Source organism: Mesorhizobium sp. EU05-FHT14A09, assembly GCF_058790995.1.
The window spans coordinates 956,934-1,010,453 of record NZ_JBYTDF010000001.1; the positions used below are offsets into that span (position 1 = coordinate 956,934).

Sequence of the window (53,520 nt, forward strand, 5' to 3'; positions counted from 1 at the left end):
CTTGGCGAACTGCCCCATGATCTCGGGGCGTTCGGGATTGCCGAAATTGAGGTTGTCGGTGGCCGCGAGCGGCAACGAGCCCGTCGCGGTCAGATTGCGCCAGCATTCCGCCACCGCCTGTTTGCCTCCCTCATAGGGATCGGCCTCACAATAGCGTGGTGTCACGTCGGACGAGAAGGCGAGCGCCTTGGTGGCGTGGCCGTCGACACGCACAACGCCGGCATCGCCGCCCGGGATCTGCAGCGAGTTGCCCTGGATCAGCGTATCGTACTGCTCCCACACCCAGCGGCGCGAGGAGAGGTCGGGACCGCCGAGCATCTTGAGCAGTGCATCGGCCACATCGGCTTGCGGAATATCATTGGCCGCCAGCGGTGCGCGCTTGGCCGGCTCCACCCATGGGCGGTCGTATTCGGGAGCCTGGTCGCCCAATTCCTTGATCGGCAGGTTCGCGACTTCCTCGCCCTGATGCAGGACGCGGAAGCGCAGGTCGTCGGTGGTCTTGCCAACGATGGCGAAGTCGAGCCCCCATTTGCGGAAGATCGCCTCGGCTTCCTGTTCCTTTTCAGGACGCAGCACCATAAGCATGCGCTCCTGGCTCTCGGAGAGCATCATTTCATAAGCACTCATGCGCTCTTCGCGCACAGGCACCTTGTCGAGTTCGAGCTCGATGCCGAGATCTCCCTTTGCGCCCATCTCGACGGCCGAGCAGGTGAGGCCGGCGGCACCCATGTCCTGAATGGCGATGACGGCGCCAGATGCCATCAGTTCCAGGCAGGCTTCCAGCAGGCACTTTTCGGTGAAGGGGTCGCCGACTTGCACGGTCGGGCGCTTCTCGTCGATCTTGTCGTCGAATTCGGCGGAGGCCATGGTCGCACCGCCGACGCCGTCGCGGCCGGTCTTCGCGCCGAGATAGACGACTGGAAGGCCGACGCCCTTGGCCTGCGACAGGAAGATGCCGTCGGCCTTGGCGAGACCGGCTGCGAAGGCGTTGACCAGGATATTGCCGTTGTAGCGGGCGTCGAAATTGACCTCGCCGCCGACTGTCGGAACGCCGAAGGAATTGCCGTAGCCACCGACCCCGGCAACCACGCCGGCCACCAGGTGGCGGGTCTTGGGGTGGTCAGGCGCGCCGAAGCGCAGTGCATTCATCGCCGCAACCGGTCGTGCGCCCATGGTGAAGACATCGCGCAGGATACCGCCGACACCGGTGGCCGCGCCCTGATAGGGCTCGATGAAGGAGGGGTGGTTGTGGCTCTCCATCTTGAAGACCACGACATCGCCGTCGCCGATATCGACCACGCCGGCATTCTCGCCGGGGCCTTGAATGACCCGAGGGCCTTTCGTCGGCAAGGTGCGCAGCCATTTCTTGGAGGATTTGTACGAGCAGTGCTCGTTCCACATCGCCGAGAAGATACCGAGCTCGGTAAAGGTCGGTTCACGCCCGACCAGCTCGAGAATGCGCTGATATTCGTCAGGCTTCAGCCCGTGAGAGGCAATCAGTTCCGGCGTGATCTTCACGGTGTTGGAGATGGTCATGGTGCAGCGGGCAACTCCGAGAGCGTGTTGGGGCCCCTATAGCCGAACAGTCGGCGCTGCGACACTGCCGATTTCAGAAAAATGGCCGCATGTCACAGTCAGTTTGCCGCCAATTACGCCTTGGCGGCCTGTGCAAGGCGTTTTGCCAGCACCATCGTCCCCGGCCGCGCGGCGCCGCCAGGGCCGGGCAGGGCGCGGACACCGGATGCGTCCAGCTCTTCGCCGCATGCGGAACAGGTGATTTTCGGGGTGAGCGCGCAACCGCATGTCTTGTGCCGGAACTGGATCGGCTGACCTTCCTGCGGTTGCGCCCAGCGATCACCCCATACCGTCAAGGCAAGGATGATCGGGACAAGCTCTTCTCCGGCCTGTGTGAGCTGATAGTCGAACCGCACGGGCCTTCCCTGATAGGCGGAGCGTTTCAGGGCGCCGCTCTCGACCAGATGCCGAAGCCGAAGCGTTAGCAGATTGCGTGAAATGCCGAGATTGAGAGCGATATCATCGAAGCGCGTCAGGCCGAGATAGACGTCTCGAATGATGAGGGGGGACCACCAGTCGCCGATGATCTCCAGGGATCGCGCCAGGGAACAGCGCATTTCGCCAAAGCTGACTTTCTTCATGAGCGGAGCCTAGTGAGTTGCTTGATTGAACTCAAGGCAGTAAGTTCAATCATTGAACTATGGTAATCTCAACAAAGGTGCGCAACGGACTTGCGCCAGAAACTATGTAAAAACAAAGAGATAGGTGTTTTTCTTTTCCGCTGAAAGGAAAGGATCTTGGAGGGCAGCATGTACCACGCGATTGTCCGGGCACGGATACGCTCCTTGTTCGACAGTGTGAACAAGGGTGATGCCGGTCCTGTGCTGGCAGGCTTTGCAACGCGTTTCGAACACAGTTTCCTTGGTGAGGGACATGCGCTTTCCGGTGTGCGCACGTCCTTGTCCAAGACGAAGGAGTGGTACGAACGCCTCTACCGGTTGCTGCCGGATCTGCATTTCGACCTGGATCGGATCGACGTCAGCGGGCCGCCCTGGAATACGCTGGCCATCGTGACCTGGCGGGAAACCAACAGCGGCACGGATGGGGTGCGCACCCACAATCGCGGCATTCACGCCGTGCATCTGGCCTGGGGCAAGATGACGTCCCTGCAGATCTGCCCCGATACGGCAGGGCTGGTAGCGACGCTGGATCGCCTGGCTGCCGCCGGCAACAAAGAAGCACGGGCTGCGCCGATCACGGATTAAGCCTGTGCTTCAGCCGAAGGAATCGTAACCGGCGCGGCCTTCTTCCAGCAGCCGGCGGATGATTTCCACGCCGCGCGCGACGTCGGCGCGCGGGCCTGGCGCCGAAATACCAAAACGCACGGCATGGAAGACCTGTTCCGATCGGCCTGCCTTGAACTCGTCCTCGTCGTCCAGCAATACACCGTTTTCGAACGATGCATTCTTGAACGTGCCGGAAAGCCATGGGTCCGGCAAAGTGAGCCAGACGAAAGGCACATTGTCCCGAGCCTGGAAGGCAAAGCCGGCGAGCTTCTCACGCACGATGGCGATGCGGGCGTTGATTTCGGCAATGCTGTTACGGCGAATTTCATGCGCCTTGCCTGAAAGCACCAGTCTCGAACCAACTTCAGCGAGCAGGAAGGGCATGCCGCCGGTCAGCATCTTGTGTGCCACCTGAATGCGGTGTCGATAGGCGGGTGGGCACGACAGCCAACCGCCACGAACCCCTGCGGATACCGATTTGGACAGACCGCTGGCAACGATTGTGCGCTCCGGTGCGAATTCAGCCAGCAGCGGTGTCTTGTCGTCGGTCAGGCCGCCATAGAGATCGTCTTCGACCAGCAGCACATTGTATTCGCGCGCGATCAGCGCGATGTCGCGGCGGCGGCCGGCATCGATCGTTGCCAGCGTGGGGTTCTGCACGGTCGGCATCAGGAACATCATCCTGGGGTGCTTCTGGGCGCAGACGCGCTCGAAATCCTCCGGATCAATGCCCTCGGCATCGGAGCCGACCAGCGCAATGCGCCGCCCGACCAGTCCTGCGCTACGCGACACCTGCGAATAGGTGAGGTGTTCGAAGGCTATATAGTCGCCAGGTGCGGTCAGCGCAGCGATTGAGGCCATGACTGCCGCATGCGTACCGAGCGTCGGTACGATGCTGTCAGGGGCAGGGCGAAAGCCGTTGCGGGCAAGCCAGAGGCTGCCGGCATCCATCCAGCGCTGTGGGAAATCACGCGTGTAGCTGGCGATCTCATAGGCATGGTCGCGTGTGATCTGCGTCAGGAGATCGGTGATCACGCCGCCCTGGCCGGTGTCGGGTGCGGCCGTGCTGTCGAGGCGCAACTTGCCTGCCGGCGCTATGGCAAGGCGGGTTCCTTCCGGATGAGCAGGCAGCGGAATGGCATCGTCTGGCTGGGTACTGTCGGAATGCCGCTTGAGCACATAAGTGCCGCGGCCGACTTCGCCGCTGACCAGCCCGCGCTCGCGCAGCAATTGATAGGCGCGGCCGATCGTGCCGACCGTTGCGCCGATGTCATAGGCGAGGTCGCGCTGCGGCGGCAGTTTCGTGCCAGCGCCGAGAACACCGCGGTCGATATCGGCCTCGATGCGGTCGGCCAGCCGCTGATAGAGCGGGCCGGTGCCGGAAGAAAGGTCGGGGAGCCAATTTGTCATGGTGACAATTTAGTATATTGTATCAATGAAAGAGTCAATACATATGCATTGCACCGCGATTGTAGCGGTAATTGTGACAATGGTGCTGCTATGGCAAGTGCAATAGAGACAATTTATCGGAGACAATCGTCTTCGGTCATCAAGGTCGAGCAGCCGTCGGGCTTCTCGGGTTTTTGCCGTCGCTTGACGGTGATTGTGACCTCATCGCCGACCTGGCTGGGGAGGGCGCTGGAGCGCCGTCGCAGCCGCCTGGTCCTTTTGGAGATGACCGACGAGCAATTGAAAGACATCGGGGTCACCCGTTCCGACGCCTATCGCGAAGGAATGCGTTCCTTCTTCGATTGAGCCGCCGGTTCCGGTTGAAGGCGAATATGATGGAACGAAAGAAACGATATCCGGCGCCGATATTTACGGTGCGATCGCCCTTGGCCAGGTGGGTCGACAGGCTCGCGCGCAACTGGAAGGCATTGCCGCGACATCAGCTTACCCGTCGAGGTCTGATGGAACTCGGCGATGTGGAGCTTGCCGAACTCGGCATGCCGCGGCGTACAACGGCGAAATGAAAGCAGCCTGATCGGGCAAAGTTCTGCCCGATCCTTCGGAAGAGCGGCGCTCTGGTATCAGGCCTTGGCGCCGCAGTCGCTGTTGCCGGTCTGCCAGCGCGCGATGTCGGAGCCGATGCGGCCGGAGAGCGGGTCGCTCATCAGCGGGCCGAACACTTCGACACGGCTGGAAGCGCCGCGCGCTTGCACCACCAAAAGCGGCTTGCCGCCGTAGTGCTTGGCCGGCACCAGCAGGAAGCGTGGAGTGCCGCCGAAATTGTTGAGCTCATTGGCCATCTGGTAGGATTTGAACGCAGGGTCCTTGGATGCGATCCAGCATTTGTGCGCGGCGATCGCCACCTGTTCCATGGCGCGCAGCGACGCGCTCTTGCCGCCGCCGCTCGGTGCGGAATTGTAGGACTTCGACTGGCAGGCGACCAGCGCGAGGCCCGCCAGGGCGACGAAACCGAAACGGACGGCCATCTTTGCTGCATTCATCGTTTCGGCTTCCCCAAGTCGAGATGAGATCTGGTCGGTGTCGGAAGAGCGACGTGGCTCAGGCCGCGATGCCAAGCGCGCCTTCGAAAAGGGCACGGCCATCAACGCCGCCATGCGCCGCTTCGATCAGGTTTTCCGGATGCGGCATCAGGCCGAGCACATTGCCCTTCTCATTGATGATGCCGGCAATGTCGTTGATCGAACCGTTCGGGTTGGTGTCTCCGGCGTAGCGGAATACCACCCGACCTTCGCCCTCGATGCGGGCGAGCGTATCGGCATCGGCGAAATAATTGCCGTCATGATGCGCGACCGGGCAGCGGATGATCTGATTGGGTTGATAGCCGCGGGTGAAGGCCGTGTTGGCATTCGCGACCTGCAGCTTGACCTCACGGCAGACGAATTTCAGCGAGGCATTGCGCATCAGCGCCCCGGGCAGAAGGCCCGCCTCGACCAGAATCTGGAAGCCGTTGCATACGCCCACCACCATCACGCCCTTGGCAGCTTTTTCGGCCACCGCCCGCATCACTGGCGATCGCGCGGCGATCGCGCCGCAACGCAAATAGTCACCGAAGGAGAAGCCGCCGGGAATGGCGATCAGGTCGACATCCGGGATTTCCGTGTCGGTCTGCCAGACGGTTGCAGGCGCGGTGCCGGAAATCTTGGTCAGCGCTGCGATCATGTCGCGGTCGCGATTAAGGCCGGGGAGGAGGACGACGGCGGTTTTCACGTCAGGCAATCTCCACTGCGTAGTTCTCGATCACCGTATTGGCCAGCAGCTTGTCGCACATCGCCTTGAGGGCGGTCTCTGCCTTGGCCTTGTCGGTGCCGTCGATTTCGATGTCGAACACCTTGCCCTGACGAACCTGACCGACGCCGTCGAAGCCAAGGCCGCCGAGCGCATGCTCGATCGCCTTGCCCTGCGGGTCGAGCACGCCATTCTTCAGAGTTACGGTGACGCGGGCCTTGATCACGCTATACAATCCTCATTGTGGTCGTTGGGTGGTTCCGCGGAACGGCTCCAGGAACCAGATGCGCCGACTTCCGATAGAGAAGCCGGCGCGGCGTGTCGTCTCAGTGCTTGGTGTCCTTCGGGCCGGTGGCGACCAGAACCGGTCCTGTCGGGCGCTGCGGCTCGTTCTCGTTCATGATGCCAAGACGGCGCGCCACTTCCTGATAGGCTTCGACCAACCCGCCCATGTCCCGGCGGAAGCGGTCCTTGTCGAGCTTGTCCTGGGTGGCGACATCCCACAGGCGGCAGGAGTCGGGCGAAATCTCGTCGGCCACGACGATGCGCATCATGTCGCCTTCGAACAGGCGGCCGCATTCGATCTTGAAATCGACGAGCTGGATGCCGACGCCGAGGAACAGGCCGGAGAGGAAGTCGTTGACGCGGATGGCCAGCGCCATGATGTCGTCGATTTCCTGCGGGCTTGCCCAGCCGAAGGCCGTGATGTGCTCTTCCGACACCATCGGATCGTCCAGCGCGTCGGCCTTGTAGTAGAACTCGATGATCGAGCGCGGCAGCACGGTGCCCTCCTCGATGCCGAGCCGCTTGGACAGCGAACCGGCGGCAACATTGCGCACCACCACTTCCAGCGGAATGATCTCGACTTCCTTGATCAGCTGCTCGCGCATGTTGAGCCGGCGGATGAAGTGGGTCGGGATACCCATGCGGTTGAGGTGGTTGAAGATGTGCTCGGAAATGCGGTTGTTGAGCACGCCCTTGCCGTCGACCACCTCGTGCTTCTTCTTGTTGAACGCGGTCGCGTCATCCTTGAAGAACTGGATCAGCGTTCCGGGCTCAGGCCCTTCATAAAGGATCTTGGCCTTGCCTTCATAAATGCGGCGGCGTGACTTCATCGGATTTTTTCTCTGGTTTGAAGGGCAGGTGGCAACGACCGGTCCCTTTCTTTCGCGGCACATTGGCGCGTCTATGGTCTCAATGGCGGTCTCTACCGCAATCATGGACATCGCTCAATCGGCAAATCGGTTGAATCACTGCTTTCCGGGCCGAAATGCCGCAACGCAACAAGCGAGTGCGAGGCAAGATCGCATATTGACCGCGCGCCAGCCATTTGGTTTGAGAAAACTGGATACGCATATATCGACCACCAACCGAATCGGTTCCACCGGAGGATTTGCGATGAGCAGCATGAAGGACCGCGAAGAGGGCTTCGAGCGCAAGTTCGTCTTCGACGAGGAACTGCGTTTCAAGGCAAACGCCCGCCGCAACAAGGCACTTGGCCTGTGGGCGGCCGAAAAGCTCGGCAAAACGGGCGCCGACGCCGAGGCTTATGCCAAGGAAGTCGTGGTTTCGGATATCGAGGAAGCCGGCGACCACGACGTCTTCCGCAAGGTCCGAAAGGATTTCGATGCCGCCGGCATCGACCAGTCCGATCACCAGATCCGCCGTACCATGGACGAACTGATGGCCCAGGCCATCGAGCAGATCAAGAACACCTGATCGTCCGGCGCCGGCATGGCTGGACCAATGGACCGCCCGGTTTCGCCGGGCGGTTTTTCTTTGCCTTTTCCGTCATTTCCGGCTGAAACTGGATTCAACTCGAGCGTTTCCGTTTTCACTGAAACGCTTCTACTTTATGTGTTAAGTAATTCCGGACGAAAGTCACTGTGCACTTTTGCTTGAATTGATCTGGAGAGGAATTACCGATGTCCCTGAAAGCCCGTCTGGAAGCCGATGAAACGCTGTGCACCGCCTGGTCGGGCGTGCCGGATGCGTTGACCGTCGAGATTGTCGCCAGGCAGGGTTTCGACGCGGTGACGCTCGACATGCAGCATGGCGGTCACAACGAGGACAGTGTCCTGCGCTCGATCGCGCCGATCCAGTCCGTCGGCAAGCCAGCACTGGTGCGCATTCCGGTCGGCCGTTTCGACATGGCCAGCCGCGCACTGGACTTCGGTGCCGAAGCCGTGATCGCGCCGATGGTCAACTCAGTGGCCGACGCCAAGGCTTTCGCGGCGGCGATGAAATACCCGCCGCTCGGCGAACGCTCCTGGGGTCCGACCTATGCCTTACCGCGCTACGGCAAGGGCACGCAGGCCGACTGGCTGAAGGAGAGCAACCAGCGCACACTGGCTTTTGCCATGGTCGAGACACGCGCAGCGCTCGCGGCACTGGACGGCATTCTCGAAACCCCCGGCATCGATGGGATTTTTGTTGGCCCGTCGGATTTCTCGATCGCCTGGAGCAATGGCGCCGTCGTGGACTCGACGCTTGAAGACATGATGGAAACGATTGCGCTGATCGCCGAGCGCAGCCGCAAGGCGGGTAAGCACGCGGCGATTTACGTCCTGGATGCCAGCCTCAGCGGCCGTCTGGTCAAGATGGGCTATCGCTTGCTGGCCATGGGCTCTGAACAGGCGCTGGTCGGCCTTGGCGCCAAGACGATGCTGGCAAGCGTGAAAGCGTCGATTGGTTAGAAGGCAAGTAGCGAATAGGGGGAGTCTCTATTCGCTGCTCACTCACAATCTCGACAGGAAATGCGCGAAGGTCATCGAACCTTCCGGCCACGGCCCGTGGCCGGATTCCGAATTGAGATGGCCGGTTTCGCCGGCGTCGATGAACAACGAGCCCCAGGCTCCGGCAAGGTCCTCCGCGACCTCGAAATCACAGAACGGGTCGTTGCGGCTGGCAATCACCATTGACGGAAACGGCAGCGGATCGCGCGGGTAGGGGCCGAAGGTCATCAGGTGCTTGGGCTTGATCTTCGGATTGGCGACATCCGGCGGAGCCACGAAGAAACCGCCGGCGATCGGCTTCTTGCACAGCGGCAGCGCCTGGATGGCGGTCGGTACGCCGAGTGAGTGCGCAACCAGAACGACCGGCTTGGTTGCTTCGTTGACGGCGTCGGCGACGCGTGCCGTCCAGTCCTCGCGCACGGGTTTTGACCATTCGGCCTGCTCGACGCGGCGTGCGGTCGACAGTTTTGTCTCCCAGCGGCTCTGCCAGTGATCAGGCCCCGAATTGGTGTAGCCTGGTACGATGAGGATGTCGGCGTCCTTGACTTTCATGTCGGGGATGTAGCGTTCAGACCTTTCTGGCGCAACCTTGATCCCGAGGCTCAGAGTTCCATCAACACGACGCCGATCGGGTCGCCGCCAACGCCGTGCGAGAAGAAACCATGTTTTATTGGACGGAAACCATGCCGAGCGTAGAAACCCTCGGCATTGAGTGTGGCTTCAACCCTGATCGGACCTTCGTGATTGAGCCGCGCCTTGGCGATGCCGATTTCAAGCAGCTTGCTGCCGAGGCCGAAGCCAGCCGCAGCGGCGAGGAGAAAGAGCCGCGTTACTTCGCCGGGCTCGGCGTCGACGAAACCCACGATCTTGCCGTCATCTTCGGCCACCACCATGCTTCCGCCGACGATCAGCCTCTCGTAGGTCTGCGCAGTGCGGTCGCCCATCCAGCCGGCGATTTGACTTTCGGAATAGTGGCTTTTTGCAAGCTCTCGAACCGAGGCCTGCGTCACATCGAAAACTGCTTGCCCGTCGCCGGCGCGCGCAGGTCTCACATTGATGGCGGTCATGGAATGATGAACCAATTCAAGTTGTTGGCAAAACAATAAAGGATCTGGACAGACCAGTCAGCCGCGATCGCGTGCTGGTGCAATGGAATATCCGGATGGTTCGATGAACCAGCCGGTTTCGGCTAAACTGTGAACACCATGTTCGATTTTTGCTGTCTTGTGTGAACAGTCGGAATGCCTCATCTGGTGGGAGACAATCACCGCCGCCTTTTTCGGAGATAGGGTTTTGCGACTGACGCGGCGTACAATGATGGGCGCAACCGGCGTGCTGGCTCTGTCAGCCATTACCGGTGCGGCCCGCTCGGAGACCAAGATGAGCACCTTGCCTTTCGCCGCCACCACCCCGGTCAGCGTCGCCCGCGTCGGTTTGAAAGCCCGCGATGCCGACAAGCTGGCCGCCTATTACAGCGCTGTCGTTGGCCTGCAGGAACTCGCGCGCGACGGCGAGACGATCACGATGGGTGTTGCCAATCGCCCGTTGCTGGTGCTTGAGCGCGATCCGGCGGCCAAGCCGGACGATCCGCGCAGTGCCGGCCTGTTCCACACCGCATTCCTCCTGCCCAGCCGCGCTGACCTCGGTCGCTGGATCAATCACGCCATCGAAAACAAGATCGCGGTCGAAGGGGCTTCGGACCATCTGGTCTCGGAGGCTGCTTATCTCACCGATCCTGAGGGCAACGGCATCGAGATCTATGCCGATCGTCCGCACGACACTTGGAAGTGGAACGGCCCGACCGTCGAAATGGCGACGATCCGCATGGATATCCCCGGCGTGATCGGCTCCGTCCCAGCCGGCGACGCCGGCTGGAAAGGCGCTCCGGAAAACACGGTGGTTGGCCACGTCCATCTGCGGGTTGGCGACCCCAACCAGGCTGAGGCCTGGTGGAACACCGAATTCGGCTTCGACACGGTCACCAAATACGGTTCGCAGGCGGTGTTCCTGTCGTCCGGTGGCTATCACCATCATATCGGCGCCAACACCTGGCAGAGCGCGGGCGCCGGTAAACGCGACGCCGAACGTTCGGGGCTGTCATGGGTCGAGATGCGTTCCTCGGAAGCCAAGGCGCCATCGACCTATGTCGATCCCTGGGGTACGGTGATCCGTGCAGTGCCCGGAATTCCTGCATAAAGAGTTCCTGTACGAAATGCTGATCCGGCCCGAAACGCCAGCTGATCACGACGCGATCCATGAGCTTACCTGGGTCGCGTTCAAGCCCATGGCCTTCAGCAACGACACCGAGGCGGATATTATCCGGGCGCTGCGTGCGGATGGTGATCTCACGATTTCGCTGGTGGCTGAAGAGGTCGGCGAGATCATTGGCCATGTGGCGTTTTCGCCAGTTACGATCGACGGCGTCGATGACGGCTGGTTTGGGCTTGGTCCGATCGCGGTCAAGCCGGGCATGCAACGTCGGGGTGTCGGCAAGGCGCTGATTGCCGCCGGACTGAAGCTGCTGGATGAACGTGGCGCCAATGGATGCGCGCTGATCGGCAATCCCGACGTCTACAGCCGCGCCGGCTTCGTCAGTGACGGGCGGTTGACCTATCAGGACATCGATACGAAGTATGTCCAGCGGTTCGTCCTGCGCGGACATGCGCCGTCTGGCGCTCTCGGATTCGCACGCGCCTTCGCAGGATGAGGCCGATGTTGCGGCCGGCTGCCGCTAGAACATCTCCGGCGAAAAATCGCCTTCAATGCTCTATCTCTTTGTTTGTACGCAATTCCGGACGCAAAACCGGCGCGCACTTTTGCTGGAATTGCTTTAGCCAGCCTCACCCACAGGACGAAATGGCCCCATGCTCAAGGTTGTCGCTCACGATTTTATCGAGCCCGAGGCGATCGAAACCGTCCGGCCGCTCTATGCAGAGCTCGTCGAGAAGACGCGACGGGAACCGCTTTGCATCTCCTACGAGCTGTTCGTCGATCAGAAGGACCCCGGCCATTTCGTCTTCGTCGAGGCGTGGCCGGACCGCGCGGCGCTGCGGGCGCATGTCGAAACAGAACATTTTCAGCGCCTTGTGCCACTGATCAATGCCCACAAGACGCGCGACGGAACGGTCGTGCTCCTGGATCCGTTCACTGCCTGATTGCGTCAGCTGCCGATGGCGTCGGCGGCAAAGCCGGTCGCCAGCCCGTGCGCCCAATTGGCGAAGCCGCAGGTTTGCGCGCGGCGAGCTGCTTCCGTCCAGTCATAATCGATGGCGCGCAGTTCAAACGACCATCTGCCGTTCCGGTGTGTCGCGATCGCATAGCGTGCGTGCGGGCTGCCGGTGGCAGTCAGGCCGGGAAATGCCTGCACGCCGACACTGCCTGGATTGAGAACGGTCTGGCTCTCAGAGGCCTGAACAACGCGCGGCGTGTGCGAATGGCCGCACAGAACAAGCCCTGCGGCGACGTTGCCGAGCTTGTGGCGGATGGCGCCTTCGGTGGACGGGAAGAAATGGTTGCCGCCATCTTCCTCCAAAAGGAAGATCTCATCGCTCGACGGGCTGCCGTGGCAAAGGAAAATGTCCGCTCCCACGCTCATCGTGGCCGGCAATGCAGCGATCCACTCCCGGGATTTCCCGGACAGATATCGATGGGCAAAAGCATCCGACTCGCCAAGGTCCGCGGCCGGCGTCTCGACGAGCTCGCGGTCATGATTGCCGCGAACCGTCGGCCATCCTTCGGCGGCCAGGTATTGCGCGGTTTCTTCCGGCCAGAGCGGACCGGACAGGCAGTCACCAAGATTGACGATCAGGTCAGGCGCCGCCGCCCTGATCTCGCGGTGCACCGTCTCCAGCGCCCGCACATTGCCATGGATATCGGAAACGACCGCCAGCCGCATGAGGGTTAGCCGAACACGCGCTTGAAGATCGTATCGACATGCTTGGTGTGGTAGCCGAGGTCGAATTTCTCGCGGATCTCGGCTTCCGACAGCGCCGCCGTCACTTCCTTGTCGGCAAGGAGCTCTTCAAGGAAATCAGCATCTTGTTCCCAGACCTTCATGGCGTTGCGCTGGACAAGTCGATAGGCGTCCTCGCGGGAGACGCCGGCTTGCGTCAGGGCCAGCAGTACGCGCTGCGAGTGGACCAGGCCGCGGAACTTGTTGAGGTTCTTGTCCATGTTCTCGGGGTAGACAAGCAGCTTGTCGATAACGCCGGTAAGGCGTGCCAGCGCAAAGTCCAGCGTCACGGTGGCGTCCGGCCCGATCATGCGTTCGACCGAAGAGTGCGAGATGTCGCGTTCGTGCCAGAGCGCCACATTTTCCATGGCTGGCAATGCCATGCCGCGGACCAGCCGGGCGAGGCCTGTGAGGTTCTCGGTCAGCACCGGGTTGCGCTTGTGAGGCATTGCCGACGAACCTTTCTGGCCGGGCGAGAAATATTCCTCGGCTTCCAGCACTTCGGTGCGCTGCAGGTGGCGGATTTCGGTGGCCAGACGCTCCACCGACGAGGCGATGACCCCGAGTGTGGCGAAGAACATGGCGTGACGGTCGCGTGGGATGACCTGCGTCGACACCGGTTCGGGCTTCAGGCCGAGCTTCTTGGCGACGTGTTCTTCCACATAGGGGTCGATATTGGCGAAGGTGCCGATGGCGCCAGAAATCGCACAGGTAGCGATATCCTCGCGTGCATGGACGAGACGCTCACGGCAGCGGCTGAATTCGGCATAGGCCTGCGCGAGCTTGACGCCGAACGTCGTCGGTTCGGCATGAATGCCATGGCTGCGGCCGATGGTGACGGTATCCTTGTGTTCGAAGGCGCGCCGCTTCAGCGCCGCCAGCAAGGCGTCGAGATCGGCCAGCAAAATATCGCTGGCGCGGGTGAGCTGTACCGCAAGGCAAGTGTCGAGCACGTCGGACGAAGTCATGCCCTGGTGAATGAAGCGCGAATCCGGGCCGACGAACTCGGCAAGGTGGGTCAGGAAGGCGATCACGTCATGCTTGGTGACGCGTTCGATCTCATCGATCTTGTCGACGTCGAATTTGGCGGCGCCGCCTTTTTCCCAGATGGTCCTGGCTGCTTCCTTCGGAATGACGCCGAGTTCGGCGAGGGCGTCGCAAGCGTAGGCCTCGATCTCGAACCAGATGCGGAAACGCGTTTCCGGTGACCAGATGGCGACCATTTCCGGCCGGGAGTAGCGTGGGATCATCGGTCCGTCCTGATGTCTCGGGAAAACTTACGCCGCGTCCTAACAGAGCAGGAGAAAATGCTCAACGCGGCTGACGGACAAACCACAGCGCAGCGGCAAACAGCGCGACGAAGCCGAGCGGAAAATAGAAGCGGATGCCGAGGATGGCGAACTGATAAAGCGCGCCGGCGCTGGTGAAGGCGAACTGGAAGAACCAGCGCATACTGAAGGGCGTACCGTGCCACTCGGCATAATAGCTGCGGTATTGCAGCGCGTAGAGGCCGCCGGTCACGCCAAGCGTCGCGGCGAGCAGGCATACAAAAATGGCTGCAAAAGCAACTTCACCGGAACGGTCAAGGGCTATGAGGCGTGCGCCGTAGAGACCAAGGGGAAAGGCGATGGCTCCTCCCGCGGCAAACAACGTCACCACCGCCAGGATGCCGTCCGGCAGCTGCCAGGCGCCATTCCATAGCCTGGCATAGGCGCTTGCTCCCATCAGAAGGCCCCAGACAAGGCTGCCGACAACGGCAAGGCGCCCTGTGGGAAGAGCCAGACGCAGGCGCCTCACAGTTGCGCCAGGCGTTGACGTCGATTGGGCCGCAGCGGTCACAGCCGTCCGGTCACGGCAATCCAGCGGTAATCCGGTCCTTCAAAACCATAGCCGCGTGTCCAGATCAGCACGGCATAGGCCGAGAGGCCGTCGCCGCCGTAAGTCTGCACCGCCCCGATGCCATAGCCACTCGGGCAGCCGCGGCTTTTGGGGATGGATTTGTCGTCATGCAGAAGTTTCGTCATGCCGTTAGGGCTTGCGTCGATGCGCGACAGACGAAAGCCCTTGGTTTCGCCCTGGCTGGCGCAGACATCGTCGCCATTCAGTGCGAACTCGTTCAGCCGAAATTCGAGCGGCTCGTCGATCGCGGGAAAGACCGGGCGCGGGTTTACGACCATGCGCTGCGGATCCGCGGAGAGCTCCGTCACCGGATTGCTTCCGGCCGTGAAACCGGGATTGGCTTCGAGCTCAGCCTGCTTCACGAAGGCTTCGCCCTGTTCACGCGCTTTGCTGCGGGCAGCCTGCAGTGTCGCGCTCTCGTCGTCGAGCCGCACGCGGACCGGTGTGCCTTTGACGAAGGCGTCGGTTGCGGTGTCGATGTAGTAGCGGTTGGCGTAGGGGAACCCGGAACCATCCTGAACGCCGTACTCTTCGAATGCGAAGATGGCCCCGCCCTTGCTGAAACCGAGAATTTGCAGCTGCGCGACGTCGCCGGCCATAGCGGCGACCGGGTTTGCCAGGACAAGGGCGAGCGCGAATGCCGAAGTCATCAGATTGGTCATGTGTTCTCCCGATTGGTTTGATGATACATCCAGTTGGGGTGGCTTGGGTTATTCTACGCAACTTTCACGGGAGAGTGGCCATGACCGACGTCAGCAAGATTCGCGAGCATATGGAAGTCGTTGGCGCAGATGGTACCCATATCGGCACCGTCGACAAGATCGAGGGCAAACGCATCAAGCTGACCAAGGCGGACAGCGGTGAAGGCTCTCACAGAGGACATCACCACTACATTCCCCTCAGCCTTTTCGCGGAAGTTCAGGGCAACAAGGTCTGGCTGTCGGCGAATTCCGACGTCGCGGTGATGTTCGAGGAAGAAAAGTCCGATCCGACCTGATCGGTCAGCTACAAAGCTGTCGGCAGCCGGGCCGGCAGTATCCATCAGCCGAACAGCTTTGACCATGACGGAAAGAGATCTCCTTCGTCCGGCGTGGCGTTGAACACCGCGCGGGCGATCGCGCGCGCCATGGTGGCGCCGGCCGCGGCATAAAGGTCGATGGCTTCGACCGGCGACGGCACGGTACCACTCTTGCCCGTCGCGAGGCCAAAGACGAGGTCTCCATCCACTGGCGTGTGTGTCGGCCAGATGGCGCGCGTGAAGCCGTCATGGGCGGCGATCGCCAGCCGTTTGGCCGCAGCCTTGGTCAGGACAGCGTCCGTGGCGATGATGGCGATGGTGGTGTTGGCGCCGACCGGATTGTCGCGGAACTTCAGCCGGATCTGCCGGCTGTCCTCGGGCAGGGGGGCAGGATAGCCCAGTCCGCCGAATTCATCGCCGATCTCGAAAGGAGCCGCCCAGAAATGGCGGCTGCGGCCGACCGTCACCGAACCGGTCGGATTGGCGGCGACGAGGGCGCCGATGGTGATGCCGCTTTCCAGCAGGGTCGATGCGGAGCCAAGGCCGCCTTTCAAACCGGATGTCAGGGCGCCGATGCCCGCACCGGTGGTACCGATCTCGAAATCAGCGGAAGCAGACAAAGTCGCTTCATGTCCAAACTCGCGATAGGGCGGATAACGGCCCCAGTCCTTGTCGCCATTGTTGGGAAGATCGAACAGGATGGCTGCCGGCACGATGGGGACGCGAAAACCCGCGACCTCGAAGCCGATGCCAAGTTCGCGCAGTGCCGCCTGCACGCCGGAGGCGGCATCGAGCCCGAAGGCGGAACCGCCCGAAAGCACCAGGGCATTGATGGTTTCAACCGAATTGTGCGGCTCGAGCAGATCGGTTTCGCGCGTGCCCGGCGCTCCGCCAAGCACCTGGACGCCGGCGATGGCCGGCTCGTCGCACACCAGAACGGTGGTCCCCGATTTCAGCCTGGCGTCGCCCGCATTGCCGACGCGCAGACCGGCGACATCGGTGATCAGGTTGCGTCGGCCGGTACGGATCATCATTGCTCCTCGAGAGGCATGAAACGCGTGCCGTCGAAACGGAAGGCGCGATAGGGGTTCTGCGCCAGGTCACCTTTCGCGTCGAAGGTGATGGGACCAATCGACGTCGCGAAAGCAGTGCCCGACAAGGTCGTCGCCAATGGCTTGCCGCCGGACTCGGACGCTTTCCTGGCCGCGTCCGCGATTTCGACGGCGGCAAAGGCGGGCAATGCGTAGCCTTCGGGCAGTACCTTGGCGACGGAGAAAAGGTCGAGCGCCTTCCTGTCGGCGACATCCGCCCATTCCGGCATGGCAATCATCAGGGTGTCGGTCGCGTAAGGTACATCGCTTGCAGCCGCGCGCAGCGCCTCGCCGCCTGCGAACACCAGTGCGGAGCCCAGCTTGGCCGCGTCGCGTGCCATGATGGCGACGTCGCGGCCATCACCGCCAACAAAGACGGCGTCCGCACCGGCCTTGCGCAGGCGTCCGACCAGGCCGACCTGATTGTCGAGTTCAGGGCGGAACGTGTCGGTGAACACGGGCTTCAGTGCTGCCTGCTGCGCCGCGACACGCACCGCCTCCGCGATCTCGCGTCCGTAGATGGTGCCATCGTCGACGACGGCAAAGGATGCATTGCGCCACAGCCTGGAGAGGATGGTGCCCGCGGCGTCCCGTTCGGCGTCGCCACGCGGTCCCAGCCGGAACACCGGCCAGCCGGTCCTGGCGCGTCGGTCGGTGAGAGCTTCGCTGCGAACCCCAGGCGTTATGACCGGTATGCCGGCCTGTTTCAGGATCGGCATCGCCGCTTCGATCGCTTCGGTGCAGAGGAAGCCGACGACCACATCGACTTTGGCCGAAACGAACTGCGCAGCCGCAGCAGCGCCACCCTCCGCCGTGCATTTGTCGTCGACAACGGTGGTTTCTATGCCACGGGTGCCGGCACCCAGCTGCGCGCCAGCTTCAATCTGCCTGCCAAGGATCGCTGACGGGCCGGTCAGCGGTGCGGCGACGCCGATCATGAGAGGCGCAGCAGCGGCAGCGCCTGTCAAAAGCAGTCCGCCAAGCAGGCCTATAAGTGCGTGCGGCAGTCGCATACCGAAAAACTGCTCCCCCATCGGTTTCCGAACCGGAGTCGATCCAGACCTAAAGGCTGGCAGCTTCTGGTGCAACAAGGCAATTTCACAGGCTGCATCAACCACTTCGCTTGTCGGACGCAGGATACGGCCATATATAGCGACAAGGGTTTGGTGTCTGGAAAATCGCCCGTGTTGATGAAGAACGATGTCGAGCCGCAGGCCTATCGCGACGCGATGAGCCATTTTGCTGGTCATGTCCACGTGATCACCACCGATGGTGTCGCCGGCAGGCGTGGCGCTACCGTCATCGCCGCCTGTTCGGTATCGGATACCCCGCCGATGGTGCTGGTATGCCTCAACCGGGTCAATCCGAAGAACGAGGCCTTTGTCCAGAACGGCAATTTCGCGTTGAACACCTTGTCTTCGCACCATCAGCCATTGTCGGCCGGCTTTTCGGGGATAACCGGTCTTTCCCTCGAAGAGCGCTTTGCGCTCGGGCAGTGGGATACGATCTCGACGGGTGCCCCAACGCTGTCCGACGCGCTTGCGGTTTTCGACTGCGAATTGTTCGATACCAAGGACTTGGCCACGCATCGTGTGCTTTTTGGCAAGGTGACAGGCCTGCGCATCGGCGATAATTTGAAGCCGCTGATCTATCACGACCGCGGCTACCGCATCCTGCAGGACTAGGTCGCGGGCATTCACGGAGCCAGAATGACCGAGCTGACACCGCGCCCCGCGCCGGCGACGATCGACGAAACGCTCGATCTCCTGACCGGCGCGGACTACGTGGCCGACCGGTCACTGGCGACGGTGCTGTTCCTGTCGCTGCGCATGAAGCGACCGCTGTTCCTCGAAGGCGAGGCCGGCGTCGGCAAGACCGAGATCGCCAAGGTGCTGGCGTCGGCGCTCGGGCGTCGCCTGATCCGTCTCCAGTGCTATGAGGGCCTCGACGTCTCCTCGGCGGTCTATGAATGGAATTATGCCGCCCAGATGATCGAGATCCGCATGGAAGAGGCGGCAGGCAAGGTCGAACGCTCGACCATGGAACGCAACGTCTTCTCGGAAAAATACCTGATCCGTCGCCCCGTGCTCGATGCGCTGACCGGTAAGGCAGGGGCTGCGCCGATCTTTCTGATCGACGAGCTCGATCGTACCGACGAGGCTTTCGAGGCCTTTCTCCTGGAAATCCTGTCCGACTTCCAGGTGACGGTGCCCGAACTCGGCACGATCAAGGCCGAAGAGCCGCCGATCGTTATCATCACCACCAACCGCACCCGTGAAATCCACGATGCCCTGAAGCGGCGCTGTCTCTATCACTGGGTCGACTATCCGAATGCGGCACGCGAGCTGGAGATCGTCAGGCGCAAGGTGCCCGGTGCCAACCGGCGACTGTCGGCCGAAGTCGTCGCCTTCATCCAGAAGCTGAGGCAGATCGAATTGTTCAAGGCGCCGGGTGTGGCGGAAACCATCGACTGGGCCGGCGCGTTGACGGAGCTCGACAAGGTGGCGCTCGACCCGGAGACCGTGTCCGACACGATCGGTGTCCTGCTCAAATACCAGGACGACATTGCCCGCATCGAACAGGGCGAGGGCAGGCGCATTCTCCAGGAGGTCCAGGCGGAACTCGCCTCGGCCGCGGAGTAGTTGGGATGACGGGCAGCCAGCCGGAGGGCCGGATCGCTGACAACATCGTCTATTTCGCGCGCGCCTTGCGCAAGGCGGGCATGCGGGTCGGGCCTGCGTCGGTGAAAGATGCCATCGAGGCGGTGCTCACGGCCGGGATCGGCAGCCGAGACGACTTCTACTGGACGCTGCATGCGGTGCTCGTCACCCGCCACGAGGATCATGCCACCTTCGACGAGGCATTTCGGCTGTTCTGGAAGTCGCGTGAGCTCGTCGAGAAGCTGCTTGCCATGTTCTCGCCGGTGGCGCTGGAGAATCGGGAGCGGCAGAAGCCGCGCGCTGCCGAAAGCCGGGTCAGCGATGCGATGTTCGAAGGACACCAGAACGCGGCGCCGCCGCGCGAGATTCCCGACATCGAGATCGACGCACGTTTCACCGTTTCAGGCAACGAGATGCTGCGCGGCAAGGATTTCGCGCAGATGAGCGCGGCAGAGCTGAGCGACGCCCGCAGGGCAATCTCGGAGCTGCGCCTGCCGATTGACATGGTGACGACGCGGCGCTTCAAGGCCGATGCGTCCGGCCGGCGCATCGATCCCCGCGCCATGATGCGGGCATCGGCGCGGACCGGCGGAGCGCTGATCCTGCCGAAATTCCGGTCGCCGCGGGAGATTCACCCGCCGCTGGTGGTGCTGGCTGATATTTCGGGCTCGATGAGCCAGTACACGCGCATCTTCCTGCATTTCCTGCATGCGCTGACAGAAAAGCGGCGGCGCGTGCACGCCTTCGTGTTCGGCACGCGGCTGACCAACCTGACGCGCCAGATGCGGCATCGCGATCCCGACCAGGCGCTGGCGGACGCTTCCGCCGCCGTCAAGGACTGGTCGGGCGGCACCCGCATCGGCGAGACGCTCGCCGAATTCAACCGACTGTGGTCGCGGCGTGTACTCGGGCAGGGCGCGGTGGTGCTCCTGATCACCGACGGGTTGGAGCGCGACTATGTCGACGGGCTCGCCAGCGAGATGGACCGTCTGCGCAAGTCCTGCCGTCGCCTGATCTGGCTGAACCCGCTGCTGCGCTTCGACGGTTTCGAGGCGCGGGCGCGCGGCGTGCGTGCGATGCTGCCGCATGTCGACGAGTTCCGGCCCGTGCACAATCTGAACGCGCTTGCCGATCTTTGCGTGTCGCTCGGTCGAAGCCCGATGCGCGACAACGATCCGCGCCGCTGGCTCGATGCCGTCACGGCTAGGGCGGCCTAGCGAAATGTCTGGAGGAATGGCCATGTTGAACAGCGCCTATCTCGACGAGGCCCGCGATCCGTTGCTGATCGCGGAGGACTGGATGAAGAATGGCAAGGACGTCGCCATCGCTACGGTCGTCGAAACCTGGGGCTCGGCGCCGCGCCAGGCCGGCAGCCATCTGGTGATCGACGCGGACGGCAATTTCCACGGCTCGGTATCCGGCGGCTGTGTCGAAGGCGCAGTGGTCGCCGAGGCGCTGGACGTCATCGGTTCCGGCAAGGCCAGGATGCTCGAATTCGGCGTCGCCGACGAGACCGCATGGCAGGTCGGCCTTTCCTGCGGCGGGCGCATCAAGGTCTATGTCGAGCGGCTGGGATAGAGGCAAGGCGCGATGGACCCCTACGCTCTCAAGACACTGAACGCCGAGCGCCGCGCGCGACGCGCAGCAGTGCTGGTGACTGATCTCGGCGACGGGCGCGACCGCGTCGTGCGCGAGGGCGATAGGGTTGCTGGAGACCTCGGTACTGCCGTCGAACGTGCCTTCCGCACCGGACTTTCCGGTTCAGTCGATGCCGAGGGCCGCACCTTCTTCCTCAACGCCCATCTGCCGCAGCCGCGCCTTGTGGTGATCGGCGCCGTCCATATCAGCCAGGCGCTTGCGCCGATGGCCAGGATCGCCGGTTATCCGGTCGAGATCATCGATCCGCGCACCGCCTTCGCCACGCCGGATCGCTTTCCGGATGTGCCGCTCCATGCCGACTGGCCGCAGGACGTGCTGGCACGGCAGCCGCTCGATGGTTACACCGCGCTCGCTGCCGTCACCCATGATCCCAAGATCGACGATTTCGCACTGAAGGCGGCGCTCGATGCGCGCTGCTTCTATGTCGGCGCGCTCGGCAGCCGCAAGACGCACGCTGGGCGTGTCGAGCGTCTGCTGGGCCTGGGCGCCGGCGCCGAGGACATCGGACGCATCCATGCGCCGATCGGTGTCGACATCGGCGCGGCGAGTCCTGCCGAAATTGCGGTGGCGGTGCTCGCCGAAGTCATCAACGCCTTCCGCTCGCGCGGTCTTCAGCGCAAGGGTGAAGCAGCGTGAAATTTGGTCCGGTGCCGCTGCAGGAAGCCGAGGGTGCCATCCTGGCGCATTCGACGGTGGTCGGCGACAGGCGCTTGCGCAAGGCGCGCGTGTTGTCCGCCGAAGACATCGCGGCAATGCAGGCGTCCGGCCTGAAGGAGGTCATCGTCGCGGTGCTTGCCGCCGATGACGTCGAGGAGAACGCCGCAGCCGAACGGTTGGCTTCCGGGCTTTCCTTCGCCGGCATCGAGGCCAAACCCGCCGCCACCGGCCGCGTCAATCTCCACGCCACCGTCTCCGGCGTCTTCACGGTCGACAGGCAGTTGGTCGATGCCATCAACCTGGTCGATCCCGACATCACCATCGCCACCATGCCGCCCTTCGCGCCGATGATGGAGGGGCAGATGGTGGCAACAATCAAGATCATCCCCTTCGCTGTTTCTGAAAGCGTGCTGCAGCGCGCGCTGGAACTGGCACGAGGCCGGGAAGCTTTCCGCATGCACCCCTACAAGCCCCTCAGGGTCGGGGTGGTGCAGACCGTGTTGCCGTCGATCAAGACCAGCGTGCTGGACAAGACCCTTCAGGTTACCGAGGAGCGCCTCGGTCGCACCGGCAGCACGATCTCGGGTGAACTGCGCACAGCCCACGCCGCGCCGGACGTTGCGCGCGCCATCGAGCAACTTGCCACTGCCAGCGACATGGTGCTGGTGTTCGGCGCTTCGGCGATGAGCGATCCCGACGAGGATGTCATTCCGGCGGCCATCCGCGCTTCCGGCGGCATCGTTCACCGCTCCGGAATGCCCGTCGATCCCGGCAATCTTTTTGTGCTCGGCGAGCGGCACGGCAAGCCTGTGCTCGGCGCGCCAGGCTGCGCGCGCAGCCCGAAGCTGAATGGCTTCGACTGGGTGCTGGATCGGCTGGTGACCGGGATCCCGGTCACCAATGAGGACATCGCCGGCATGGGCGTCGGCGGGCTTTTGATGGAAATTCCGACCCGGCCGCAGCCACGCGAACTGGCTCCCGGCAGGGCAGTGGCGCTGAAGGTTCCGGTCGTGCTGCTGGCGGCTGGCCGCTCCAGCCGCATGGGCGGACCGAACAAGCTCCTCGCGCTTTTCGACGGCAAGCCGCTGGTGCGGCAGAGCGCGGAGCGCGCGCTGGCATCGAAGGCGAATGGCGTTATCGTCGTCACCGGTCACCAGGACGAGCGGGTGAAGAACGCGCTTGCCAGTCTCAAGCTGGACTTTGTCGGAAATCCGCATTTCGCCGAGGGACTGTCGACCTCGCTGAAGGCCGGTGTCTCGGCGCTTGCCGATGACGCAGCCGGCGTGCTGGTGCTTCTCGGCGATATGCCGGGCGTCTCTGCCGTGGATCTCGATCGGGTGATCGCCGCCTTCCGCGCGTCCGGTGGCCGTTCGGTGGTGCGGGCCTCGCATGATGGCCGGCGCGGCAATCCGGTGATCCTGCCGCGCTCGCTCTTTGACGCCGTCGGTCATCTCGAGGGCGATACCGGCGCGCGCCACCTGGTCGAGGCTGAGGGGCTGGACGTCATCGACGTCGAGATCGGTGCGGCGGCCTTCGTCGATGTCGACACCCGCGAGGCGCTGGCGGACGCCGGCGGCGTGTTGCAGGATTGACAAGAGGGCCTGCCGCAAAGCAACCCTCTGGCATGAACGCCACCATCTTCTTCTCTTTCATCTCCGGCCTTGCGCGGACGCTTCGTTTGCCGCTGGCATTGCTGCTGTTTTCGACCTCGACAGCGGTTTTCGCCGAGGCGCAAACGCTGAAGCCGTTCAAGGATGAGCTGTTTGCCTATCCGGGCATCCTTTCGACCGAGAAGGGCGACGTCTATCGCGTCGTTGACTATCGCGAGATGCGCGACATCAATGAACGCGATGCGGTGCCGGAGCGGCGGGTGCGTCCGCAATACACCTCGACCGAGGTGCGCGGCGTGCAGCAGGATCTGGCGCTGAAGCTCGATGCCGGCACACTGCGTCATGTCGCGGTCGGCAAGGCGGAGAACGCGGCCATCATCGTGCTTTACCTGCATGGGCAAGGGGGCAGCCGCAAGCAGGGCGTCGACGATTTCACCTTCGGCGGCAACTTCAATCGCCTCAAGAACCTGATGGCCAACAATGGCGGCCTCTATCTGTCGCCGGATTTCACCGATTTCGGCGACAAGGGTGCGGGGCAGGTGGCCGCGCTGATCGGTTATTACGCCGAGCGTTCGCCGGGCGCGAAGATCTTCGTTGCCTGCGGCTCGATGGGCGGCGCGCTGTGCTGGAAACTGGCCGGCCGCGCCGACACCGGCAACCGCATCGACGGGTTGCTGTTGCTAGGCTCGTTGTGGGACGAGAGTTTCTTCGCCAGCCCCGCCTTCAAGCGGCGCGTACCGGTGTTTTTCGGGCAAGGCAGCAAGGATCCGGTCTTCCCGGTCGAAAACCAAGAAGCCTTCTTCCGTTCGATCCTCGCCAAGTCAAAGGCTTATCCGACCCGTTTCGTGCGTTTCGAGACGGGAACGCACGGCACCCCGATCCGCATGACCGATTGGCGCGAGACGCTGAACTGGATGCTGTCGCGCGCCAAGTGACCCGCGATTTCGTCGGCAGTCAGGGCGCGGTGTTGTAGTCGAGCACAGTCTCCGGATTGGCCTTGTCATCGTAAGACGCATCGACATCGTATTGCACCAGCACGAACGCGCCGTCGCGGAAAAGGTAAGTGCCTGTGGAGGACGCGTCGTCCATGCCGCGCCATCTGTTGTGCGCAACAAGCGTCAGCGTTTCTTCGTTGTATTTGGCGTTGTAGAGTTCATCGACCGAGCGAAACCCGGTGATGCCGATGTGTTCGACCTTGCTATCCGTGTCGTTGTTTTGATGACGGATATCGAGCTCGGGTTCAACGAACTGCAAGGGCGTGAAACCCCGTCCGGCTTGCGACAGGTAGAAGACGGAAAGTTCGTTGTACGCGCCCATTGAACACAAAAACCGGATTAGACGCACTTCTTTGTCCGGCTGATCTTCGGAGCCGATTTTGTAAACCGTAGGGGTGCCGAGTGGCTGCCCTTCAACGTTGTTCCCCCGGCATGTGTCGGCATAAGTCGCGAGAAAAGCCTTTTTCGCCAACTCTAGTTCCGCATCCTGCTTCGGAATTGCAGGGCTGTTGTCGCCACAGCTTTCCGGCAGCGCTTGTTTGATATCCTTGTCGGAGGGTTCCAGTGCACCCTTCTCGATGCGAATAGGACTGAACGGCGGCGCCTGGACTTCGGCATTGACCTGGCGCAGCGTGTAGCAGCCGGCAAACACCTTGCCGTTGCCGGCCTTGTTGACGGCGCGGATGGCGACCGGAATGGTGTAGTAGATGCTGCCGGCTGCACCTTCGCTGCCGGCACTGCCGGTCAGGACTTCGACCGATTCGGTGCCGTCATAGCCTTTGGCGAAGCTGTCGAAATCCTTGGTGGGTTTGGTGTCGCCGAAATAGTCCCAGGCACGGGCATATTCGTGGCGGCTGATGGCATTGTAGAGCGAGCGGATAACCGCGGCGGCATCGGTGCGGTCATCGAGATAGGGCGGCTCGGCGGCTCGTGCGGCCTGACTGAGTAGGACGAGGCCGACAGTTGCGGTCGCGGCGAAAAGGGCGCTTTTCATCGGAGAATCTCCACTCGACGCGACAAGCATCCGTGGCGAATGAGGCAGGCGCGTGACGGCTCGTCGACACTTGAAGAATCGTCGTCGAGAGCGCTACGTCTCGTTTCGGGCAACAGGGAGAATGATCATGGCGATATCCATGTATGACGCGTCGATCGCGGTGTTCCAGGCCAGGCTGAAGGCGCTGGCTGGGGTGTTGAACGCTGCCGAACAGAATGCGGCGGAACGCAAGATCGACCCCGAGGTCTTCCTTTTGGCCCGCCTTGCACCCGACATGTATCCGCTGACCCGACAGGTGCAGATCGCGACCGACCACGCCAAGGGAGCGAGTTCGAGACTGGCAGGACGGGATGCGCCGCGCTTCGAGGACGACGAGCAGACTTTCGACGACCTGCATGCCCGCATCGGCCGCACCACGGATTACCTGGCGACGTTCACCGCGCAGGATATTGCCGGATCGGAGGAAAAGACGATCGAGCTCAGGCTTGGCGGCCGGCAGCTTTCAATGCCTGGCCTGCAGTATCTGCTGCACTTCGCCATGCCCAACTTCTATTTCCACGTCACCACCGCCTACGACATCCTGCGCCACAATGGCGTGCCGTTGGGCAAGATCACCTTCATCGGCGGCGGGCAACAACGCGCCTGAGGACAGACCAACGCGCCGACACGCGCGTCGGCGGTCAGCGAAGCGCGGGGATACGGGCGATGCGCGGAAAATCCGCCGGCTTGATGCCAGCCTCGGCGCGGTCGGCACGGCTCATCGCATAGATGAGGGCCAGCGAGGCGCGATAACGCACCTGCTCCTGCGGGCGCGGACGGGCGAACATCTCGGTGAAGAACCCCATGGTTCTTGGCTCCGGTTGATCCTCCCATCCCCTATATAGGTGATTCATAACCATTGTTGCAGTGCAGCATGGCCACATCGGTCGGTTTTATGTTGCGACGCACAATATGTCGCAGCCCGCCGGATAACGTATGAGGACCATCCCGGCAGATATTTCGGCATGACGCGCCGGCCGCTAAAAATCCCGTCGCCAATGGCATGCATTCTTAACGCGCCGGATGTATCGTCCGCGCACGTTGGCGCGCATCGCTGGGAGGCTGACATCGCTACCGGAGCCAAGCGGGATTTCGCTTCCTTGCTCGACGACCTCTTTGTCGCTTCTGGAGAAGCGGACGAGGCCGGCGCGAAGCCGACCATTCCCTTCGACTATCTCTCCGTCGTCGACGAGCTGCATTCCGGCCGTATCAAGGTGGCGGGTGAAGCTGTCGCAGCCGAATATCGCGAGAGTGGCGCCGATCTTGCCGCCGAGTTCTCGGCGATGCTCGACCAGGCCCGCATCGTTCTGGCCGACGAGCATCCCAAGCCGGAAGAAATCCTGCCGCCGATCGATCCCGACGCTATCGCGTCGGAACTCGGCCTTGGTCGTATCGCGAAGGCGGCCGATCTCGCGCGCCTGCGCCGCGATTTCGCCTTCGCCAACCATCCGGACCGGGTGGCGCCGCATCTGAGGCAGCGCGCCATGATCCGCATGCAGGTGGCGAACATGCTGATCGACGACGCCAAGAAGAAAGCCCTGGCCGCTACGCGCCGCCGCTAGGGCTGCCTGTTTCGATCGTTCTGTTGAAGTCTTGCGGGGCTTGGCCAGGGAGCCGGGCTTGCCTATGCTGGGTTTCCATCCAGCGTGCCGCGCCATCACCGCGTCAAAACCCATTCCGGAGCAAAAATGCAGAAACGCCGTCTCGGTCGGACAGATCTTTTCGTTTCAAAGATCTGCCTGGGTTCCATGACCTGGGGCCAGCAGAACACCGAAGCCGTAGGGCATGCGCAGATGGACATGGCCTTCGCGCGCGGCGTCAATTTCATCGACACCGCTGAACTCTATCCGATCCCGCCCAAGGCAGAGACGCAGGGGCGCACCGAGACGATCATCGGCAGCTGGCTGAAGGCGCGCGGCAATCGCGACAAGGTCGTGCTGGCCACCAAGGTGGTGGGCCGTACCGCTAGCGAATGGTTCCGTGGTGGGCGTTCCTCCAAGCTGGTCCGCGCCGACATTTTTGACGCCATCGACAAGTCACTGGCCAAGCTTGGCACCGATCATGTCGACCTTTACCAGATCCACTGGCCGGACCGCGATGTGCCGTGGGGCGCCAATCCCACGCGCATTGGCGGTACGCCACCGCGCGGGGATTCTCCCGGCGGCGAGGAGACACCGATCGGTGAGACGCTGGCTGTCTTCGATGAGCTGGTGAAGGCTGGCAAGATCCGCCATTTCGGGCTCTCGAATGAGAGTTCCTGGGGCGTGATGCGTTTCCTGGCTGAAAGCGACAGGGGCGCTGGACCCCGGGTCGTCTCGCTGCAGAATGCCTACAATCTCGTCAACCGGACGTTCGAGGTGAACCTAGCCGAGGCCTGCGCCCGCGAGGACGTCTCCCTGCTTGCCTATTCGCCATTGGCGCAAGGTTATCTCACCGGCAAATACGACCATGGCGCGCGCCCGGCGGGTTCGCGCTCGCAGCTTTTCAATCGCGGCCAGCGCTACGAGACACCGAACGCCGCCGAAGCGCTGCTGGAGTACAATGAGCTGGCACGTTCTTTCGGCATGGAGCCGGCACTGTTCGCCGGTGCCTATGTGGCAAGCCGGCCTTTCGTGACATCGAGCATTGTCGGTGCCACCAGCATTGCCCAGCTCGAGACGGCGCTCGGCTGCGCCGATGTGGTCTGGACGGAAGAGATGCAGAAGGCGGTCGATGCCGTGCATCAGCGTGTCGGCAATCCCTGTCCCTAGCCGGACTTCTGCCCATGCCGCATGAGGGACGGACAAACTGAGCGAGGACAGGATGGATTTTCCGATCGGGGCCGTACGGGCTGCATTTCCTGCGCTTTCGCTGACCAACAACGGTCGCCGACGCATCTATCTCGACAATCCGGCGGGCACACAAGTGCCGAAATCGGTTGCCGATGCGGTGTCGCTGTGCCTCCTGAACACCAATGCCAATCTCGGCGGCTTCTTCGAGACGACGCTGGCTGCCCAGGTGGTTGTGGACGACGCCCATGCCGCGATGGCGGATTTCCTCGGAGCGGAAACGGCCGAGGAGATCGTCATCGGCGCCAATATGACGACGCTGACCTATCATATGTCGCGCACGCTTGGTCGCGATTTCGCGCCGGGCGACGAAATCATTCTCACCCGCATGGACCACGAAGGCAATGTTTCACCCTGGCTGCAACTGGCGGAGGATCGCGGCCTTGTTGTACGCTGGCTGCCTTTCGACCAGGAAAGCTGGCAGGTCGAGCCGGCAGCCCTGTCCGCGCTTCTCAGCGACCGAACGCGGCTGGTGGCGTTGAACTATGCCTCCAATCTCACCGGTTCGATCAACCGGGTGCGGGAACTCACCCGGATCGCGAAAGACGCAGGCGCGCTGGTCTATGTCGACGCCGTTCAGTTCGCGCCGCACGGGCTTGTCGATGTCGTCGAAATCGGCTGCGACTTCCTGGCCTGCTCCGCTTACAAGTTCTTCGGTCCGCATATGGGCATCCTGTGGGGCAGGCGTGCGGTGATCGACACCTTGCGACCCTACAAATGCCGGTGTTCTTCCAACGGTTTGCCGGAGCGCTTCGAACTCGGCACGCCGCAGATCGAGCTTATGGCGGGATTGACTGCGGCGGTCGGGCATTTCGAACGGCTGGGGCAGGCGGCGGGCTCGACAGGGTCTCGGCGTCAGAAACTCGCGGCTGCGTTCGGCGCGTGCATCGCCTATGAAAACACGCTGGCACGACAACTGATCGACGGGCTTTCCGCAATCAACGGCCTCACCATTCACGGCATCACCGACGGGGCACGCGTGCATGAGCGGGTGCCGACGGTTTCCTTCACCGTTGAGGGCATCACCCCGGAAAGCATCGTCAGGCCGCTGAATGCCGAGGGCATCTTCCTGTGGTCGGGACACAACTACGCCTGGGAGATCGTCCACCAGCTTGGCATTCCCGCCGACCAGGGCGTCGTCCGCATCGGCATCGCGCACTACAACACCGCAGACGAGATCGGCGAGACGCTGGAGAGTGTGACCCGCATCATCGCCATGCTGCGGCAGCAGCGCTGACTACACAGGCACCATGCGGATGCCTGGGATTGCCTATCGCCGATGGTTACTGCCGAATCCGGCGAGGAAGCTGGTCAGGTTGGCGCCGAGCGCGTCGCATAGGTAGCCACCTTCCTGCACGATCACCGTTGGCAGGCCAAGCCTGGCGATCGCCTCGCCGATGCGTGCAAAGCCAGGTGTCGAGACCGACAGGCCCCCGAATGGATCGCCTTCGAAGGCATCGAGACCAAGCGCGATCACCAGGGCATCCGGCGCAAAGCTGCCGATGCGGCGGAAGGCGGCATGCAGTGCGTCCAGGAAAGCCTCATCGCCAGATTTTCGGGCCAGTGGCAGGTTGAGGTTGTAGCCAAGACCAGGGCCTTCGCCGCGCTCGTCGGCATGCCCCCAGAAGAATGGATAGAAGCGTACGGGATCGGCATGGATCGAAACCGTGAGGATGTCGGGGCGTGCGTAGAAGATCCCTTGCGTGCCGTTGCCGTGATGCAGGTCGACGTCGAGGATCGCCACGCGTGCCGCTTGTCGGCGCAGCACCTGTGCGGCAACAGCGGAATTGTTGATGAAACAGAAGCCGCCGGCGACGTCGGCGAAGGCGTGATGGCCGGGTGGCCGGCAGATTGCATAGGCCGCAGGTTCGCCTGAAAGTACGGTTTCAGCTGCGTCCACGGCGCTCCACGCGCTCCACAACGCACTGTTCCAGGTATCTGCCGAGATCGGGCAGGCGGTGTCGGCCATATGGTAGCCGGCCTGACCGACGGCGGAGGCAGGGTAGGATCCAGTGCGCGCGAGCGGGTGGATGTTCGGGATCACTTCCGCGGAAGCGCCCTCGATGCGCTGCCAGCGCTCGAAGATATGTTCGAGGAAATCGAGATATTCGGGCGTGTGCACGGCCGCGACCGGTCCAAGTCCATGCTGGCGTGGCCGTTCGATCAAACAGCCAGCGGCAAGCGCGCCGGCCTTCAGCCGCTCGACACGTTCCGGCCGTTCCGGATTGGGCTGCGGCGCGCCACTGGAAAGAAAAGCATTGGGATCATGACGTTTCTGCTCGTCGGCGTAAAAGGCTCTCACGTCTCGTCCTCGGAATCATTGGCCATGGCAAAGGCAAAGAACGCATCACCGATAATCCTGTGGACCTGATCGTCAGCCTGATGAGCGACACCGATGCGTTCGTAGAAGCGTTGCGCACCAACATTGCCGGTGTCGACCGCGAGTTCCAGGTAGACGCCACCGGCGTCATTTACCTGTCGCGCCAGACGTTGGAGCAGCTTCTCGCCGACCTTTCTGCCGCGGAACGTCTCAGCGACGAAAAGGTCCTGGACGAATGCCCCAGGTCGCCCGCGCCATGTCGAATAGATCGGGAAATACAGACACATGCCGGCGAATTCTGAATCGATTTCTGCGATCAGGACCTGGAAATGCGGCTCGTCTCCGAAACCATCGCGGCGAATGTCCTCGGGCGTCGAGCGCATCTTCTGCAATTCGCCGACCGTCTCGGCGATGCCCAGCAGGCCCGCGTGAATATTGTCGACATCTTCGGCACTTGCCGGCCGGATGTCGACGGTTGTCTGCTTCGTGCTCATGTCAGAATGCCACCCGGTCACCACCCTTGAGAGCGAGCATCTGGCGTGCTTCGGCGGGCGTTGCAACCTCCAGCGACAGGCCGTCGAGTATTTTGCGGATGCGCTTGACCTGGTCGGCATTGGATTGTGCCAGCGCGCGACCATCATAGAGGCTGTCCTCCAGGCCGACCCGTACATTGCCGCCCATGGCAGCGGCCATCGAAATCAGCGGCATCTGCTGTCGGCCTGCCGCAAGCACCGAGAATTTGTAGTCGCTGCCGAACAGCTTGTCGGCGATCCGCTTCATATGGAGCAGATTTTCAGGATCAGCACCGATACCGCCCAGAATGCCCAGAACGAACTGGATGAACAGCGGCCCTTGCACCAGCCCGCGGTCGCGGAAATGGGCGAGGGAATAGAGGTGCCCGACATCATAGCATTCGAATTCGAAGCGCGTACCGCAACCCTTGCCGAGCTTGTCGAGGATGGTCTCCATGTCGGCGAAGGTGTTCTTGAAAATGGTGTGCCGGGTTGCCTCAAGCAGTTTCGGTTCCCATTCGTGTTGCCAGTCGCGAGGCCGGTCGAGCATCGGGAATAGCGCGAAATTCATCGACCCCATGTTGAGCGAGCACATTTCCGGCTGGGCCTGCAGAGGTGCAGCCAGGCGTTCGTCCAGGCTCATCAGGGAAGAGCCGCCGGTGGTGATGTTCACCACTGCATCTGTCGCCTGCTTGATGCGGGGCAGGAACTGCATGAACACGCCGGGATCGGCGGTCGGGCGGCCGTCCTGTGGATCGCGCGCATGCAGATGCAGGATCGAGGCGCCGGCTTCTGCTGCAGCTATGGCGTCCGTCGCGATCTGGTCCGGCTTGACCGGCAGGTGCTGCGACATTGTCGGCGTATGCACCGAACCGGTGATGGCGCAGGTGATGATGACTTTGTTCGGTGCCATGGGATCCTCAGGAATTGACCGGCAGGCCGAGCTCACCGGCCAGGGCCTGCAGGCTGTCGCCCAACACATCCACGACCTCGCCGATCTGTTCCGGCGTGATGATCAGCGGAGGGCAGACCATGAAATTGTCGCTCTCCGGCCCGCCGTTCACCCGGCGCGAATAGATGATCAGCCCGCGCTCGAAGGCGAGGTCGATCAGCCGAACATTGGCATTGCGTTCGCGCGGCAGTGGTGTCCTGGCGACCGGGTCGGCATAAAGCTCGGCGCCGAGCAGCAAGCCCTTGCCACGCACGTCGGCCACGAAAGGAAATCGCTTCGTCAGGGTTTGCAACTCTGTCTTGAGGACCTGGCCCATCGCAGCGGCTTTCTCGACGAGCCCGAGCCTGTCGATCTCGCCAAGCACGGCAAGACCGGCGGCCGCGGCGACGGGATTGCCGCCATAGGTGTGGCCGTGCAGGAAGCCGCCCATGGCGAGCACCGGGCCGACGATTGCTTCGGTTGCCGCAATGGCACCCAGTGGCGCATATCCCGACGACAGTCCCTTGGAGAGCACGACGATGTCCGGCCGGCAGTTCCAGTGATCGCCACCGAGGAAGCGGCCGGTGCGGCCGATGCCGGTCATCACTTCGTCGTGGATGAGCAGGATGCCGTGGCGGTCGCAGATTTCCCGAACCCGGGTGAAATAACTGTCCGGTGGCACCAGCGCCGCTGTCGCCGCGCCGCCGATCGGCTCCATGATGAAGGCAAGCACACTGTCGGCGCCTTCTTCCGCGATCTTGTCTTCCAGCATGTCGGCATAGCGCAGCCCGCGTTCGTCGAGCGAGAGATTGTCCTTGTCGCGATGCACGAAAGGTGCCGGGATCAGGGGCATCGATTTGCCGATTGGCATGAAGGCAGGTGTCAGGACTTCGTCGCCGGTCACGCCGAGCGAGCCTATGGTGATGCCATGATAGGAGGGCATGCGCCCGATGATCTTCCAGCGGTTGGGCTGGCTGGTCGCGACCGCCCATTGCCGCGCAAGCTTCAGGCTGGCCTCGACCGCTTCGGAACCGCCTGAGACGAAATAGATACGGTCCAGTCCGGCCGGCAGGCGCTGGGCGAGGTCGCGCCCGAGAGCGAGTGCCGGCTCACTCTCGAAATGGATGGTGTAGGCGAAGCTGACGCGATCCATCTGCTGCTTCATCGCGTCGACCACGGCCTGGTTGCCGTGGCCAATATTGACGTTCACGGCTCCGCTGGAGCCGTCGATGTAGCGGCGACCCTGCTTGTCCCACAGATAGATACCGGCGGCGCGATCCACGGTCGGGCGCGGCAGTCTGGTGAAATGGAAGAGGTTGGGTCTGGTCACGGAAGCTCCGGCGCGGATTTTGTGGATGCGATCATGAGGATCGCTTACCGAGGAAGCGGTCAAGCACATTGGCCGTGACGCGCTCGACCATCGCGTCCTGGCGCAGCAGCCCCGCGACCCATTCGCAACTGCCGGCATGGAAGACCTCTCCCTTGCCGCGCTGGAACGAGACGATCATGCCGTTCGCGCGCTTGACCTTGTCGAGATTGGCGTCGCTGGCTTCGCCATACAGGGTCTCGGCGCTGAAGCGCCCGTCCTCGTCGCCGAGAAACTGATGCTCCGGCGCGATGTCGGCACTTTCCTCGACCTGTGATGCCATGCCGACGCCGAGGATTTCCAGGCCGGCCGGTGCGCCGCTGCCGGCGGTCGGGTAAGGCAGTCCGCCGCGGATCTCGTGCTCCAGGCCGTCGACTTCATAACCGAAGATGTGGCTGTCGGCTCCGAGCAGGTCACCATAATAGAGACCGGTTCCGGCAAATGCCCAATGTTCGGGACGATAGACGGGAAAGCCTCGTGCACCCCGCGGCGCACAGCCACCCCAGCCGGCATAGAGACCGCGCGTCGCGTTCAACCCGAAAGTCTCCGCTCCCGGCCTGCCGATTTCAGGCGCTTCCCATGAATGGGTGGCGCGGCGGACGTCGCCGCTCTGGTAGACGGGATCCTCGGAACGGGCACGGTATTTGTAGCAGACCTGCTGTCGTCCCTCATTTTCCAGCCGTGTCTGCCACATGAAATTGCCGGCAAAACGCGCGACATGACCGCCTTTTTCGACATAGGCGTCGACGGCGTCGCGCATCTCCCAGGTCCAGTATTCGTCGTGGCCGACAAAGACGACACAATCGTAGCCGTCGACGATCTCCGGAGCGAAATGCAGGTCGTGCTGGCTGGCCAGGTCGATGGCATAGCCGCTGCGTTCGGCGAAACGGAAGAAGTGGCTGTCGTAGCTCGCCCAGCCTGACGAGGCGTATTTCTTTGAATGGCCGGTGGCATAGGCCCATTCCATATGTGGATAACGCGGTGCCGTTCTGGGTGGCATGGAAATGCCATGCGGTACGCGTGGAGCTTCGGGTGGCAGCGCGACGAAACCCCGGCACCACGGCCGCTCGATCGAGACGGTCGGAGAATACTGGTTGCCTTTCGGGCCGGTAATGCCCTCGTAGTAATTGGAGCCGCCCCAGGTGTTGTAGGCCAGCCATGTTCCTGTCGCCGCAACCTGAAGAATTCGGCCCGGTCTTTTGCCGCCAGGCGGTGCGACGATGAAAAGGTGCCGATATTGAATCGGCCGACTGTCCCGGCCTTCCGCCGTCAGCGTCACCCGATAGGCGCCGGATGGCCAGTCATTGCCGATTGCAAATTCGAAGGACGTCTCCCAGCCGCAGCCACCCACCGAACACTGTTCCGACGTCTCCTGCCAACGGCAGGCGATATCGGCCTGTTCGAAAAACGGGGTCTCGGCGGCACCGTCCCGGACGATTTCCATGGAAAACCGAGCCGCCGTCGCGCTGACCTGCAACCGCACGATGTCTCCGGGGCGATAGGACAGACGGTCGGTATAGGCCCATACCTCGCCGAGGCTGCCATCCATGCCCGGCTTCTCGTAATAGTGGCTCCGTACGGCGTCTTGGCGCTGCTGTGAGCTCAAGCCGAAGTCCGGGAATGTCGAAGGCGATCGGTTCATGGCTGGCCCGTGTGTCTGCTGCCATTTCGGCCATCGCTTCGCCGGGCGTCAAATGGAAAGCATCAGGCCAGCGGACCGCTTGGTGCCAGCACGTAAACCGACTATCTAATGCAAGGATATTTTCCGGGAGTTGCCATGCTGAGAGTGCACAGGGTCAAGATAGACGACATCTATGTGCCGGCGGCACGGCGCAAGACACTGCACCCTGAAACCGTTCGCCACCTTGCCGAGGATATTCTTGAGAACGGCATGAAAATGCCGATCCAGGTTCGACATGACGGCAAGCGCCATGTGCTGGTCGAAGGCTTGCATCGGCTCGAAGCCGCGAAATGGCTGGGCGAGGAGACGATCGACGCCTATCTTGTGCAGGCAAGGAAGCACTGAAGCTTCAGCCTGCAAACTGCTGAAATGAATCCTGTTTTCGCAGCGCTCGCTGAATTTTCGAGCGGTGATGTCGGATCGCGGCCGCGCCATCCGTCCTTGGTACGAAGATCGAAATCAAACCATCGAGGAGAGAACTAGCATGGCTACCAAACTCGACATCGCGCCATTGTCGGAGAACGAACTGGTCCTTGCCCGCATCATCGATGCACCACGCGAAGCCGTTTATCGCTGCTGGAGCGATCCGAAGCTGATGACGCAATGGTTCGCACCCAAACCGTGGACGACGCCGCATGCCGAAGTCGACCTGCGCGTCGGCGGCGCGTCGCGGGTCGTGATGGCCGGACCGGATGGCAGCGAGTTCCCCAGCGCCGGCCAGTATCTGGAAGTGGTTCCGGGCCGGAAGCTTGTTTTCACGGACGCCTATGTCAGCGACTGGCAACCTTCCGAGAAACCTTTCATGACCGTCATCCTGACCTTCGAAGACGAGGGCGCCGGCAAGACCCGTTACGTTGCGCGGGTCCGGCACTGGAACGCCGTCGATCGCGAGCAGCATGAACAGATGGGATTTCACGAAGGGTGGGGCATCTGTGCCGATCAGCTCGAAGAGCTTGCCAGGACGCTTTGATCGACGGCTTGAATAGGCCGCATCACTGCTTTTCATTTGACGGCACGGAGCGGCAAGCTACCGTGCCGCTCCTTTTTCAGAATGCCGGGACGAAGATGAAATACCAGGGTGGTTGCCTGTGTGGCGCGGTTCGTTATGTCGCCGAAGGTGAGCCGATCAATCAGCGTGTCTGCCATTGCCGGCTGTGCCAGAAGGCGATCGGCGCGGCATTCAATGCGCGTCTGCTGTTTCACATCGATGCGGTGACGGTGGAAGGGCCGCTTGCCATGGTGAGTTCGTCTCCCGAAATCAGACGAGGGTTCTGTCCGCATTGCGGCTCGACCATGTTCTCCCGCCGCGAGAAGGCCGGCGTCATGGGTGTCACTTCGGGCTCGCTTGATGACCCCACGGCATTCTCGCCCGACATGCATTTCTTCACGGCTTCAAAGCAGCCGTGGCTCGTTCTCGATGACGGCCTGCCGCAATTCGAGGGTGCACCGCCACCGGCGTAGGACGTTGCGACTTCCAAGGCTGAAATGCCTATGCAGCGAATGTGAAACATCTCGCTGACGCCGCCGCATTTTTTTCTTCAAATTCCTCGAAATAGCCGGCGAAGCATCATTGGTCTGCCATGTTTGGCGCCCTATCTATGCGTCGCGGGCGGCCTTCGAAGAGGCAAGACATGAGTGAGCGCAGAGAGACCCTGGAAGAGCTTTTGGGCGATCAGATCGTGCAGCTCGTGATGGAGCGCGACGGCTGGCGTCCCGAACATGTACGCCTGCTTCTCGAAAGGGCCCGAATGCGTTCCGGCATGGAGCCGGGGCTTCCACCGGCGCATGTCATCGCCAAGACCACCTTGCCGCAATGGATGGGTGGCTAGCAGGATTTGCCGGCTATCCACTTTGCAGGCTATCTGCTCTGCTGGGTTTTATGACGCCGCTCCTTCATCGGAGCTGATCAAAGGTTTGACGGCCCCACCTAAAAGCGGGGCCGTCTTCATTGGAATATTGGGGTGGGAAGTGTTCAGTGGCAGCTGCCACAGCAACTCACGACGAGCTTTTCATTGGCATAGCCTGCCTGCAGAATCGCGGCCGAAACCGCGCTCTCGTCAACTGCACCTTCCACCGAAACGGTGGACGTGCCGAGGTCGATCGTCACTTTGGCCTTCGGATCGATCCCTTTGACTGCTTTTTCGACCGTGCTGGCGCAATGGCCGCAGGTCATCTCCGGAACTCTCAGGTTCAGCATCGCAACTCCTTTCGTGGCTGATGCGCTTGTTGTGGGGCTTGCCATGCTGGGAAGGTCAAGCGGCTCGTTCCGATCTTGAAATTTTCGAAGACACCGACTTGACCTTCCAGTCGCTGGAAGCCCTATCTGCTTCGGCAACAACCGGAAGGAAGTTGCGAATCCCATGATTCAGCCTGTCTTGCCCATCGCTCTTGGAACGTTTTTCACGCGAACGCGGAAACGCTCCAGTTCTTTGTCCTTGCGCAATTCCGGACGGAATTGCGCCAACGGCGCCGACCGTCCCGGAAACGCGGGGGCGGTGCAATGAATATCGGGCAGGCAGCCAGCGCCTCCGGCGTTTCGGCCAAAATGATCCGCTACTACGAACAGGTCGGCCTGATTGCCGGTCCCGCTCGCACCGAGGCCGGTTACAGGGACTATTCGGCTGACGAGGTGCATATGCTGCGCTTCATCCGGCGGGCGCGGGACCTGGGTTTTTCCGTCGAACAGATGACAAACCTGCTTGCGCTGTGGAGTGACCGTTCGCGCGCCAGCAGCGACGTCAAGCGTTTTGCCCTGGCGCATGTCGTCGAGCTTGAACGCAAGATGCGCGAGTTGCGCGCCATGGCGGATACGTTGCGACATCTGGCCAAGACCTGCCACGGCGACGAGCGGCCCAACTGTCCCATCATCGAAGAGCTTTCGAGCGGCCATGAAGCGGTGCCGCCCAAACCCAGGCGTGCCGCCTCGAGACGCTACGGCGCGCACTGAACCTCGACAATCAAAGACCATAACAAGAGGAGTTCCCCCATGCATCGGCGCACCTTTCTTACGGCCGGTCTCGCAACGCTGGCGGCAGGCAGCCAGGCACTTGCGCAAATGAAGCCGCACGACATGAACGCAATGCCGGGTATGGACCATTCTGCTCATGGCATGCCGGCCAAACCTGCCGCCTCGCTCGTCCTGAAGGAAGGCGAGGCACTGCGGGATCTGCCGCGACTGGCCAATCAGGCGACCGAAGCCGGCCTGTTTCGCGCCAAGCTGACAGCTGCACCCGCGACAGTCCGTTTTACCGAAAGTGCTGAGACAGTGGTGCTTGCCTACAACGACATGACGCCCGGTCCGCTGATCGAGGCGTTCGAAGGCGACCGTATCGAGATCGATTTCGCCAATGAGATTCCGGGTGAGGAAAGCACGATCCATTGGCACGGCATGCCGGTACCGGCTGACCAGGACGGCAATCCAATGGATCCCGTCGCCTCGGGCTCCGCTCGCCGGTATGCATTCGATTTGCCGGCCGGCAGTGCTGCTTCCTACTGGTTCCATCCACATCCCCACGGCAAGACGGCGGAGCAGGTCTATCGCGGACTTGCCGGCATCTTCCTGGTCAGGCCGAAATCCGATCCTGTCCCCGCGGCCTATGGCGATACAGTGCTCGTCTTCACGGACGTCCGCTTGGCAGCGGATGGGACCATCCCCGAAAATTCGATGGTCGACCTGATGAATGGCCGCGTCGGCGACCATGTCCTGGTCAATGGCCAGAAGAATCCGACGCTCGACGTGCCGCTCGGCGCCAAGCGGCGTTTCCGCCTCTTCAACGCCAGCAACGCACGCTTCCTGAAGCTTTCCTTTGGCGAGGCAGCCATTCAGGTGATTGGCTCGGATGGTGGCCTGCTGGAGGCGCCGGTCGCGGCCAACGATGTCCTGCTGGCACCGGCGGAGCGGCTCGAACTCGTCGTGTCCTTCGACAAGCCCGGAAAGGTGCAGCTGGAAACGCTTGCCTATGAGCGTGGCTGGATGGGGCCGGGCAAGCCGGATGATGCCGGACTGGCGCTTCTGACGGTCAATGTCTCAGGCACCCCGGGCGACGCAATGCCGCCGCTGCCTGAAAAGCTGCGCACCATCCCGACGCTTGGTACTCCGTCGGTCAATCGCCGCTTCGTCTTCACCGAGAAGATGGGCATGGGGGCCAGCGGCATGGAGATGGGGTTCTTCATCAATGACGTTGCCTTCGACATGAAGCGTGTCGACATCGTTGCCAAGGCCGGTGATGTCGAGCTCTGGGAAGTCATCAACAAGGCTGACATGGACCACCCGTTCCATGTTCACGGCACGCAGTTCCAGGTGGTCGAGCATGAGCGCGACGGCAAGGTGACGCCACCCGCCTATCGGGCCTGGAAGGACACCGTAAACGTCGCTCAGGGAGAAACCGTAAGGCTGTTGCTGAAACAGGATCTTCCCGGCCAGCGGATGTATCATTGCCATATTCTCGAGCACGAGCAGCTTGGCATGATGGGTATTGTCGACGTAACGGTCTGACAGGCGCCGGGAAGAGAAAGGGTGTGATCCTGTTGGAAGTGCTCACACCCTATGGCGCGTTGTTCGCGAGCGCCTTCCTTGCCGCAACGCTGCTGCCGGCGTCGTCCGAGCTGGTTCTGCTCGGACTGCTTGCTGCCGGCCGAGGCGATCCTGTCCTTCTCATCGTGGTGGCGACCATCGGCAACACTGCAGGGTCCGTGGTCAACTGGGCTATCGGCCGTGGTGCCGAGTTGCTGCATGGCCGTCGCTGGTTCCCGGTCTCGCGCGAACGCTATGAGCAGGCGAGCAGCCTGTTCAGGCGCTACGGTATCTGGACGCTGCTTTTCGCCTGGTTGCCAGTCATCGGCGATGCGTTGACCGTTGCCGCAGGGGCGGCGCGTGTCGGGTTATGGCGTTTCGTTGCGCTGGTCGGGTTTGGCAAGGCTGCGCGCTATCTGGCGATTGCTGCCGGCCACGCCTGGGCGATTGGCTAAAAAGAACCTGCCGTCTCGGCGGTCAGGAGGCGCTCGAGTTGTCCCGGTGTCCTGCCGGTGAGCCGGCGGCTCTCTCGAACCAGATGCGCCTGATCCGCGTAGCCGGCCTCCATGGCGAGCATCGCCGTCGAGGCCCGCGAGCGCTGCGACAGGCGTTGGAAACGCTGATAGCGCAGGATTCGGTCGAGCGTTTTGGGACCGTAGCCGAAGCTCTCATCAAAGCGACGCCTCAGCGTGCGTTCGCTCATCGCCAGTGCTCGGCCGAGCCAGGGGATGAGCGGAACATCCATGGGTGGCCCGGCCTCGATCAGGCTGAATGCAGCCTGCATGGTATGGTCGGCGGCATGGCTATGGGCATGATCCGCGATGCTTGTCTCGATGGATGCGATAAGGTCGTCGATGTTCGTTTGATCCCGAATCCGGGCTTCCAGAAGCCGGCCTTTTCGACCAAGCGCGGTCGCGATTCCCAGGCGCTGGCCAAGCAGTTCGGAGGCCGGAACACCAAGCCATGACGCCGCCGCGGCCGGCTGGAAACGGAAGCCGATGACAGCGGTGCCGGCCGGTATCGTTTCAGTTTGTGGCTCCTTGTCGGGGCCCGCGATTCGGAAATGCCCGCCGATCCACTGCAGGTCGATCGTGCCGTCAGGCGTCACGATCACGTGTGGGGCCTCGGTCTCCGGCATCTGGTGGGCCCAAACGGCTGAAAACCAGCCGCGCAGGAAGGGCGCGACAGGACGTTCATGATGGTGGCCGGTAGCCTGTGCGGGCACCGCCTGCATGATGATCTCCTGGCCTCTGGATCAGCCGATTTCGTTTGCAACAGGTACGCGCGGTCGTGCCGAGGTTCAACCCGGTGGCGCTTCAGCCAGTAAGATTGGCCGAAATGTTCAAGCAATACCGTTCATTTGAGGAAAGATAGGACAAGGCCGAGATCGCACAGTCTGTGGCCGTCAACCAAACCATCGGGAAGGTCAGAACCATGAAACCAAGGATCAGCGTCATCACGCTCGGCGTGGATGATCTCGAAGCGTCGCTCAAATTCTACCGCGATGGTCTGGGCCTGCAGACAGAGGGCATCATCGGCACCGAGTTCGAACATGGTGCGGTCGCATTCTTCGACCTGCAGGGCGGAGTGAAATTCGCGCTCTTTGCGCGAGACGACATTGCCCACGACGCGGGGATAACGAAAACCGGGCGCAGTCCGACTGAACTCACGCTTGGCCATAATGTGGTGACGGAAGCGGAGGTCGACGTTGTGATGGAACAAGCCATCGCTGCCGGTGCGCGGCTGGTGAAACCGGCACAGAAGACGTTTTGGGGCGGTTATGCCGGCTACTTTCAGGACCCTGACGATCATCTCTGGGAAGTCGTCTACAATCCGGCCTTCCTCCCGAAGGAATGACGGCAGCCGACGGCCTTGGTCATGATGTTCGCGGCAGCAACGTTTTATTCGGCGCTGTTGCCGCGATTCCAATAAGACACAACGAGGTGCTGTTCTTTCTTCAGGCCGAGTTCGCCACGGCAATGGCTGCGGATCTGCCGGAAGGCGGCGAATTCGCAGCCGGCCCAGACATAGACGGATGAGCCGTCGTTTGGAACCACGCTGCCGCGCACGGCGTCGATCAGCAGGGAGGTCGTACCGGCAGCGGCGCCGTCGCGATAGAGCCAGGTCACCTCGATGCCAGCCTGGAATTCAAGTGACTGGACTTCGCTTTTGTCGGCGACTTCAATGAAAGCGTAGCCGCGCGCCTGTGCGGGAAGACGTTCCAGCATGCGGGCGATTGCGGGCAGGGCAGTCTCGTCTCCCGCAAAGAGATACCAGTCGGCTTCGACAAGCCCTCCGCCACCCGGGCCGATGACGCCGATTTGGGCACCGACCAGAACGGCCTCCGCGAGTGCCGAGCCGGGGCCGGCGTCGGCGTGGATGACGAAGTCTATGTCGAGCGTACCCGCAGCGACATCGAGCGAGCGAACGGTGTATTTCCGCAAGCGTGGCCGCCGCTTCGGATCTTCCCATTGGGCCAGTCCGTTGCTGCCGACTGTCGGCCATTGCGGTGCGGCGAGGTCGGGATGCTGGCAAAGGATATTGAGGTGCAGCGCGTCCATTCCCGCAAAACGCGCAACATCGTCACCGCGAAACGATATGCGGCGCATATGAGACGTGATGTCTCGAATGCCGGTAACATGCAGGATCTGGAAGTTCGGCGGTCGTGCCATTTCGCTACCATCGCCGCTCCAGACGATGGTGGGCGCAGCCGGCTCGGCGAATTCCAGAATGTGCGAAGCGACGGCGACCCTGACAAAGTAAAGGCTTTCCAGGTTGTTCGCCTCGACATCCACCAGTGTCCCGTCGTCGGTCAGACTGAACCGTGCGCGGGCGCCGGAAAATTCGAGGACGCGAACCCCACCTTCCATGCGCGCGACGCCGCCATGTTCGAGCATATGTTCGCAAACCGGCGCGATGATCGCCTCGGGATCGGAAAGCGCCACACGGGTGTGGGCAGAAAATGGCATCATGGCCTGGCGTCTCATTGCGGGGTTGCTGCCGGATCTTCCTGCCGCCCAATCCAGAAGGTGCCTTCGAGCGGTATAGCCATGAAGCGCTGGTTGATCTCGGCCAGTGTCCGGTCCGGATCAAGGTCATCGAAGAGCTCCGGGTGCAGCCATTTCGCGAAGCATTCGAAGACAAGGACGTTGAGAGCCGAGATCGAGAGCTGGTGTGACACGGCGTAGGCGCGTCCTGTGCGTACGGCCGTCAGCTCGCCGCGGAAGTCGCGGCCGATTGCCTTGTCCAACGAGGTCCGCGCCGATTGCACGCTCACGCCGCCGCCAACAACCAGGCCACCTTGCGCAGCCAGGTGCGGGCCGCCGGTGGCGATATAGACTTTTGGGTCTGCGCCAAGGACAAATTCGGCGCTGAGTTGCCCGTCATAGCCGGGAATATCGGCGCCAATGCTATGCCCGCCGGCCATTTCGATGGCTTCGGTCATCCGGTTGCCTGCGCCGGGTGATGAACAGCAGACAGCGGCGGCGTGAGCATCGACCAGCACGCTCGGCCGGTCTTTTGCGTTCTTCAGCCGTTCTTCGATCAGGCGATAGCGGTCCTTGACGAAGCTGGCATAGCCACTGGCCTTCGCATCCTGGCCGATTGCCTTGCCGAGCAACGTCATCGAGAACGCGGTCACATCGGCAGGGCTGAGCGAGCTGTTCCTGGGGCTGTCCAGGAAGATCGTCGGAACGCCGGCGGACTTCAGGATATCAACGATGTCGCTCCAGCCGGGATCCCAGATGCTGACGATGAAGATGTCCGGGCGCGCGCTCAGGATCGCTTCAGCGGAACTCTTGCTGGGCAGAACGCCGCCGACCTCGGGAATGTCCATGGCCTTTGGAAATCGTTCGCGGAAAGCGGCAAGGACACCGCTGTCGAGGCGCCTTGGCGCGGCCCATCCGACGATTTTCGTGGCCGGGTCGGGATCGATCAACGCCAGCGAAAGCAGAAGCAGGCTTTCGTTCGTCACGATCCGTGTCGCAGGCTTGTCCAGCCGGACCTCGCGGCCGGCAGCATCGGTCAAAACGATCTCGGCATGCGCCGGCCGCGAGCCGGCGCCGCCGAGCAGCAAGGCCAGACCGAGCGCCAGGAGCGTCGAGCGCAGCATGAGCGGAACCGAGGCGATAAACCTTTCCATGATCCGGTCAGACATCCTCACCACGTATAATTGATGCCCGCGGTAATCGTCCGACCGGTGCCATAGTTACAGCTGCCGCCAGTCAGGTTCAGGCAGTGCGAGACATATCTCTTGTCGAACAGGTTGCTGACGTTGACCTGCAGCTTGGTGCCCTCGAACGTCTTGTCGACCGCGCCGAAGTCATATTCCGCGCCGATGTCCACCAAAGTGCGGGCCGGAATGCGCAGTTGTGCGAGGTAGGTGCTGTCGGTCTGGTAGGACGACGTGGCGCGCACACCGGCGCTGAGGGCAAGGCCCGGCAGATAGGTCGGCCGATAGATCGCCCACAGGCTGGCCTGATGTTCGGGGAGCCTCAGCATTTCGCGACCGAGTTCGACCGGCCTGTTCGAACGCAGCACTTCCGAATGTGAATAGGCGTAGGCGGCCAACACGTCGAGTTCGGAGGTGAGCTCCATCTTGCCTTCGAGTTCGACGCCGCGCACGCGCTGCTTGCCCGCCTGGACAGAGAAGCGCGAATCCTTCGGGTCGGGGGTCAGCGCGTTCTCAAGTGTCAGATCGAACACCGACAGGCCAATCATGCCGCGTGCGCCTACCGGTTCGTATTTGACGCCGACTTCGAATTGCTGGGCAGTCTGCGCCTGGAAGGGGTTGTTCGCCTTGTCCGTTCCGAGCGTCGGCAGGAAAGATGTGGTGTAGCTGGCATAGGGTGCCAGGCCATTGTCGAAAAGGTAGGTCAGGCCGGCGCGCCAGGTCAGCTGGTCGTCGTCGGTCTTCACGGGTTGCGCGTTGGCCAGCATACGGTTGGTGCTCTCAACCTTGGAGCGGTCGTAGCGCAATCCAAACGTTCCGACCCAACGGTCGTAACGTATCTGATCCTGGGCGTAGAAGCCGACCTGATCCTGCTTCTGCAGGCCCGAGCGCTGGATCGGAGCATTCGGGATTATCCGCCCATAGATCGGATTGAGGAAATCGAGCGGCGGCACGTTCACGCCCGGTCCGGTATTGCCGAAATTTGTGTCGGACACGCTGTGCACATAGTCGAGGCCGAGCAGCACGGTGTGGTTGAGCGCGCCGGTGTCGAACACCGCCTCGGCCTGGTTGTCGACCGCGAAAGTGGACAGCGTGTCGTCCGCGACGCCGGTGACCCGGTTCAACTGGCTGGATGGCGCGCCGGTGTAGGCAAAGGCCGGATTGACCAGGGCCAGGAACATGTCCTGCTCCGAGCGCGCATAACGCAGGTTCTGGCGCACGGTCCAGGTCTCGTTGAAGCGATGCGAGAACTCATAGCCGGTGGCGAAGAAGTCGCGGTTAAACTGGTTGGCGTTGGGATCGGCCAGGAACAGGTCGCGCGGGATTTCGCCAGCGGGGTTCGGCAGCAACGTGCCGGCAGCCGGATAGAAGCGCGGGCTGAAAACGTCGCGGTCACGCTGGTAATAGCCATAGAGGGTGAGCGAGGTGTCGGCCGAAGGGTTCCAGGTCAGGCTTGGAGCCAGCATGATCTTGCGATCGCGCTCCATGTCGATCTGGGTATGCATGTTCTTGGCCAGGCCGGTGAAGCGGTAGAGCCATTCGCCATCCGGCGTCAGCGGCCCGGTGACGTCGATGGCCCCTTCAATGCCGCCAAAGCCGCTTGTCTTGATCGACGCTTCGCGGTGTGGCGTTTGCTGCGGCCGCTTGCTGACCTGATTGACCAGTCCGCCGGGTACGGCACGCCCGTAGAGCACCGAGGCCGGGCCCTTGATGACTTCCACGCGCTCGAGCGCGAAAGGATGCATGGTCGGCGTGGCATAGCCGGATGGATCACCAGGCATGACCAGCCCGTCGAGCCAGGTCGTGCCGAAGGCGTTGAAGCCGCGAATGTAGAGCCAGTCGTAGCGGACGTCGAAGCCGTTCGGGTCGGGGAGCACGCCCGGCGTATAGCGCAGCGCGTCTGCGACGCTGTCGACGCCCTGTGCCTTCATCTGGTCACGCGTGACGACGCTGACGGCCTGTGGCGTTTCCTTGAGCGGTGTGCTGGTCTTGGAAGCGCTGATGCTCTGCTTGGCGACGATGCCTTTGTCGGGACCACGCGCGTTTTCGCCCTCAAGGGTGATCTTCTCGAGCTGCGTGGGGGAAGCCTTCTCCTGGGCATTCGCCGACAGTGGCAGCGCCAGCACAGCACCGAAGGCAAGGATCGAACCGCGCAACAGGCGGCCGTGATAAGCGGATATGCGCTGCCGCGCACCGCAAGCCGCATAGGATGTGACGCCAATTCGAACCATTCCAAGCCCCAAATAAATTTGACTGCATTTGTCAAGTTAAAGTAGTGGATAGGGCAGCAAAGCATATGTGACAACGCCGGGACCTTTGCCGGACGCTCAGACATCTTTGCGCGGGAATGATTCTTCAGCCTTGCAATGCCAACGGGTGGTGTGCGAGCGGAAAGCGATGTCGACGGTGCCGCAAACGGACAGAAATCAGAACCCGCCCGTGCCAGGCAAACGGGTGCGCGTTCGCGATTTCATGGCGAGGGACGGGGTAGTCCTCGACAGCCCCGATGATCGCCTTGCCGAAGAGGACACGCTGATCGAAGGCAGGCTGCTGCATCAGGAATTGCGCAGCGGCCTCTTCCTGCACGGTGGCGATGTCGTCGAGGAGCGGATGTTCACCGTGACTTCCCACCTCAAGGAAGGCTTGTCCTGCATCATCTTCCTCGATGGGCAGGTCGATCTCGACATTGGTGACCGCCATTTCGAATTCAAGGGAGATCCGCGAAGCGCCATGCGTGGCAGCGCCATCATGAGCGTCAACTCGGAAAGTTTCCGGCGCGCCTCGCGCGGCCGACAGCACGTGCGCCACCTGGTGATTTCCGCCACCCCGGAATGGTTCGATCGCGACGGCATGGAGGAGATGCAGGACGCCAGGCTGGCAGGCCGCTTCCTCAAGGATCATCTCGCGCATCATGCCTGGACGCTGACGCCGCGCGTCATCGACCTCGTCCAGCAGGTCATGGCGCCTTCGGGGCTCTCCCCGGCGCTGCACAGGCTGTATCTGGAGGGGCGTGCCATCGAGATCATCCTCGAGACGCTCGCCGCCGTCACGCAGTCCGGGCGCCGGCCCTCGTCGGGCGAGGGCATCGCACGCCAGGATCTCGTCCGCCTGCAGCGGGCGAAGGAACTCATCGACAATCGTCCAGGTGGTGCGCTGAGCGTGGAGATGATTGCGCGTGCTGCCGGTATCAGCGCCAGCGGCCTGCAGCGGCTGTTCCGCCAGGCGGAAGGGACAAGCGTCTTCGAGTATATCCGCGATCGGCGGCTGGAACGCGCATTCATCGCGCTGCAGGCCGGTGAAGTGACCGTTCAGGGTGCCGCCGACATGGCCGGCTACACCAGCCCTGCCAACTTCGCGACCGCCTTCCGTCGCCGGTTCGGCGTGACGCCGCGGGAACTCCTGCCTTCTCGGCAATGACGGGGGCGGCTTCTACAGCCGTTGCCAGCGATCAGTCGACGACCGCTTCCGCCTCGATTTCGACCTCGTAGTCGCCGATCAGGTCGCCGGCCGCGATCATGGTGTTGGCCGGCTTGATTTCACCAAAGACACGGCCATGCGCCCGGGATACCGGTTCCCATTGTGAAGCGTCGCGAAGATAGATGCGCGTGCGCACGACATTCTCAGTACGGCCACCGAGTGCCGAGATCGACGCCAGGATCTTGTCGAGGATGTAGGTGGTCTGCGCCCCGGCATCGCCGGGGGCAACGCAACGGTCGGCGCCATGGGTGGCGGTCGTTCCGGACACGCGGATCGTATCCTTGACCCGAACGGCGCGGCTGAAACCGGCAATGGGCTCCCAGATGCTGCCGGAAGAGACGCGCGAACGCCCCGGCCGTCCCGGAACCGGCTCGGCCACATAGACCGAGGGCAGGGCGTCGAGATGATGACTGAGATCGCCGGAAGCCGTCAGGAACGGCGGGCGGCGATATTCGTCGCCGCAATCGCCGGGTATCGGCAACGTGCCGGCGAAAGCGGCTTCAAGCCGGGCGTTGTCTTCATCGTCCAGTGCGAAGGAGAAGACTTTCAGATTGTCGTCACGATGTTCGCTCTCACCGAGACGCGCACCGATGATGGCGGCTGCGACGGATTGATGTCCCAGCACCCAGCCTGTCGCGACATTGGAGATCGAGACCTTGTGCTTGCGGGCGATTTCGCTTGCCGCCGCGAGCACGCCCTGGAAGGCCTGCCAGCCGCCGGCAGTGTCGATGAAACGCTTGTATTTCGAACGGCTCCAGTCTGGAATCGACGCTGGCTCCGACGCGCCCAGCCATTTGTCGGAAAGAAAACCGCCGCACAGGGTTCCGTAGGCGAACAACCTCACGCCACCGCGTGCGCAGAGTTCGGAAAGCGCTCCGGCAGCGCGGCGGTCGATCAGGGAGAAGGAGACCTGATTGGAAGCAAGCGGGATGCCGTCGGCTAGCGCCAGGGCCAGGTGCGCGGCATCGAAATTGGTGACGCCGATCGCTCCGATCAGGCCTTCCTGCCTGAGCTGCGCCATTTCATGCAAAGCATCCAGCCATGCCGGATGTTCGAAGCTCCACCAGTGGAACTGCAGCAGGTCGACTTTGGGGACGCCGAGCCGATCGAGACGTTGCTGAACACCCTTGCGGACGACTTCGGCGGTCATCGGTCCGGGCTCCGGACACCATTTGGTGAAGGCCAGCGGCCGTTTGCCTCCCGGATAGCGAGCCAGCAGGCGCCCGGTGATGATTTCGGCGCTGCCGTAGTGGTCGGCCATGTCGAACGTGTCGAACCCTGCCTCGGCATAGGCCTGCAGAGCATCGGCCGCTTGCGCCGGGTCGAGTGTCGTGCCGCCCTTCTCGATGTCGGCGACCTGCCACAGCCCGCACAGCAGCCGGCTGATGTCCAGCCCGGCCAAAGTGGTGCGCTCGGGAGTGATTGGCATTTCGGCCTCGCTCAGGAATTCGGAGGAGTGAGTTTGGATGCGGTCCGGCGTCCCGGTTTGAGGCGGGCGAGATGGCGTGAAACCACACGCTCCTCGCCGAGAATGCCGCGCGGGCGCAACAACAGGATCGCGCAGAGACCAACGCCGATCAAAACGATCCGCAATGCGGCGGCGCGAGCCTGCTGATCCGGCGGGAACAGGGACGCGATGGCGCCCGCCGAGGCTGCCCAGATGCCCCAGACCAGGATCGCCCCGAGGATGGCGCCGCGGTTGTTGCCGGAGCCACCAACGATCAGCATGGCCCAGACCTGGAAGGTCAGCAGCGGCACGTAGTTGTCGGGCGCGATGAAACCGACGAAATGGGCCTGGGCAGCACCTGCCAGCCCCATGATGGCGCCGCCGATCGCGAAGGCCTGCAGGCGGAAGCGGGTGGCGTTCTTGCCGAGCGCCAGTGCCGCGGTCTCGTCTTCCCGGATGGCGCGAAGGACGCGGCCCCAGGGGCTGCGCAACAAATGTTCGAGTGCGAGGTAGAGCAGGGCCACCACCACGATCAGCACCCCGAGATTGAGCAGGCTGAACGCCAGCGGGTCGCCGGCAAGGCTGGCGAACGGCCTTGGAATGAAACCAATGCCGAAGGGGCCGCCGGTGATGCCTTGCAGGTTGAGAGCGACGAGCTGCACTGTCACCGCCACGCCGAAGGTGGCGATGGCGAGATAATCGGCACGCAACCGGATCGTCAGCCAGCCGACCAGGAACGAAGCAAAGCCTGTGGCAAGGGCCGCGCCCAGCCAGCCGACGAGGATAGGCAGGCCGAAGCCGCCGAAGCGATCCGGCGTGTCGGGCGTGGTGAGCAGCGCCGAGACATAGGCGCCGATGGCGACGAAGCCGGCGACACCGACATTGAACAGGCCGGTCTGCCCCCACTGTACATTGAGGCCGAGGCACATGACGGCGTAAGTCAGCGCCATGGTCAGGAAGAAGGCGATGTAGGCAACGAGTTCGATGCTCATTCCGCCCTCCCGAACAGACCTTGCGGGCGCAGCAGCAAGACGAAGACAAGGATCATGAAGGCGACGGCCGCGCGCCACTCGGCGCCGATCAATTGCACGCCGAGCGCCTCGGCAAGACCGACGATCAGGCCTGCCACCATTGCGCCGGGCACGCTGCCGATGCCGCCGAGGATGGCGGCGGCAAACAGCGGCAGCAGCAGGTCGAAACCCATATAGGGGCGGATCTGCACCAGCAGGCCAGCCATGACACCGGCGATGCAGGCAAGCCCGGCGCCGAGCACCCAGACGGTGCGGATAACCTTGCGGACATCGATGCCGGCGACACCGGCCAACTGCTGGTTCTCGCTCACCGCGCGCATGGAGCGGCCGATCGCGGTGCGGGTCAGCAGGACGTGGACGGCGACGACGAGGAGCCCGGCGAGCACCAGCGACAGAAGCTGGTCGGGTGTTGCGCGTAAACCGCCGCCGAGCGGCAGCGCGATCTGCAACGCCTTGGAGAAATAGGCGGGTTTCGAGGTGAAAAGGAATTCGAGCAGGCTGCGCAACGCCAGCGAGGCGCCGAAGCTTGCCATGACCATGATGATGATGGCGCTGCGGCGCTTGCGCAGCGGACCGAACAGCAACGCGTCGACCAGCAGCGCCAGCATTGCCGTCAGCGCGACGGCGACGAGCACTGCAAGCGGCAGCGACCAGCCGAACGAGAAGGGGCCGATCGGCCTGAACAGCGCTCCCGACAGCGAACCGAGCAGGCCGCTCGTCGCAAGCGCCAGATATGCTCCCCAGCTGATCATCTCGCCATGCGCGAAATTGGCGAAACGCAGGATGGAGTAGGTGAGCGTGATGCCGATGGCGCCGAGCCCGATCATCGCACCGACGATGATGCCGTCCATGATCAGCTGCGGATTCATGGTGTCGCCGCCTTTCCCGCATGACGAGCGCCGAGATAGAGTTCGGCGACGATCGGGTCTTCCGCCAGTGTCGCTGCCGGCCCCTCATGGCGCAGCTGCCCTTCGACGAGGATCGCGGCGCGATCCGCGATGGCCAACGCTGCCTTCACGTTCTGCTCGACCAGAATGATGGTGACGCCGGTATCGTTGATCGCCTTCAATTGCGCGAACACCTCCTGCACCACCTTGGGCGAAAGGCCGGCCGAGGGCTCGTCCAGGATCAGCACGCTTGGCTCGACGATCAGGGCGCGCGCCACCGCCAGCATCTGGCGCTGGCCACCCGAAAGCTGGCCGGCCCGCAGAGACGGTCGCGCCGCAAGATCGGGGAACATCGCATAGAGGTCTGCAACGCGGCGGCTGCGCCTTTCCTTCGGCAGCACGTTCGCGGCCAGCAGCAGATTGTCGTTGATCGACATGGTCGCGAAGATGTTTTCGGTCTGCGGCACGAAGGCGAGGCCATGCCTGATCTTTTCATGCGTCGGCACGGCGGTGATGTCGAAATCGCCAAGCAGGGTGGAACCGGAGTGGATCGGCACCAGTCCGGCGATCGCCTTGACGAAGGTGGACTTGCCGGCGCCGTTGGGGCCGAGAACGATCACCAGCTCGCCGCTGCGGATCGAGAAGTCGACACCACGCACGATCGGCAGGTCGGGTTCGTAGCCGGCGACCAGAGCTCGGGTCGAAAGCGCAATGGGTAGGCTCATGCCGCGACCTCGCCGAGATAGGCTTCGATCACGGTGCGGTTGCGCGAAACTTCGTCGGGCGTGCCTTCCGTCAGCAATTTCCCAGCGGCCATGACGACGACGCGGCCACACAAGCGGGCGACCATGTCCATGTTGTGCTCGATCAGCAGGATCGATTTGCCCTGGTTGTTTAGCTCGAGCACGCGATCGATGATGAGTTCCAGCAGCGTCGGGTTGACGCCGGCGGCGGGTTCGTCGAGCAGGATGGTTTCCGGATCCGCCATCAGCACGCGGGCCAGCTCCAGGAGTTTTCGCTGTCCGCCCGACAGCACCCGCGCCGGTTCTGTTTCCAATCCGGTCAGCTTGACGAAATCCAGCAAGGCGCGTGCCTTCTCGACGGCTTGACGCTCTTCTGCGGCGACACGGCCAGGCTGGAGAAAGTTCTTCCATATGCGTTCGCCGGACTGCCTCTGGCTGCCGGTCAGGACATTTTCCAGCACTGTCATTTCAGCAAAGGGGCGCGGGATCTGGAAGGTGCGTCCGACGCCGCGTGCGATGCGTCGCTCGGGACGCTCCTGCGCCACCTCGACGCCACCAATGCGGATCGAGCCGGATGTCGGGTTCAGGCTGCCCGCGATGAGATTGAAAAGGGTGGTTTTGCCGGCGCCGTTCGGACCGATCAGTCCCACCATCTCGCCGCGCTGCAGCGTGATCGACATGCGATCGACGGCGCGCAGGCCGCCAAATTGCTTGACGAGGTCACGCGCTTCGACGAGCGCGCTGCGCGGGGTATCTGAACTGGTATCTGCGACAGGCTGCATCGTGGCCAATCGATTATTTTTGATCTGTGATGTTTGATCAAACTTTACATCAAGGCAAATTGCAACTACGAAAATGCGTACTGGCCTGAGGTGTCCGACTTCGAATGGTGGACGAAATGCCTGATCGCGAAATCCGTGGAATTTGCCTGAAACCGCACGCGGGAGCCGTGGCATGAGCCGCCGTGGCGCGCTGTCTCCGGTCGTGCGCGAGACGTTGCACGACCGTGTCTATGCAGAGCTGCGTCGCTCGCTGATCCACGGCATGTTCGACGCCGGCGAGATGATGCGCATCGTCGACCTTGCCCAGACGCTGGAGACCAGCACGATGCCGGTTCGCGAGGCGCTCGGCCGTCTCGTTTCCGAGCAGGCGCTGGAAGCGCTGCCGAACAGGTCCGTGCGGGTGCCGTTGATCACGCGCGAGAGGCTGGAGGATCTCGCCCGCGCGCGCTGTCTGATCGAAGGGCAGATGACCGCGCTGGCCTTGCCCCATCTCGAAGCTGCCGATTTCGTCGAACTCAGGCGATTGACCTCGGCCTGCGAGGCGGCCTTCGCCAGCAACGACCGTGACAAGGCGCACAAGACCTCGGAACTCAATCACGCCTTTCATTTCTACATCTACCGGGCGGCCGGCTCGGCGGTGCTGATCCCCATCGTGGAAAGCCTGTGGCTGCAGTCGGGGCCTTATGTCCGCACGGCAGCACAGATCCATGACGAGAATCGCGACATCCCGGCCACGCATCATCATTGGGCCCTGATCGAAGCGCTGGAGCGCCGCGACGTCGCGGGCTCGGTCAAGGCGCTGACCGACGACATCACCCGGTCGTTCAACCTGATCCGCGGCCGCCTCGACGATGATGAGGCCGATGCGCGGGAGCTGCGACATGGCTGAGAGACACGACGATTCCTTCGAGCTTTTCGATCTGCGCGTCGAGGTGACCGCGCCGGAAGGCGGCGCGATCTATTGCGGCGCCAAGGTCGGCGACTATTTCGAGATGCGCGGCGAGATGCTGCATCTGCCGGCAGGGCAGGGTTTCTCCATCTATTCGCTGGCGGCGCTGCTGCCGCTGCTGCCGGCCAAGCAACGGCCGACCCACAGGAACGACTGGATGACGACCGACGCCGAGGTGGCTTGTCCGGATCCCAATTGCAGCTCGCGTTTCCGCATCACGCGAACCGGCCTGCGCCGCTTCAGCCATGCCGAAACCACGGCCGTACCGCTGAAAGACGATTGAGCGAAAAGCATGCAGAGAACCAGACTTGCGCCGGACTATGAGATTTCGCGGGTCATCCGCGGCGGCTGGCAGATGGCCAGCGGCCACGGCGCCGCGTCGAGCGACGATCCCATCGCCGACATGATCGCTTTTGCCGATGCCGGCATCACCACCTTCGATTGCGCCGATATCTATACCGGCGTCGAGGAACTGATCGGCCGTTTCCGCCTGCGCTACCGGGACGAGCGCGGGCAGGAGGCCCTCAGCCGCATCAAGGTGCATACCAAGTTCGTCCCCGATCTCGATATCCTGCAG

General features: G+C 62.6%; 63 protein-coding genes (2 of these 63 running past the window's edge). 31 read left to right on the forward strand and 32 right to left on the reverse strand.

Annotated features, from left to right (window positions below; translation table 11 throughout):
- Nucleotides 1-1,536, reverse strand: the 5' portion of a protein-coding gene (purL, locus tag AC3WTO_RS04355; protein ID WP_492459448.1) for a phosphoribosylformylglycinamidine synthase subunit PurL. 690 nt of this gene lie to the left of the window's left edge; the window shows 1,536 of its 2,226 coding nt (coding positions 1-1,536); the start codon lies at nt 1,534-1,536; its stop codon lies off the left edge, out of view.
- A gap of 113 nt (nt 1,537-1,649) precedes the next feature.
- Nucleotides 1,650-2,156: a winged helix-turn-helix transcriptional regulator gene (locus AC3WTO_RS04360; protein ID WP_492459449.1), complete on the reverse strand. Its 507-nt coding sequence runs from the start codon at nt 2,154-2,156 to the stop codon at nt 1,650-1,652.
- Between the two features lie 168 nt (nt 2,157-2,324).
- Between AC3WTO_RS04360 and AC3WTO_RS04365 the strand changes: the two genes are divergently transcribed.
- Nucleotides 2,325-2,780 (forward strand): nuclear transport factor 2 family protein, encoded by a 456-nt coding sequence (locus tag AC3WTO_RS04365; protein WP_492459450.1) that lies wholly within the window; start codon nt 2,325-2,327, stop codon nt 2,778-2,780.
- Nucleotides 2,781-2,789: 9 nt separating this feature from the next.
- On the opposite strand, the gene AC3WTO_RS04370 is transcribed toward AC3WTO_RS04365, so the two are convergent.
- The gene (locus AC3WTO_RS04370; protein WP_492459451.1) at nt 2,790-4,211 is read right to left on the reverse strand and encodes an aminotransferase-like domain-containing protein; all 1,422 of its coding nucleotides are present in this window, start codon (nt 4,209-4,211) and stop codon (nt 2,790-2,792) included.
- A gap of 90 nt (nt 4,212-4,301) precedes the next feature.
- Between AC3WTO_RS04370 and AC3WTO_RS04375 the strand changes: the two genes are divergently transcribed.
- Entirely contained in the window at nt 4,302-4,556 is a 255-nt protein-coding gene (locus AC3WTO_RS04375) for a DUF1127 domain-containing protein (protein ID WP_492459452.1), read from the forward strand.
- A gap of 275 nt (nt 4,557-4,831) precedes the next feature.
- Here AC3WTO_RS04375 and AC3WTO_RS04380 read toward each other — a convergent pair whose 3' ends face one another.
- The 4 genes from AC3WTO_RS04380 to purC form a co-directional block, all read right to left on the reverse strand.
- Nucleotides 4,832-5,251 (reverse strand): hypothetical protein, encoded by a 420-nt coding sequence (locus AC3WTO_RS04380; protein ID WP_492459454.1) that lies wholly within the window; start codon nt 5,249-5,251, stop codon nt 4,832-4,834.
- A 58-nt stretch (nt 5,252-5,309) separates the two neighbouring features.
- Nucleotides 5,310-5,978 carry a phosphoribosylformylglycinamidine synthase subunit PurQ gene (gene purQ, locus AC3WTO_RS04385; RefSeq protein WP_492459455.1) on the reverse strand — a complete coding sequence of 223 codons (669 nt, stop codon included), beginning with the start codon at nt 5,976-5,978 and terminating at the stop codon, nt 5,310-5,312.
- Nucleotide 5,979: 1 nt separating this feature from the next.
- The gene (purS, locus tag AC3WTO_RS04390) at nt 5,980-6,222 is read right to left on the reverse strand and encodes a phosphoribosylformylglycinamidine synthase subunit PurS (protein ID WP_326891478.1); all 243 of its coding nucleotides are present in this window, start codon (nt 6,220-6,222) and stop codon (nt 5,980-5,982) included.
- A 100-nt stretch (nt 6,223-6,322) separates the two neighbouring features.
- On the reverse strand, nt 6,323-7,111 hold the full coding sequence (gene purC, locus AC3WTO_RS04395; RefSeq protein WP_492459457.1) for a phosphoribosylaminoimidazolesuccinocarboxamide synthase: 789 nt from the start codon (nt 7,109-7,111) through the stop codon (nt 6,323-6,325).
- Between the two features lie 283 nt (nt 7,112-7,394).
- On the opposite strand from purC, the gene AC3WTO_RS04400 reads away from it, so the two are divergent.
- Together AC3WTO_RS04400 and AC3WTO_RS04405 are read left to right on the forward strand one after the other, a co-directional pair.
- A complete protein-coding gene (locus AC3WTO_RS04400; RefSeq protein WP_492459458.1) occupies nt 7,395-7,715 on the forward strand; it encodes a DUF1476 domain-containing protein in 321 nt (106 codons plus the stop codon).
- Nucleotides 7,716-7,921: 206 nt separating this feature from the next.
- Nucleotides 7,922-8,692 carry an HpcH/HpaI aldolase family protein gene (locus tag AC3WTO_RS04405; protein ID WP_492459459.1) on the forward strand — a complete coding sequence of 257 codons (771 nt, stop codon included), beginning with the start codon at nt 7,922-7,924 and terminating at the stop codon, nt 8,690-8,692.
- A 42-nt stretch (nt 8,693-8,734) separates the two neighbouring features.
- Here AC3WTO_RS04405 and AC3WTO_RS04410 read toward each other — a convergent pair whose 3' ends face one another.
- Nucleotides 8,735-9,283 (reverse strand): RBBP9/YdeN family alpha/beta hydrolase, encoded by a 549-nt coding sequence (locus tag AC3WTO_RS04410; RefSeq protein WP_492459460.1) that lies wholly within the window; start codon nt 9,281-9,283, stop codon nt 8,735-8,737.
- Between the two features lie 50 nt (nt 9,284-9,333).
- Nucleotides 9,334-9,798 carry a GNAT family N-acetyltransferase gene (locus tag AC3WTO_RS04415; protein WP_492459461.1) on the reverse strand — a complete coding sequence of 155 codons (465 nt, stop codon included), beginning with the start codon at nt 9,796-9,798 and terminating at the stop codon, nt 9,334-9,336.
- Between the two features lie 226 nt (nt 9,799-10,024).
- Here AC3WTO_RS04415 and AC3WTO_RS04420 point away from each other — a divergent pair, with 226 nt between their 5' ends.
- The 3 genes from AC3WTO_RS04420 (at nt 10,025) to AC3WTO_RS04430 (ending at nt 11,886) form a co-directional block, all read left to right on the forward strand.
- Entirely contained in the window at nt 10,025-10,927 is a 903-nt protein-coding gene (locus AC3WTO_RS04420; protein WP_492459462.1) for a VOC family protein, read from the forward strand.
- A gap of 16 nt (nt 10,928-10,943) precedes the next feature.
- A complete protein-coding gene (locus AC3WTO_RS04425; protein ID WP_492460034.1) occupies nt 10,944-11,438 on the forward strand; it encodes a GNAT family N-acetyltransferase in 495 nt (164 codons plus the stop codon).
- A gap of 157 nt (nt 11,439-11,595) precedes the next feature.
- Nucleotides 11,596-11,886 (forward strand): putative quinol monooxygenase, encoded by a 291-nt coding sequence (locus AC3WTO_RS04430; protein WP_492459463.1) that lies wholly within the window; start codon nt 11,596-11,598, stop codon nt 11,884-11,886.
- A gap of 5 nt (nt 11,887-11,891) precedes the next feature.
- Here AC3WTO_RS04430 and AC3WTO_RS04435 read toward each other — a convergent pair whose 3' ends face one another.
- From AC3WTO_RS04435 to AC3WTO_RS04450, 4 genes are all read right to left on the reverse strand, one after another.
- A complete protein-coding gene (locus AC3WTO_RS04435) occupies nt 11,892-12,626 on the reverse strand; it encodes a metallophosphoesterase family protein (RefSeq protein WP_492459464.1) in 735 nt (244 codons plus the stop codon).
- A 5-nt stretch (nt 12,627-12,631) separates the two neighbouring features.
- Nucleotides 12,632-13,933 carry an adenylosuccinate lyase gene (gene purB / locus AC3WTO_RS04440; protein ID WP_492459465.1) on the reverse strand — a complete coding sequence of 434 codons (1,302 nt, stop codon included), beginning with the start codon at nt 13,931-13,933 and terminating at the stop codon, nt 12,632-12,634.
- A 61-nt stretch (nt 13,934-13,994) separates the two neighbouring features.
- Nucleotides 13,995-14,480, reverse strand: coding sequence for a hypothetical protein (locus AC3WTO_RS04445; RefSeq protein ID WP_492459466.1), 486 nt, complete (start codon nt 14,478-14,480; stop codon nt 13,995-13,997).
- A gap of 38 nt (nt 14,481-14,518) precedes the next feature.
- Complete coding sequence (locus AC3WTO_RS04450; protein ID WP_492459467.1) at nt 14,519-15,244, reverse strand: DUF2259 domain-containing protein; 726 nt, start codon at nt 15,242-15,244, stop codon at nt 14,519-14,521.
- Nucleotides 15,245-15,324: 80 nt separating this feature from the next.
- Between AC3WTO_RS04450 and AC3WTO_RS04455 the strand changes: the two genes are divergently transcribed.
- A complete protein-coding gene (locus tag AC3WTO_RS04455; protein ID WP_492459468.1) occupies nt 15,325-15,579 on the forward strand; it encodes a DUF2171 domain-containing protein in 255 nt (84 codons plus the stop codon).
- Nucleotides 15,580-15,623: 44 nt separating this feature from the next.
- Here the strand turns inward: AC3WTO_RS04455 and AC3WTO_RS04460 are convergent, their stop codons facing one another.
- Both AC3WTO_RS04460 and AC3WTO_RS04465 read right to left on the reverse strand, forming a co-directional pair.
- Nucleotides 15,624-16,631: a P1 family peptidase gene (locus tag AC3WTO_RS04460; RefSeq protein WP_492459469.1), complete on the reverse strand. Its 1,008-nt coding sequence runs from the start codon at nt 16,629-16,631 to the stop codon at nt 15,624-15,626.
- Nucleotides 16,631-17,704 (reverse strand): branched-chain amino acid ABC transporter substrate-binding protein, encoded by a 1,074-nt coding sequence (locus AC3WTO_RS04465; RefSeq protein WP_492459470.1) that lies wholly within the window; start codon nt 17,702-17,704, stop codon nt 16,631-16,633. Before AC3WTO_RS04465 ends, AC3WTO_RS04460 begins: the two co-directional genes overlap by 1 nt.
- Nucleotides 17,705-17,875: 171 nt before the next feature.
- Here AC3WTO_RS04465 and AC3WTO_RS04470 point away from each other — a divergent pair, with 171 nt between their 5' ends.
- The 7 genes from AC3WTO_RS04470 to AC3WTO_RS04500 are packed head-to-tail and all read left to right on the forward strand — an operon-like array spanning nt 17,876 to nt 24,212.
- Nucleotides 17,876-18,376, forward strand: coding sequence for a flavin reductase (locus tag AC3WTO_RS04470; protein ID WP_492459471.1), 501 nt, complete (start codon nt 17,876-17,878; stop codon nt 18,374-18,376).
- 24 nt (nt 18,377-18,400) lie between these two features.
- Nucleotides 18,401-19,333 carry an AAA family ATPase gene (locus tag AC3WTO_RS04475; RefSeq protein ID WP_492459472.1) on the forward strand — a complete coding sequence of 311 codons (933 nt, stop codon included), beginning with the start codon at nt 18,401-18,403 and terminating at the stop codon, nt 19,331-19,333.
- Between the two features lie 5 nt (nt 19,334-19,338).
- The gene (locus AC3WTO_RS04480) at nt 19,339-20,568 is read left to right on the forward strand and encodes a vWA domain-containing protein (protein ID WP_492459473.1); all 1,230 of its coding nucleotides are present in this window, start codon (nt 19,339-19,341) and stop codon (nt 20,566-20,568) included.
- A 22-nt stretch (nt 20,569-20,590) separates the two neighbouring features.
- A complete protein-coding gene (locus tag AC3WTO_RS04485) occupies nt 20,591-20,929 on the forward strand; it encodes an XdhC family protein (protein ID WP_492459474.1) in 339 nt (112 codons plus the stop codon).
- Nucleotides 20,930-20,941: 12 nt separating this feature from the next.
- The gene (locus tag AC3WTO_RS04490; protein ID WP_492459475.1) at nt 20,942-21,646 is read left to right on the forward strand and encodes an XdhC family protein; all 705 of its coding nucleotides are present in this window, start codon (nt 20,942-20,944) and stop codon (nt 21,644-21,646) included.
- Entirely contained in the window at nt 21,643-23,259 is a 1,617-nt protein-coding gene (locus AC3WTO_RS04495) for an NTP transferase domain-containing protein (RefSeq protein WP_492459476.1), read from the forward strand. The genes AC3WTO_RS04490 and AC3WTO_RS04495 overlap by 4 nt, the downstream gene beginning before the upstream one ends.
- A gap of 32 nt (nt 23,260-23,291) precedes the next feature.
- Nucleotides 23,292-24,212: an alpha/beta hydrolase family protein gene (locus AC3WTO_RS04500; protein WP_492459477.1), complete on the forward strand. Its 921-nt coding sequence runs from the start codon at nt 23,292-23,294 to the stop codon at nt 24,210-24,212.
- A 19-nt stretch (nt 24,213-24,231) separates the two neighbouring features.
- Here AC3WTO_RS04500 and AC3WTO_RS04505 read toward each other — a convergent pair whose 3' ends face one another.
- Nucleotides 24,232-25,266 carry a DUF1176 domain-containing protein gene (locus AC3WTO_RS04505; RefSeq protein ID WP_492459478.1) on the reverse strand — a complete coding sequence of 345 codons (1,035 nt, stop codon included), beginning with the start codon at nt 25,264-25,266 and terminating at the stop codon, nt 24,232-24,234.
- 127 nt (nt 25,267-25,393) lie between these two features.
- Here AC3WTO_RS04505 and AC3WTO_RS04510 point away from each other — a divergent pair, with 127 nt between their 5' ends.
- The gene (locus tag AC3WTO_RS04510) at nt 25,394-25,912 is read left to right on the forward strand and encodes a DUF1993 domain-containing protein (protein ID WP_492459479.1); all 519 of its coding nucleotides are present in this window, start codon (nt 25,394-25,396) and stop codon (nt 25,910-25,912) included.
- 34 nt (nt 25,913-25,946) lie between these two features.
- Here the strand turns inward: AC3WTO_RS04510 and AC3WTO_RS04515 are convergent, their stop codons facing one another.
- Nucleotides 25,947-26,111, reverse strand: coding sequence for a hypothetical protein (locus AC3WTO_RS04515; RefSeq protein WP_180882729.1), 165 nt, complete (start codon nt 26,109-26,111; stop codon nt 25,947-25,949).
- Nucleotides 26,112-26,405: 294 nt separating this feature from the next.
- Here AC3WTO_RS04515 and AC3WTO_RS04520 point away from each other — a divergent pair, with 294 nt between their 5' ends.
- The 3 genes from AC3WTO_RS04520 to AC3WTO_RS04530 all read left to right on the forward strand — a co-directional run bounded on the left by AC3WTO_RS04520 (nt 26,406) and on the right by AC3WTO_RS04530 (nt 29,370).
- Complete coding sequence (locus AC3WTO_RS04520) at nt 26,406-26,867, forward strand: hypothetical protein (protein WP_492459480.1); 462 nt, start codon at nt 26,406-26,408, stop codon at nt 26,865-26,867.
- Between the two features lie 126 nt (nt 26,868-26,993).
- Nucleotides 26,994-28,055 (forward strand): aldo/keto reductase, encoded by a 1,062-nt coding sequence (locus AC3WTO_RS04525; RefSeq protein WP_492459481.1) that lies wholly within the window; start codon nt 26,994-26,996, stop codon nt 28,053-28,055.
- Between the two features lie 52 nt (nt 28,056-28,107).
- Nucleotides 28,108-29,370, forward strand: coding sequence for a cysteine desulfurase-like protein (locus AC3WTO_RS04530; protein ID WP_492459482.1), 1,263 nt, complete (start codon nt 28,108-28,110; stop codon nt 29,368-29,370).
- A gap of 33 nt (nt 29,371-29,403) precedes the next feature.
- Here AC3WTO_RS04530 and AC3WTO_RS04535 read toward each other — a convergent pair whose 3' ends face one another.
- Genes AC3WTO_RS04535 through AC3WTO_RS04555 form a run of 5 tightly spaced genes read right to left on the reverse strand, consistent with a single transcriptional unit; the run spans nt 29,404 to nt 34,904 of the window.
- Nucleotides 29,404-30,435, reverse strand: coding sequence for a histone deacetylase family protein (locus AC3WTO_RS04535; protein WP_492459483.1), 1,032 nt, complete (start codon nt 30,433-30,435; stop codon nt 29,404-29,406).
- Nucleotides 30,432-30,947: a GNAT family N-acetyltransferase gene (locus AC3WTO_RS04540; RefSeq protein ID WP_492459484.1), complete on the reverse strand. Its 516-nt coding sequence runs from the start codon at nt 30,945-30,947 to the stop codon at nt 30,432-30,434. The genes AC3WTO_RS04535 and AC3WTO_RS04540 overlap by 4 nt, the downstream gene beginning before the upstream one ends.
- A gap of 1 nt (nt 30,948) precedes the next feature.
- The gene (kce, locus tag AC3WTO_RS04545; protein ID WP_492459485.1) at nt 30,949-31,878 is read right to left on the reverse strand and encodes a 3,5-dioxohexanoate:acetyl-CoA acetone transferase; all 930 of its coding nucleotides are present in this window, start codon (nt 31,876-31,878) and stop codon (nt 30,949-30,951) included.
- A 7-nt stretch (nt 31,879-31,885) separates the two neighbouring features.
- Nucleotides 31,886-33,295 carry an aminotransferase family protein gene (locus AC3WTO_RS04550; protein ID WP_492459486.1) on the reverse strand — a complete coding sequence of 470 codons (1,410 nt, stop codon included), beginning with the start codon at nt 33,293-33,295 and terminating at the stop codon, nt 31,886-31,888.
- Entirely contained in the window at nt 33,258-34,904 is a 1,647-nt protein-coding gene (locus tag AC3WTO_RS04555; RefSeq protein WP_492459487.1) for a N,N-dimethylformamidase beta subunit family domain-containing protein, read from the reverse strand. The genes AC3WTO_RS04550 and AC3WTO_RS04555 overlap by 38 nt, the downstream gene beginning before the upstream one ends.
- A gap of 135 nt (nt 34,905-35,039) precedes the next feature.
- Here AC3WTO_RS04555 and AC3WTO_RS04560 point away from each other — a divergent pair, with 135 nt between their 5' ends.
- The 4 genes from AC3WTO_RS04560 (at nt 35,040) to AC3WTO_RS04575 (ending at nt 36,772) form a co-directional block, all read left to right on the forward strand.
- Nucleotides 35,040-35,288: a ParB N-terminal domain-containing protein gene (locus AC3WTO_RS04560; RefSeq protein ID WP_492459488.1), complete on the forward strand. Its 249-nt coding sequence runs from the start codon at nt 35,040-35,042 to the stop codon at nt 35,286-35,288.
- A gap of 139 nt (nt 35,289-35,427) precedes the next feature.
- Entirely contained in the window at nt 35,428-35,913 is a 486-nt protein-coding gene (locus AC3WTO_RS04565; RefSeq protein WP_492459489.1) for an SRPBCC family protein, read from the forward strand.
- Nucleotides 35,914-36,008: 95 nt separating this feature from the next.
- Complete coding sequence (locus tag AC3WTO_RS04570) at nt 36,009-36,404, forward strand: GFA family protein (protein WP_492460035.1); 396 nt, start codon at nt 36,009-36,011, stop codon at nt 36,402-36,404.
- Between the two features lie 170 nt (nt 36,405-36,574).
- The gene (locus tag AC3WTO_RS04575) at nt 36,575-36,772 is read left to right on the forward strand and encodes a hypothetical protein (RefSeq protein ID WP_492459491.1); all 198 of its coding nucleotides are present in this window, start codon (nt 36,575-36,577) and stop codon (nt 36,770-36,772) included.
- Nucleotides 36,773-36,915: 143 nt separating this feature from the next.
- Here the strand turns inward: AC3WTO_RS04575 and AC3WTO_RS04580 are convergent, their stop codons facing one another.
- Nucleotides 36,916-37,140: a heavy-metal-associated domain-containing protein gene (locus AC3WTO_RS04580; protein WP_492459492.1), complete on the reverse strand. Its 225-nt coding sequence runs from the start codon at nt 37,138-37,140 to the stop codon at nt 36,916-36,918.
- Between the two features lie 303 nt (nt 37,141-37,443).
- On the opposite strand from AC3WTO_RS04580, the gene cueR reads away from it, so the two are divergent.
- The 3 genes from cueR to AC3WTO_RS04595 are packed head-to-tail and all read left to right on the forward strand — an operon-like array spanning nt 37,444 to nt 39,911.
- Nucleotides 37,444-37,890 (forward strand): Cu(I)-responsive transcriptional regulator, encoded by a 447-nt coding sequence (cueR, locus tag AC3WTO_RS04585; protein ID WP_492459493.1) that lies wholly within the window; start codon nt 37,444-37,446, stop codon nt 37,888-37,890.
- Nucleotides 37,891-37,929: 39 nt separating this feature from the next.
- Nucleotides 37,930-39,438 carry a multicopper oxidase family protein gene (locus tag AC3WTO_RS04590; RefSeq protein WP_492459494.1) on the forward strand — a complete coding sequence of 503 codons (1,509 nt, stop codon included), beginning with the start codon at nt 37,930-37,932 and terminating at the stop codon, nt 39,436-39,438.
- Nucleotides 39,439-39,461: 23 nt separating this feature from the next.
- A complete protein-coding gene (locus AC3WTO_RS04595; RefSeq protein WP_492459495.1) occupies nt 39,462-39,911 on the forward strand; it encodes a YqaA family protein in 450 nt (149 codons plus the stop codon).
- On the opposite strand, the gene AC3WTO_RS04600 is transcribed toward AC3WTO_RS04595, so the two are convergent.
- Nucleotides 39,908-40,690, reverse strand: coding sequence for a helix-turn-helix transcriptional regulator (locus tag AC3WTO_RS04600; protein WP_492459496.1), 783 nt, complete (start codon nt 40,688-40,690; stop codon nt 39,908-39,910). The genes AC3WTO_RS04595 and AC3WTO_RS04600 overlap by 4 nt on opposite strands.
- A 200-nt stretch (nt 40,691-40,890) precedes the next feature.
- On the opposite strand from AC3WTO_RS04600, the gene AC3WTO_RS04605 reads away from it, so the two are divergent.
- Entirely contained in the window at nt 40,891-41,313 is a 423-nt protein-coding gene (locus AC3WTO_RS04605; protein WP_492459497.1) for a VOC family protein, read from the forward strand.
- 44 nt (nt 41,314-41,357) lie between these two features.
- Here AC3WTO_RS04605 and AC3WTO_RS04610 read toward each other — a convergent pair whose 3' ends face one another.
- Genes AC3WTO_RS04610 through AC3WTO_RS04620 form a run of 3 tightly spaced genes read right to left on the reverse strand, consistent with a single transcriptional unit; the run spans nt 41,358 to nt 45,858 of the window.
- Nucleotides 41,358-42,428, reverse strand: a complete 1,071-nt coding sequence (locus tag AC3WTO_RS04610; RefSeq protein ID WP_492459498.1) for a DUF2218 domain-containing protein — start codon at nt 42,426-42,428, stop codon at nt 41,358-41,360.
- Between the two features lie 11 nt (nt 42,429-42,439).
- Nucleotides 42,440-43,597, reverse strand: coding sequence for an ABC transporter substrate-binding protein (locus AC3WTO_RS04615; RefSeq protein WP_492459499.1), 1,158 nt, complete (start codon nt 43,595-43,597; stop codon nt 42,440-42,442).
- A gap of 17 nt (nt 43,598-43,614) precedes the next feature.
- The gene (locus AC3WTO_RS04620) at nt 43,615-45,858 is read right to left on the reverse strand and encodes a TonB-dependent siderophore receptor (RefSeq protein WP_492459500.1); all 2,244 of its coding nucleotides are present in this window, start codon (nt 45,856-45,858) and stop codon (nt 43,615-43,617) included.
- Between the two features lie 208 nt (nt 45,859-46,066).
- Here AC3WTO_RS04620 and AC3WTO_RS04625 point away from each other — a divergent pair, with 208 nt between their 5' ends.
- Nucleotides 46,067-47,044 carry a helix-turn-helix transcriptional regulator gene (locus tag AC3WTO_RS04625; protein WP_492459501.1) on the forward strand — a complete coding sequence of 326 codons (978 nt, stop codon included), beginning with the start codon at nt 46,067-46,069 and terminating at the stop codon, nt 47,042-47,044.
- Between the two features lie 31 nt (nt 47,045-47,075).
- Here AC3WTO_RS04625 and AC3WTO_RS04630 read toward each other — a convergent pair whose 3' ends face one another.
- From AC3WTO_RS04630 to AC3WTO_RS04650, 5 genes are read right to left on the reverse strand one after another with little or no spacing between them, the layout of a single operon-like run.
- Nucleotides 47,076-48,533, reverse strand: coding sequence for an aldo/keto reductase (locus AC3WTO_RS04630; protein WP_492459502.1), 1,458 nt, complete (start codon nt 48,531-48,533; stop codon nt 47,076-47,078).
- Between the two features lie 11 nt (nt 48,534-48,544).
- Nucleotides 48,545-49,543 carry a branched-chain amino acid ABC transporter permease gene (locus AC3WTO_RS04635; RefSeq protein ID WP_492459503.1) on the reverse strand — a complete coding sequence of 333 codons (999 nt, stop codon included), beginning with the start codon at nt 49,541-49,543 and terminating at the stop codon, nt 48,545-48,547.
- Entirely contained in the window at nt 49,540-50,451 is a 912-nt protein-coding gene (locus AC3WTO_RS04640; protein ID WP_492459504.1) for a branched-chain amino acid ABC transporter permease, read from the reverse strand. The genes AC3WTO_RS04635 and AC3WTO_RS04640 overlap by 4 nt, the downstream gene beginning before the upstream one ends.
- Nucleotides 50,448-51,194, reverse strand: coding sequence for a branched-chain amino acid ABC transporter ATP-binding protein (locus AC3WTO_RS04645; protein WP_492459505.1), 747 nt, complete (start codon nt 51,192-51,194; stop codon nt 50,448-50,450). The genes AC3WTO_RS04640 and AC3WTO_RS04645 overlap by 4 nt, the downstream gene beginning before the upstream one ends.
- Nucleotides 51,191-51,994 carry an ABC transporter ATP-binding protein gene (locus AC3WTO_RS04650; protein WP_492459506.1) on the reverse strand — a complete coding sequence of 268 codons (804 nt, stop codon included), beginning with the start codon at nt 51,992-51,994 and terminating at the stop codon, nt 51,191-51,193. The genes AC3WTO_RS04645 and AC3WTO_RS04650 overlap by 4 nt, the downstream gene beginning before the upstream one ends.
- Nucleotides 51,995-52,166: 172 nt before the next feature.
- On the opposite strand from AC3WTO_RS04650, the gene AC3WTO_RS04655 reads away from it, so the two are divergent.
- The 3 genes in view from AC3WTO_RS04655 to AC3WTO_RS04665 are tightly spaced (at most 9 nt apart) and all read left to right on the forward strand, a layout consistent with a single transcriptional unit that may run on beyond the window.
- Nucleotides 52,167-52,883 (forward strand): GntR family transcriptional regulator, encoded by a 717-nt coding sequence (locus AC3WTO_RS04655; RefSeq protein ID WP_492459507.1) that lies wholly within the window; start codon nt 52,167-52,169, stop codon nt 52,881-52,883.
- Nucleotides 52,876-53,226: a TIGR04076 family protein gene (locus AC3WTO_RS04660; RefSeq protein WP_492459508.1), complete on the forward strand. Its 351-nt coding sequence runs from the start codon at nt 52,876-52,878 to the stop codon at nt 53,224-53,226. The genes AC3WTO_RS04655 and AC3WTO_RS04660 overlap by 8 nt, the downstream gene beginning before the upstream one ends.
- Nucleotides 53,227-53,235: 9 nt before the next feature.
- Nucleotides 53,236-53,520, forward strand: the start of a protein-coding gene (locus AC3WTO_RS04665; protein WP_492459509.1) for an aldo/keto reductase. 765 nt of this gene lie beyond the right edge of the window; 285 of the gene's 1,050 nt are visible here — the first part of the coding sequence; it begins with the start codon at nt 53,236-53,238; its stop codon lies beyond the right edge, outside the window.

Coding starts and splice junctions, on each gene's coding strand:
- AC3WTO_RS04425 (WP_492460034.1), top strand. CDS start 10,944: ATGCTGATCCGGCCCGAAACGCCAGCTGATCACGACGCGATCCATGAG.
- AC3WTO_RS04650 (WP_492459506.1), bottom strand. CDS start 51,994: ATGCAGCCTGTCGCAGATACCAGTTCAGATACCCCGCGCAGCGCGCTC.
- AC3WTO_RS04500 (WP_492459477.1), top strand. CDS start 23,292: ATGAACGCCACCATCTTCTTCTCTTTCATCTCCGGCCTTGCGCGGACG.
- AC3WTO_RS04640 (WP_492459504.1), bottom strand. CDS start 50,451: ATGAATCCGCAGCTGATCATGGACGGCATCATCGTCGGTGCGATGATC.
- AC3WTO_RS04590 (WP_492459494.1), top strand. CDS start 37,930: ATGCATCGGCGCACCTTTCTTACGGCCGGTCTCGCAACGCTGGCGGCA.
- AC3WTO_RS04515 (WP_180882729.1), bottom strand. CDS start 26,111: ATGGGGTTCTTCACCGAGATGTTCGCCCGTCCGCGCCCGCAGGAGCAG.
- AC3WTO_RS04540 (WP_492459484.1), bottom strand. CDS start 30,947: ATGAGCACGAAGCAGACAACCGTCGACATCCGGCCGGCAAGTGCCGAA.
- AC3WTO_RS04550 (WP_492459486.1), bottom strand. CDS start 33,295: ATGTGCTTGACCGCTTCCTCGGTAAGCGATCCTCATGATCGCATCCAC.
- AC3WTO_RS04460 (WP_492459469.1), bottom strand. CDS start 16,631: ATGATCCGTACCGGCCGACGCAACCTGATCACCGATGTCGCCGGTCTG.
- AC3WTO_RS04610 (WP_492459498.1), bottom strand. CDS start 42,428: ATGATGCCATTTTCTGCCCACACCCGTGTGGCGCTTTCCGATCCCGAG.
- AC3WTO_RS04660 (WP_492459508.1), top strand. CDS start 52,876: ATGGCTGAGAGACACGACGATTCCTTCGAGCTTTTCGATCTGCGCGTC.
- AC3WTO_RS04455 (WP_492459468.1), top strand. CDS start 15,325: ATGACCGACGTCAGCAAGATTCGCGAGCATATGGAAGTCGTTGGCGCA.
- AC3WTO_RS04410 (WP_492459460.1), bottom strand. CDS start 9,283: ATGAAAGTCAAGGACGCCGACATCCTCATCGTACCAGGCTACACCAAT.
- AC3WTO_RS04655 (WP_492459507.1), top strand. CDS start 52,167: ATGAGCCGCCGTGGCGCGCTGTCTCCGGTCGTGCGCGAGACGTTGCAC.
- AC3WTO_RS04565 (WP_492459489.1), top strand. CDS start 35,428: ATGGCTACCAAACTCGACATCGCGCCATTGTCGGAGAACGAACTGGTC.
- AC3WTO_RS04525 (WP_492459481.1), top strand. CDS start 26,994: ATGCAGAAACGCCGTCTCGGTCGGACAGATCTTTTCGTTTCAAAGATC.
- purC (WP_492459457.1), bottom strand. CDS start 7,111: ATGAAGTCACGCCGCCGCATTTATGAAGGCAAGGCCAAGATCCTTTAT.
- AC3WTO_RS04400 (WP_492459458.1), top strand. CDS start 7,395: ATGAGCAGCATGAAGGACCGCGAAGAGGGCTTCGAGCGCAAGTTCGTC.
- AC3WTO_RS04530 (WP_492459482.1), top strand. CDS start 28,108: ATGGATTTTCCGATCGGGGCCGTACGGGCTGCATTTCCTGCGCTTTCG.
- AC3WTO_RS04510 (WP_492459479.1), top strand. CDS start 25,394: ATGGCGATATCCATGTATGACGCGTCGATCGCGGTGTTCCAGGCCAGG.
- AC3WTO_RS04600 (WP_492459496.1), bottom strand. CDS start 40,690: ATGCAGGCGGTGCCCGCACAGGCTACCGGCCACCATCATGAACGTCCT.
- AC3WTO_RS04570 (WP_492460035.1), top strand. CDS start 36,009: ATGAAATACCAGGGTGGTTGCCTGTGTGGCGCGGTTCGTTATGTCGCC.
- AC3WTO_RS04485 (WP_492459474.1), top strand. CDS start 20,591: ATGTTGAACAGCGCCTATCTCGACGAGGCCCGCGATCCGTTGCTGATC.
- AC3WTO_RS04580 (WP_492459492.1), bottom strand. CDS start 37,140: ATGCTGAACCTGAGAGTTCCGGAGATGACCTGCGGCCATTGCGCCAGC.
- AC3WTO_RS04615 (WP_492459499.1), bottom strand. CDS start 43,597: ATGGAAAGGTTTATCGCCTCGGTTCCGCTCATGCTGCGCTCGACGCTC.
- cueR (WP_492459493.1), top strand. CDS start 37,444: ATGAATATCGGGCAGGCAGCCAGCGCCTCCGGCGTTTCGGCCAAAATG.
- AC3WTO_RS04375 (WP_492459452.1), top strand. CDS start 4,302: ATGGCAAGTGCAATAGAGACAATTTATCGGAGACAATCGTCTTCGGTC.
- AC3WTO_RS04645 (WP_492459505.1), bottom strand. CDS start 51,194: ATGAGCCTACCCATTGCGCTTTCGACCCGAGCTCTGGTCGCCGGCTAC.
- AC3WTO_RS04555 (WP_492459487.1), bottom strand. CDS start 34,904: ATGAACCGATCGCCTTCGACATTCCCGGACTTCGGCTTGAGCTCACAG.
- AC3WTO_RS04560 (WP_492459488.1), top strand. CDS start 35,040: ATGCTGAGAGTGCACAGGGTCAAGATAGACGACATCTATGTGCCGGCG.
- AC3WTO_RS04490 (WP_492459475.1), top strand. CDS start 20,942: ATGGACCCCTACGCTCTCAAGACACTGAACGCCGAGCGCCGCGCGCGA.
- AC3WTO_RS04415 (WP_492459461.1), bottom strand. CDS start 9,798: ATGACCGCCATCAATGTGAGACCTGCGCGCGCCGGCGACGGGCAAGCA.
- AC3WTO_RS04505 (WP_492459478.1), bottom strand. CDS start 25,266: ATGAAAAGCGCCCTTTTCGCCGCGACCGCAACTGTCGGCCTCGTCCTA.
- AC3WTO_RS04450 (WP_492459467.1), bottom strand. CDS start 15,244: ATGACCAATCTGATGACTTCGGCATTCGCGCTCGCCCTTGTCCTGGCA.
- AC3WTO_RS04360 (WP_492459449.1), bottom strand. CDS start 2,156: ATGAAGAAAGTCAGCTTTGGCGAAATGCGCTGTTCCCTGGCGCGATCC.
- AC3WTO_RS04575 (WP_492459491.1), top strand. CDS start 36,575: ATGAGTGAGCGCAGAGAGACCCTGGAAGAGCTTTTGGGCGATCAGATC.
- AC3WTO_RS04630 (WP_492459502.1), bottom strand. CDS start 48,533: ATGCCAATCACTCCCGAGCGCACCACTTTGGCCGGGCTGGACATCAGC.
- AC3WTO_RS04405 (WP_492459459.1), top strand. CDS start 7,922: ATGTCCCTGAAAGCCCGTCTGGAAGCCGATGAAACGCTGTGCACCGCC.
- AC3WTO_RS04430 (WP_492459463.1), top strand. CDS start 11,596: ATGCTCAAGGTTGTCGCTCACGATTTTATCGAGCCCGAGGCGATCGAA.
- AC3WTO_RS04370 (WP_492459451.1), bottom strand. CDS start 4,211: ATGACAAATTGGCTCCCCGACCTTTCTTCCGGCACCGGCCCGCTCTAT.
- AC3WTO_RS04435 (WP_492459464.1), bottom strand. CDS start 12,626: ATGCGGCTGGCGGTCGTTTCCGATATCCATGGCAATGTGCGGGCGCTG.
- AC3WTO_RS04365 (WP_492459450.1), top strand. CDS start 2,325: ATGTACCACGCGATTGTCCGGGCACGGATACGCTCCTTGTTCGACAGT.
- AC3WTO_RS04635 (WP_492459503.1), bottom strand. CDS start 49,543: ATGAGCATCGAACTCGTTGCCTACATCGCCTTCTTCCTGACCATGGCG.
- purB (WP_492459465.1), bottom strand. CDS start 13,933: ATGATCCCACGCTACTCCCGGCCGGAAATGGTCGCCATCTGGTCACCG.
- AC3WTO_RS04620 (WP_492459500.1), bottom strand. CDS start 45,858: ATGGTTCGAATTGGCGTCACATCCTATGCGGCTTGCGGTGCGCGGCAG.
- AC3WTO_RS04465 (WP_492459470.1), bottom strand. CDS start 17,704: ATGCGACTGCCGCACGCACTTATAGGCCTGCTTGGCGGACTGCTTTTG.
- AC3WTO_RS04380 (WP_492459454.1), bottom strand. CDS start 5,251: ATGAATGCAGCAAAGATGGCCGTCCGTTTCGGTTTCGTCGCCCTGGCG.
- kce (WP_492459485.1), bottom strand. CDS start 31,878: ATGGCACCGAACAAAGTCATCATCACCTGCGCCATCACCGGTTCGGTG.
- AC3WTO_RS04605 (WP_492459497.1), top strand. CDS start 40,891: ATGAAACCAAGGATCAGCGTCATCACGCTCGGCGTGGATGATCTCGAA.
- AC3WTO_RS04480 (WP_492459473.1), top strand. CDS start 19,339: ATGACGGGCAGCCAGCCGGAGGGCCGGATCGCTGACAACATCGTCTAT.
- AC3WTO_RS04475 (WP_492459472.1), top strand. CDS start 18,401: ATGACCGAGCTGACACCGCGCCCCGCGCCGGCGACGATCGACGAAACG.